The sequence below is a fragment of the Pseudomonas aphyarum genome (assembly GCF_028657055.1).
GTDB classification, from domain to species: Bacteria; Pseudomonadota; Gammaproteobacteria; order Pseudomonadales; family Pseudomonadaceae; genus Aquipseudomonas; species Aquipseudomonas aphyarum.
In genome coordinates this window covers 1-57,671 of the sequence record NZ_JAMDGS010000009.1, presented here as the reverse complement: position 1 = coordinate 57,671, position 57,671 = coordinate 1, and the positions used below count along the sequence as shown (strand labels likewise).

Annotated in this window: 49 protein-coding genes (1 of these 49 running past the window's edge); 31 read left to right on the top strand and 18 right to left on the bottom strand. The window is 61.6% G+C overall.

Annotated features, from left to right (window positions below; all coding sequences use genetic code 11):
- The 3 genes in view from M5G18_RS12985 to M5G18_RS12975 are tightly spaced (each overlapping or abutting the next) and all read right to left on the bottom strand, a layout consistent with a single transcriptional unit that may run on beyond the window.
- Positions 1-115 carry the 5' portion of an oxidative damage protection protein gene (locus M5G18_RS12985; protein ID WP_007952551.1) on the bottom strand. 158 nt of this gene lie to the left of the window's left edge, so 115 of the gene's 273 nt are visible here — the first part of the coding sequence; its start codon is at positions 113-115; its stop codon lies off the left edge, out of view.
- Positions 112-1,179, bottom strand: coding sequence for an A/G-specific adenine glycosylase (mutY, locus tag M5G18_RS12980; protein WP_007952550.1), 1,068 nt, complete (start codon positions 1,177-1,179; stop codon positions 112-114). The genes M5G18_RS12985 and mutY overlap by 4 nt, the downstream gene beginning before the upstream one ends.
- Complete coding sequence (locus M5G18_RS12975) at positions 1,176-3,401, bottom strand: AsmA family protein (RefSeq protein WP_273900133.1); 2,226 nt, start codon at positions 3,399-3,401, stop codon at positions 1,176-1,178. The genes mutY and M5G18_RS12975 overlap by 4 nt, the downstream gene beginning before the upstream one ends.
- 355 nt (positions 3,402-3,756) lie before the next feature.
- Between M5G18_RS12975 and M5G18_RS12970 the strand changes: the two genes are divergently transcribed.
- The 7 genes from M5G18_RS12970 to M5G18_RS12940 all read left to right on the top strand — a co-directional run bounded on the left by M5G18_RS12970 (position 3,757) and on the right by M5G18_RS12940 (position 9,577).
- A complete protein-coding gene (locus tag M5G18_RS12970) occupies positions 3,757-5,421 on the top strand; it encodes an OFA family MFS transporter (RefSeq protein ID WP_007952548.1) in 1,665 nt (554 codons plus the stop codon).
- Between the two features lie 271 nt (positions 5,422-5,692).
- Positions 5,693-6,286, top strand: a complete 594-nt coding sequence (gene hisB, locus M5G18_RS12965; RefSeq protein WP_007952547.1) for an imidazoleglycerol-phosphate dehydratase HisB — start codon at positions 5,693-5,695, stop codon at positions 6,284-6,286.
- Positions 6,286-6,924: an imidazole glycerol phosphate synthase subunit HisH gene (gene hisH, locus M5G18_RS12960; protein WP_273900132.1), complete on the top strand. Its 639-nt coding sequence runs from the start codon at positions 6,286-6,288 to the stop codon at positions 6,922-6,924. Before hisB ends, hisH begins: the two co-directional genes overlap by 1 nt.
- The gene (locus tag M5G18_RS12955) at positions 6,925-7,185 is read left to right on the top strand and encodes a DUF2164 domain-containing protein (RefSeq protein WP_025110933.1); all 261 of its coding nucleotides are present in this window, start codon (positions 6,925-6,927) and stop codon (positions 7,183-7,185) included.
- A 42-nt stretch (positions 7,186-7,227) separates the two neighbouring features.
- On the top strand, positions 7,228-7,965 hold the full coding sequence (gene hisA, locus M5G18_RS12950; RefSeq protein ID WP_064363356.1) for a 1-(5-phosphoribosyl)-5-[(5-phosphoribosylamino)methylideneamino]imidazole-4-carboxamide isomerase: 738 nt from the start codon (positions 7,228-7,230) through the stop codon (positions 7,963-7,965).
- A 9-nt stretch (positions 7,966-7,974) separates the two neighbouring features.
- Positions 7,975-8,745, top strand: coding sequence for an imidazole glycerol phosphate synthase subunit HisF (gene hisF / locus M5G18_RS12945; RefSeq protein ID WP_007897430.1), 771 nt, complete (start codon positions 7,975-7,977; stop codon positions 8,743-8,745).
- A 76-nt stretch (positions 8,746-8,821) separates the two neighbouring features.
- Positions 8,822-9,577, top strand: a complete 756-nt coding sequence (locus tag M5G18_RS12940) for a substrate-binding periplasmic protein (RefSeq protein WP_127796642.1) — start codon at positions 8,822-8,824, stop codon at positions 9,575-9,577.
- Here the strand turns inward: M5G18_RS12940 and M5G18_RS12935 are convergent.
- From M5G18_RS12935 to gpmI, 5 genes are all read right to left on the bottom strand, one after another.
- Entirely contained in the window at positions 9,558-10,949 is a 1,392-nt protein-coding gene (locus M5G18_RS12935; protein WP_273900131.1) for a Vps62-related protein, read from the bottom strand. The two genes, M5G18_RS12940 and M5G18_RS12935, sit on opposite strands and share 20 nt — an antisense overlap.
- 108 nt (positions 10,950-11,057) lie before the next feature.
- Entirely contained in the window at positions 11,058-11,834 is a 777-nt protein-coding gene (locus M5G18_RS12930) for a divergent polysaccharide deacetylase family protein (RefSeq protein ID WP_273900130.1), read from the bottom strand.
- A gap of 2 nt (positions 11,835-11,836) precedes the next feature.
- A complete protein-coding gene (locus tag M5G18_RS12925; protein ID WP_007952532.1) occupies positions 11,837-13,156 on the bottom strand; it encodes a S41 family peptidase in 1,320 nt (439 codons plus the stop codon).
- A 33-nt stretch (positions 13,157-13,189) separates the two neighbouring features.
- On the bottom strand, positions 13,190-14,476 hold the full coding sequence (locus M5G18_RS12920) for a murein hydrolase activator EnvC family protein (RefSeq protein WP_273900128.1): 1,287 nt from the start codon (positions 14,474-14,476) through the stop codon (positions 13,190-13,192).
- 136 nt (positions 14,477-14,612) lie between these two features.
- Positions 14,613-16,139: a 2,3-bisphosphoglycerate-independent phosphoglycerate mutase gene (gene gpmI / locus M5G18_RS12915; protein ID WP_273900127.1), complete on the bottom strand. Its 1,527-nt coding sequence runs from the start codon at positions 16,137-16,139 to the stop codon at positions 14,613-14,615.
- A gap of 153 nt (positions 16,140-16,292) precedes the next feature.
- On the opposite strand from gpmI, the gene M5G18_RS12910 reads away from it, so the two are divergent.
- The 3 genes from M5G18_RS12910 to secB are packed head-to-tail and all read left to right on the top strand — an operon-like array spanning position 16,293 to position 17,505.
- Positions 16,293-16,706 carry a rhodanese-like domain-containing protein gene (locus tag M5G18_RS12910; RefSeq protein ID WP_007952524.1) on the top strand — a complete coding sequence of 138 codons (414 nt, stop codon included), beginning with the start codon at positions 16,293-16,295 and terminating at the stop codon, positions 16,704-16,706.
- Between the two features lies 1 nt (position 16,707).
- Positions 16,708-16,962, top strand: coding sequence for a glutaredoxin 3 (grxC, locus tag M5G18_RS12905; protein WP_085667675.1), 255 nt, complete (start codon positions 16,708-16,710; stop codon positions 16,960-16,962).
- A 57-nt stretch (positions 16,963-17,019) separates the two neighbouring features.
- On the top strand, positions 17,020-17,505 hold the full coding sequence (gene secB / locus M5G18_RS12900; RefSeq protein WP_007952521.1) for a protein-export chaperone SecB: 486 nt from the start codon (positions 17,020-17,022) through the stop codon (positions 17,503-17,505).
- 65 nt (positions 17,506-17,570) lie between these two features.
- Here secB and M5G18_RS12895 read toward each other — a convergent pair whose 3' ends face one another.
- Complete coding sequence (locus M5G18_RS12895; RefSeq protein WP_007952520.1) at positions 17,571-18,026, bottom strand: tRNA (cytidine(34)-2'-O)-methyltransferase; 456 nt, start codon at positions 18,024-18,026, stop codon at positions 17,571-17,573.
- Between M5G18_RS12895 and M5G18_RS12890 the strand changes: the two genes are divergently transcribed.
- Complete coding sequence (locus M5G18_RS12890; RefSeq protein WP_273900126.1) at positions 18,025-18,465, top strand: hypothetical protein; 441 nt, start codon at positions 18,025-18,027, stop codon at positions 18,463-18,465. The genes M5G18_RS12895 and M5G18_RS12890 overlap by 2 nt on opposite strands.
- A 678-nt stretch (positions 18,466-19,143) precedes the next feature.
- Here M5G18_RS12890 and ntrC read toward each other — a convergent pair.
- From ntrC to glnA, 6 genes are all read right to left on the bottom strand, one after another.
- On the bottom strand, positions 19,144-20,580 hold the full coding sequence (gene ntrC, locus M5G18_RS12885) for a nitrogen regulation protein NR(I) (protein ID WP_007952518.1): 1,437 nt from the start codon (positions 20,578-20,580) through the stop codon (positions 19,144-19,146).
- Complete coding sequence (gene glnL, locus M5G18_RS12880; RefSeq protein WP_007952516.1) at positions 20,577-21,662, bottom strand: nitrogen regulation protein NR(II); 1,086 nt, start codon at positions 21,660-21,662, stop codon at positions 20,577-20,579. The genes ntrC and glnL overlap by 4 nt, the downstream gene beginning before the upstream one ends.
- 230 nt (positions 21,663-21,892) lie before the next feature.
- Positions 21,893-22,516, bottom strand: coding sequence for a DUF4124 domain-containing protein (locus M5G18_RS12875; RefSeq protein WP_273900125.1), 624 nt, complete (start codon positions 22,514-22,516; stop codon positions 21,893-21,895).
- Complete coding sequence (locus M5G18_RS12870; protein WP_273900124.1) at positions 22,513-23,022, bottom strand: DUF4124 domain-containing protein; 510 nt, start codon at positions 23,020-23,022, stop codon at positions 22,513-22,515. The genes M5G18_RS12875 and M5G18_RS12870 overlap by 4 nt, the downstream gene beginning before the upstream one ends.
- Before the next feature lie 25 nt (positions 23,023-23,047).
- Positions 23,048-23,470: a cupin domain-containing protein gene (locus tag M5G18_RS12865; protein WP_273900123.1), complete on the bottom strand. Its 423-nt coding sequence runs from the start codon at positions 23,468-23,470 to the stop codon at positions 23,048-23,050.
- 182 nt (positions 23,471-23,652) lie between these two features.
- On the bottom strand, positions 23,653-25,059 hold the full coding sequence (glnA, locus tag M5G18_RS12860; protein ID WP_179692968.1) for a type I glutamate--ammonia ligase: 1,407 nt from the start codon (positions 25,057-25,059) through the stop codon (positions 23,653-23,655).
- A 327-nt stretch (positions 25,060-25,386) separates the two neighbouring features.
- Here glnA and thiI point away from each other — a divergent pair, with 327 nt between their 5' ends.
- Positions 25,387-26,841: a tRNA uracil 4-sulfurtransferase ThiI gene (gene thiI, locus M5G18_RS12855; RefSeq protein WP_273900122.1), complete on the top strand. Its 1,455-nt coding sequence runs from the start codon at positions 25,387-25,389 to the stop codon at positions 26,839-26,841.
- 139 nt (positions 26,842-26,980) lie between these two features.
- Positions 26,981-28,801 (top strand): translational GTPase TypA, encoded by a 1,821-nt coding sequence (gene typA, locus M5G18_RS12850; protein ID WP_007952502.1) that lies wholly within the window; start codon positions 26,981-26,983, stop codon positions 28,799-28,801.
- A 422-nt stretch (positions 28,802-29,223) separates the two neighbouring features.
- On the opposite strand, the gene M5G18_RS12845 is transcribed toward typA, so the two are convergent.
- Positions 29,224-29,661 carry a YkgJ family cysteine cluster protein gene (locus M5G18_RS12845; protein WP_007952500.1) on the bottom strand — a complete coding sequence of 146 codons (438 nt, stop codon included), beginning with the start codon at positions 29,659-29,661 and terminating at the stop codon, positions 29,224-29,226.
- 258 nt (positions 29,662-29,919) lie between these two features.
- Between M5G18_RS12845 and M5G18_RS12840 the strand changes: the two genes are divergently transcribed.
- From M5G18_RS12840 to M5G18_RS12820, 5 genes are all read left to right on the top strand, one after another.
- Positions 29,920-32,370, top strand: coding sequence for a glycogen/starch/alpha-glucan phosphorylase (locus M5G18_RS12840; RefSeq protein ID WP_273900121.1), 2,451 nt, complete (start codon positions 29,920-29,922; stop codon positions 32,368-32,370).
- Positions 32,371-32,472: 102 nt separating this feature from the next.
- The gene (locus M5G18_RS12835) at positions 32,473-36,063 is read left to right on the top strand and encodes a DUF2339 domain-containing protein (RefSeq protein WP_273900120.1); all 3,591 of its coding nucleotides are present in this window, start codon (positions 32,473-32,475) and stop codon (positions 36,061-36,063) included.
- Entirely contained in the window at positions 36,060-37,424 is a 1,365-nt protein-coding gene (locus M5G18_RS12830; protein ID WP_273900119.1) for a DUF3999 domain-containing protein, read from the top strand. The genes M5G18_RS12835 and M5G18_RS12830 overlap by 4 nt, the downstream gene beginning before the upstream one ends.
- A 195-nt stretch (positions 37,425-37,619) precedes the next feature.
- A complete protein-coding gene (locus M5G18_RS12825; protein ID WP_007952492.1) occupies positions 37,620-38,630 on the top strand; it encodes a class 1 fructose-bisphosphatase in 1,011 nt (336 codons plus the stop codon).
- Positions 38,631-38,633: 3 nt separating this feature from the next.
- Entirely contained in the window at positions 38,634-39,236 is a 603-nt protein-coding gene (locus M5G18_RS12820; protein ID WP_273900118.1) for a DUF924 family protein, read from the top strand.
- 203 nt (positions 39,237-39,439) lie between these two features.
- Here the strand turns inward: M5G18_RS12820 and M5G18_RS12815 are convergent, their stop codons facing one another.
- Entirely contained in the window at positions 39,440-41,332 is a 1,893-nt protein-coding gene (locus M5G18_RS12815; RefSeq protein ID WP_203546252.1) for a methyl-accepting chemotaxis protein, read from the bottom strand.
- Between the two features lie 282 nt (positions 41,333-41,614).
- On the opposite strand from M5G18_RS12815, the gene M5G18_RS12810 reads away from it, so the two are divergent.
- Together M5G18_RS12810 and M5G18_RS12805 are read left to right on the top strand one after the other, a co-directional pair.
- Complete coding sequence (locus M5G18_RS12810) at positions 41,615-41,869, top strand: hypothetical protein (RefSeq protein ID WP_007952486.1); 255 nt, start codon at positions 41,615-41,617, stop codon at positions 41,867-41,869.
- A gap of 31 nt (positions 41,870-41,900) precedes the next feature.
- A complete protein-coding gene (locus M5G18_RS12805) occupies positions 41,901-42,470 on the top strand; it encodes a lipocalin family protein (RefSeq protein WP_179692959.1) in 570 nt (189 codons plus the stop codon).
- Positions 42,471-42,518: 48 nt separating this feature from the next.
- Here M5G18_RS12805 and M5G18_RS12800 read toward each other — a convergent pair whose 3' ends face one another.
- Positions 42,519-43,883, bottom strand: coding sequence for a formimidoylglutamate deiminase (locus tag M5G18_RS12800; RefSeq protein WP_085712792.1), 1,365 nt, complete (start codon positions 43,881-43,883; stop codon positions 42,519-42,521).
- A gap of 146 nt (positions 43,884-44,029) precedes the next feature.
- Here M5G18_RS12800 and hutC point away from each other — a divergent pair, with 146 nt between their 5' ends.
- The 11 genes from hutC to hutG all read left to right on the top strand — a co-directional run bounded on the left by hutC (position 44,030) and on the right by hutG (position 57,626).
- Positions 44,030-44,740 (top strand): histidine utilization repressor, encoded by a 711-nt coding sequence (gene hutC / locus M5G18_RS12795; protein WP_170844914.1) that lies wholly within the window; start codon positions 44,030-44,032, stop codon positions 44,738-44,740.
- Between the two features lie 22 nt (positions 44,741-44,762).
- Positions 44,763-45,332 carry a HutD/Ves family protein gene (locus M5G18_RS12790; protein ID WP_273900117.1) on the top strand — a complete coding sequence of 190 codons (570 nt, stop codon included), beginning with the start codon at positions 44,763-44,765 and terminating at the stop codon, positions 45,330-45,332.
- Between the two features lie 420 nt (positions 45,333-45,752).
- Positions 45,753-47,435: a urocanate hydratase gene (gene hutU, locus M5G18_RS12785; protein ID WP_039764719.1), complete on the top strand. Its 1,683-nt coding sequence runs from the start codon at positions 45,753-45,755 to the stop codon at positions 47,433-47,435.
- Between the two features lie 148 nt (positions 47,436-47,583).
- Positions 47,584-49,056 (top strand): purine-cytosine permease family protein, encoded by a 1,473-nt coding sequence (locus M5G18_RS12780; RefSeq protein WP_273900116.1) that lies wholly within the window; start codon positions 47,584-47,586, stop codon positions 49,054-49,056.
- Positions 49,057-49,126: 70 nt separating this feature from the next.
- Positions 49,127-50,095: an ABC transporter substrate-binding protein gene (locus M5G18_RS12775; protein WP_273900115.1), complete on the top strand. Its 969-nt coding sequence runs from the start codon at positions 49,127-49,129 to the stop codon at positions 50,093-50,095.
- Positions 50,096-50,179: 84 nt separating this feature from the next.
- Positions 50,180-51,031 carry an ABC transporter permease gene (locus M5G18_RS12770; protein WP_007952475.1) on the top strand — a complete coding sequence of 284 codons (852 nt, stop codon included), beginning with the start codon at positions 50,180-50,182 and terminating at the stop codon, positions 51,029-51,031.
- Entirely contained in the window at positions 51,028-51,858 is an 831-nt protein-coding gene (locus M5G18_RS12765) for a quaternary amine ABC transporter ATP-binding protein (RefSeq protein ID WP_085684013.1), read from the top strand. The genes M5G18_RS12770 and M5G18_RS12765 overlap by 4 nt, the downstream gene beginning before the upstream one ends.
- A 167-nt stretch (positions 51,859-52,025) precedes the next feature.
- A complete protein-coding gene (gene hutH, locus M5G18_RS12760) occupies positions 52,026-53,549 on the top strand; it encodes a histidine ammonia-lyase (protein ID WP_273900114.1) in 1,524 nt (507 codons plus the stop codon).
- Between the two features lie 117 nt (positions 53,550-53,666).
- Positions 53,667-55,199 (top strand): histidine ammonia-lyase, encoded by a 1,533-nt coding sequence (gene hutH / locus M5G18_RS12755; protein ID WP_127796658.1) that lies wholly within the window; start codon positions 53,667-53,669, stop codon positions 55,197-55,199.
- 410 nt (positions 55,200-55,609) lie between these two features.
- On the top strand, positions 55,610-56,815 hold the full coding sequence (gene hutI, locus M5G18_RS12750; protein ID WP_273900113.1) for an imidazolonepropionase: 1,206 nt from the start codon (positions 55,610-55,612) through the stop codon (positions 56,813-56,815).
- Between the two features lie 10 nt (positions 56,816-56,825).
- Positions 56,826-57,626 (top strand): N-formylglutamate deformylase, encoded by an 801-nt coding sequence (gene hutG / locus M5G18_RS12745; RefSeq protein ID WP_273900112.1) that lies wholly within the window; start codon positions 56,826-56,828, stop codon positions 57,624-57,626.
- Positions 57,627-57,671: the final 45 nt, after the last annotated feature.

The following is a 57,671-nucleotide window of genomic DNA, read 5'->3' as shown; positions in this document are numbered from 1 at the left end:
AGGCCTTGGCCGAGACGTGTTCGAAAATGTCCTGGCCCTTGGCGCCCGGGTACGGTGGGCGCTCCAGACCTTCGAGTTGTTCTTTGTACTTGCGGCACATTACGGTGCGGGTCATGTCGACTCTCCTGCATTCAAGACGGCGGCCGCGCGTTCGAGCAAGGTCTTGACCGGGGCGGCGAGGCCCAGGCGCGGCGGGGTGGCGAGGTTATACCAGAGCCAGTCGGCCTCGGCCACGTGACCGCCGGCTTCCTGCACCTGAACCAGCCAGGGTTCGATGGACAACTGGAAGTGGCTGAAGGTGTGGACAAGGCTCGGCAGCGCCTGCTGTTCACCCAGTTCCAGCGAGTGCTGCGCGGCGAGGTGTTGCAGGTCGTCGAGGTCGTCGAGTTCCGGCAGGCTCCACAAGCCACCCCACAATCCGCTGGACGGGCGGCGATAAAGCAGAATCGCGCCGTCCTCGTTGGCCAGCAGCGGCATCAGCGTGCGTTTCTGCGGGATGGCCTTGCGCGGCTTGGGGATCGGGTAACGCGTCTCCAGACCAAGCATGTGCGCTTCGCAGCCTTTTTCCAGCGGACACAGCAGACAGCTCGGCTTGCTGCGGGTGCAGAGCGTGGCGCCCAGATCCATCATTGCCTGGGTGTAGGCGTTGACTCGATCCTGCGGCGTGAAGCGCTCGGCGTTGGCCCACAGCTGCTTGGCGACCTTCGGCTCGCCGGGGTAGCCCTCCTGCGCGGTAAAACGCGCCAGCACCCGTTTGACGTTGCCGTCGAGGATCGGCGCGCGCAGGCCCATGCTGATGCTGGCGATCGCGCCAGCAGTGGACAGGCCGATGCCCGGCAAATCCGTGAGCTTCTCGACATCGCGGGGAAACTCGCCGCCGTACTGGCTGACGACGATCTTCGCGGTCTTCTGCAGATTGCGCGCGCGGGTGTAATAACCCAGCCCGGTCCACAGATGCAGCACTTCGTCCTCCGGCGCTTCGGCCAGGGCCTCGACCGTCGGCAGCGCGGCCATGAAGCGGTCGAAGTAATTGAGCACGGTGCTGACCTGGGTCTGCTGCAGCATGATCTCGGACACCCACACCCGATACGGGTTGATGTTCTGTTGCCAGGGCAAATCATGGCGGCCGTGGCGGTCGAACCATTCCAGCACCGCCGTGGAAAACTGCTCCGCTCTCATCGCTTGAACAGTCCCTTCAATGCGTTTTTCAGTTCCGGGCTGACTTTGTCGCCCAGTTTCTCGTCGATTTTTTCGCTGATCTTGTCGCCGGCCAGTTTGGTCGCGACCTGGCCCATGCGTTCGTTGTCCACGCGGCAGGCCTTGGCGCCCAGTTCCAGCGGGCCACGGCAGCGCAGCGGCCATTCGATGCCGACGAATTTGTCGCCGACCTGGCAGGCCGGGTCCGGCATGGCGCTGGTGTCGCCCTCGACGATGATGCCGACGCGATAGTCCATGCCCAGCACCTTGAGGTCGATATCGCCATCACCGTTGACGCTCATGCCGGGGATGCGCACTTTCAGGTCCGGGTTGCTGGCCACGCCGTTGCGGAAGGTCAGGTTGCCCTTGAGTTCCTGGAACGGCGTGTCCTTGCCGCGTGGCTCGCCACTCAGGGATTTGCGGTTGAGGGTGGCGATGCCTTTGCACAGTTGCTGTTCAAGGTTGGCGTTGAGCAGCACGCCGTTGTTGATCACGAAACTGGCGTTGCCGTTGAGGGTTTCGATCAGCGCCTGCTGGCTGTTGCCGCTGCCGGTGACGGTGCTGGTGAGATTGACCAGACCCTTCACCGGTGGATTCTTGCCCTGGCTTTCGAGGATTTTCTCCACCGGCACCCGGTTGATCCGGGTTTGCAGGTTCAGCACCGGCGCCGTCTGGCGCGCGTCCAGCGTGCCCTTGGCTTCGAAGTCGCCGTTGTACAGCTCGCCGCGCAGGTTCTCCAGAGTCAGCAGGCCGCCCTGGCCGGTGGCTTTCAGTGCGGCGTTCTGGATCGGCAGCTTGTCGAGGGTCAACTGGCCGAAGGTCAGGTCGGCGTTGACGTCGAGCTTGCTCAGGCGCTCGACAGGGAACAGGCGCTCGGTGCTCCAGGCGCTTTTGCTCGGTTTTTCCGGCAGCGGTGTGCTGCCGGCCCCGGCCATGGCATCGGCTTCGGTGCTGGCGACTTCGGCCTGACGAACCTGCGTGGCGTTGTTGGCTTTTTCCGATTTCGGCGGCAGGTAACGGTCGACGTTGAAGGTGTCGGCCTTGAGGGTCGCCCGCAGTGATTGCTTGGCGAAATCTTCGACGGCGATGCGGCCGCTGAAGCTGCTGTCGTCGAGTTTCAGGTTGATGTTGTCCAGCGACACGCTGGTCGGCGTCGCGGCGACACGGCTGACCAGTTCAACCTTGCTCAGGCTGCCTTCGGCCATGGCCGGCAGGGTCTGGCCGATGCTGTCGACGAATTTCGCCAGGTCGAACTGGGCGATGGAAATCCCGCCGGTGATCTGTGGCGTCTTGTCCAGGTCGTTGGCCTTCAGTTCGCCCAAGGCGCGCAGCTGATTGACCGAGAGTTTGATGCCAGTCCATTCAGCGACGTTGGCGGCCTTGTCCAGCAACAGTTGGCCCTGGGCGGCGAAGGTCACGGTCTTGCCTTGCAGCGGATCGCCGGCAACTTCGCCGGACAGCTTCAGGTCTTCGAACTTATAGCGTTGCAGGGCGCGTTCGAAGCGCAGCTCGCCGTTGAGCTCGGTGCGCACCCGCAGCACTGGTTGATTGGTGCCGAGGAACGCGGTGGCCTTGACCGGGATGTTGGTCGAATCGTGAACCGCGCCGGTGCTCAGCTGGATGCTTTCGGCGCTGAATTGCTTGCCGGTCAGCTCGTCGTTGTATTCCACGCGGGCGTTGTTGACGGTCAGGCTGTCGATGTCGAGGCGGATCGGCTGGGCCGGTTTTTCCGCTTGCGCAGGGGCCTCGGGGGCGGTTTCGGCTGTGGTGGTCGGCGCTGGTGTGGTGCCGGCCTTGGGCGGCACCTTGCCGATGTCTTCCCAGTTGCCGTGACCATTCTTGTCACGGTTCAGGCGCAGGTTCAGGCCTTCGACGCGCACGTCGCTCATCTGCACTTCGCGGCGCAGCAGCGGCAGTACGCGCACGGACAGGCCGAGCATCTGCAGGTCGGCGAATGGTTCGGCAGGCTTGGCCAGGGTCGCGACGCTGGCCTCGTGCAGTTCCAGGCCGAGCCACGGGAACAGGCTCCAGCCGATATCGCCATTGAGCGTCAGCTCGATGTGGGCCTTGTCGCGGGCTATCTGGCGAATCTCGTCTTTGTAGTCGTTGGGATCAAACAGGTGGGTCAGGGCGAAGCCCGCCGCCACAATGATCAGCAACAGCCCGAGAAGTACCAGACCCAGGATTTTGCCGAACGCTTTCATGGGCGAGTCCTTGTAAGTAGTCGAATTCGTAATTTAGCCGGGGAGTATAGCGCTGCATCACCCCACGCTGTTGCGGTGTCCCGTGCAGCCTGCTGAACCGCGATGTACAGCGCTTCGACAACGATCGGCATCGGGGTTCCCCGGCAGCAGGAGATCAGATGACTCAAAAAAGGTGATATCAGTTTGGTTTTTCTGTCACGTGCAAATGGTAACCTTCGCCCGTTCGTCCGCCCATCTGCGACTTAACGTCGCGCTTTCAAGGAGCTTCACCCGCAAAAAACGGTCATGCCTGCGTGCATAAAGGCCGGGGGTGAGCAGTGGCTGGCGAACCATACTAATAATTGGGGGATACACAATGAGCACGACCATTACGGCGGACGGCCTCAAAGCCGATCAGCCCGGGTTCCTGTCCAAGGAACGCATCATCGCCAAGCCCGGTTTCAACCGCTGGCTGGTCCCGCCGGCCGCTCTGGCCATTCACCTGTGCATCGGCATGGCCTACGGCTTCTCGGTGTTCTGGTTGCCGCTGTCCAAGGCACTGGGCGTGACCGCTCCGGTGGCTTGCGCACCGGACATGAGCTTCATCGCACAAGTCTTCTCGTCGCAATGCGACTGGCCGATCTCCATGCTCGGCTGGATCTACACCCTGTTCTTCATCTTCCTCGGCTGCTCGGCAGCGATCTGGGGTGGCTGGCTTGAACACGCAGGCCCGCGCAAGGCCGGCGTTGTATCGGCACTGTGCTGGTGCGGCGGTCTGCTGATTTCTGCGCTGGGGATCTATACCCACCAGATCTGGCTAATGTGGATCGGCTCCGGCGTGATCGGCGGTATCGGTCTGGGCCTGGGTTACATTTCGCCGGTCTCGACCCTGATCAAGTGGTTCCCGGACAAGCGTGGCATGGCGACCGGCATGGCGATCATGGGCTTCGGCGGTGGCGCGATGGTTGGTGCGCCGCTGGCAACCGCTCTGATGAGCCATTTCGCTTCGCCGGCTGGCGTGGGCGTGTGGCAGAGCTTCGTGGCCATGGCTGCGATCTACTTCGTGTTCATGATCGGTGGCGCATTGGCCTACCGCGTGCCGCCAACCGGCTGGAAGCCTGAAGGCTGGACCGCTCCGGCGAAGAAAGCCTCGAACGCGATGATCACCCACCGTCACGTTCACGTGAATGTGGCGTGGAAAACCCCGCAATTCCGTCTGGTGTGGCTGGTGCTGTGCCTGAACGTGTCTGCCGGTATCGGCATCCTCGGCATGGCTTCGCCACTGTTGCAGGAAGTGTTCGGCGGCAAGCTGCTGGGTAACGATCTGCCGTTCGGTCAACTGGATGCCGGTCAACTGGCTTCCATCGCTGCCATTGCAGCCGGCTTCACCGGTCTGCTGAGCCTGTTCAACATCGGTGGCCGTTTCTTCTGGGCGTCGTTCTCGGACTACCTGGGCCGCAAGAACACTTACTTCGTGTTCTTCGCGCTGGGTTTTGCGCTGTACGCGCTGATCCCGAACCTCGGTCACCTGGGTAACGTTGCGCTGTTCGTGGCGGCGTTCTGCATCATCCTGTCGATGTACGGCGGTGGTTTCGCGACCGTTCCGGCGTATCTGGCCGACCTGTTCGGTACGCAGATGGTGGGCGCGATCCACGGTCGTCTGCTGACTGCCTGGGCCGCCGCTGGCGTGCTGGGTCCGGTGCTGGTGAACTATCTGCGTGAGTATCAGCTGAGCATCGGCGTCGAGCGCGCCGCCGCTTACGACATCACCCTGTACATCCTCGCCGGCCTGCTGGTGCTGGGTTTCCTGTGCAACCTGCTGGTGCGTCCGGTGGCGGACAAGTACTTCATGACCGACGCCGAACTGGCTGCCGAACAGGCGCTGGGCCACGACAAGGGTGCTGACGCCAGCACCGTGCTGGAGTGGAAAGCCGCGCCGGGCAGCAAGCCATTGGCGATCGCTGCGTGGCTGGTGGTGGGGATTCCGTTGGCGTGGGGTGTGTGGGTGACCCTGCAGAAGACGGCGGTTCTGTTCCACTAAGTTCGTTAACACCTGATCGTTCCCACGCTCTGCGTGGGAATGTCTTCCTGTGACGCTCTGCGTCACATTCGAAGTGGACGCAGAGCGTCCGGGGCTGCACTCCCACGCAAAGCGTGGGAGCGATCAGCGCCTTTCAATGCTTGTATGGACATGTCTATCCCCGACAGCACGGGGTTCTATCCGTCAGTCATTCCACCTCTCGTGTTTCTGTTTCGGCCCCGCGCCCCTATAATGGCTGCCTTTTTCGCCCAATGATTTTGCGGAGCTGGTGATGGCCGAACGTAAGGCGTCTGTCGAGCGCGACACTCTGGAAACCCAGATCAAAGCCTCGATCAACCTTGATGGCACCGGAAAGGCCCGATTCAATATCGGTGTTCCTTTTCTTGAGCACATGCTGGATCAGATCGCCCGTCACGGGTTGATCGACCTGGATATCGAATGCAAGGGCGATCTGCATATCGACGACCACCATACGGTGGAAGACGTCGGTATCACCCTCGGCCAGGCCTTCGCGCAAGCCATTGGCGACAAGAAAGGCATCCGTCGCTACGGCCACGCCTACGTGCCGCTCGATGAAGCGCTGTCGCGCGTGGTGATCGACTTCTCCGGCCGCCCAGGCCTGCAGATGCACGTGCCGTACACCCGCGCCACCGTTGGCGGCTTCGACGTCGACCTGTTCCAGGAATTCTTCCAGGGCTTCGTCAACCACGCGCTGGTCAGCCTGCACATCGACAACCTGCGCGGCACCAACACCCACCACCAGATCGAAACCGTGTTCAAGGCTTTCGGCCGCGCATTGCGCATGGCCGTCGAGCTGGATGACCGCATGGCCGGCCAGATGCCTTCGACCAAGGGCGTCCTGTAATGCAGACGGTTGCAGTTATCGATTACGGCATGGGCAACCTGCACTCGGTGGCCAAGGCCCTCGAGCACGTCGGTGCCGGCAAGGTGCTGATCACCAGCGATGCGGCAGTGATCCGCGAAGCCGACCGTGTGGTTTTCCCCGGCGTCGGCGCGATTCGCGATTGCATGGCGGAGATCCGTCGCCTCGGTTTCGATTCGCTGGTGCGTGAAGTCAGCCAGGATCGTCCGTTCCTCGGCATCTGCGTCGGCATGCAAGCCTTGCTCGACAGCAGCGAAGAGAACGACGGCGTCGACTGCATCGGCCTGTTCCCGGGCGCTGTGAGGTTCTTCGGCAAAGACCTGCATGAAGACGGCGAACACCTGAAAGTCCCGCACATGGGCTGGAACGAAGTGAAGCAGGCGGTGGATCACCCGCTGTGGCACAACATTCCGGACCTGGCGCGTTTCTACTTCGTGCATAGCTACTACATCGCCGCCGGTAATCCGCGGCAGGTGGTTGGCAGCGGTCATTACGGCGTCGATTTCGCCGCGGCGCTGGCCGAAGGTTCGCGTTTCGCCGTGCAGTTCCACCCGGAGAAGAGCCATACCCATGGCCTGCAATTGCTGCAGAACTTCGCGGCGTGGGACGGTCGCTGGTAAATGGCCGTCAAGAAATCCAAGCCGCCGATCCTGACCCTCACTCCCGAGCAGGAGAACGAGGCCAACCGCAAGATTCAGCGGTTCATGGAGGATCGTTTCGAACTGGACCTGGGTTCGTTCGAGGCGGCGGAAATTCTTGAGCTGTTTACCCGCGAAATTGCTCCGCACTATTACAACAGGGCGATTTTCGATGTGCAGACCCACCTCAAGGAGCGGTTTGAAAGCATCGAAAGCGACCTGTGGGCGCTCGAGAAAAACTGATTTCCGAGCCAAGCTGAACATTCAAATTTGAAGGTTTGCCAGATGCTGATTATTCCCGCTATCGATCTTAAAGACGGTGCCTGCGTACGTCTGCGCCAGGGCCGCATGGAAGATTCCACAGTGTTCTCCGATGACCCGGTGAGCATGGCTGCCAAGTGGGTGGAGGGCGGTTGCCGTCGTCTGCATCTGGTCGACCTGAACGGCGCTTTCGAAGGCCAGCCGGTCAACGGTGAAGTGGTGACTGCTATCGCCAAGCGCTACCCGACCCTGCCGATCCAGATCGGCGGCGGCATCCGTTCGCTGGAAACCATCGAGCACTACGTCAAGGCGGGCGTCAGCTACGTGATCATCGGCACCAAAGCGGTGAAGGATCCGGCGTTCGTCGCTGAAGCCTGCCGCGCGTTCCCGGGCAAGATCATCGTTGGCCTCGATGCCAAAGACGGTTTTGTCGCCACCGATGGCTGGGCTGAAATCAGCACCGTGCAGGTCATCGACCTGGCCAGGCAGTTCGAAGCCGACGGCGTGTCCTCGATCGTTTATACCGACATCGCCAAAGACGGCATGATGCAGGGCTGCAACGTACCGTTCACCGCTGCGCTCGCTGCTGCCACGAAGATCCCGGTGATCGCTTCCGGTGGCATTCACAACCTGGGTGACATCAAGTCGCTGCTCGACGCCAAGGCGCCAGGCATCATCGGCGCAATCACCGGCCGGGCGATCTACGAAGGCACTCTCGACGTCGCCGAAGCGCAAGCTTTCTGCGATTCGTACCAAGGCTGAGGACTGACCATGGCGCTGGCCAAACGCATCATCCCTTGCCTGGACGTGGACAACGGCCGGGTCGTCAAAGGTGTGAAGTTCGAGAACATCCGTGACGCCGGCGACCCGGTGGAAATCGCCCGTCGCTACGACGAGCAGGGTGCCGACGAAATTACCTTTCTCGACATCACCGCCAGCGTCGATGGCCGCGACACCACGCTGCATACCGTCGAGCGCATGGCCAGCCAGGTGTTCATCCCGCTGACCGTCGGCGGTGGCGTGCGTACCGTGCAGGACATCCGCAACCTGCTCAACGCCGGTGCGGACAAGGTGTCGATCAACACCGCTGCCGTGTTCAACCCGGAATTTGTCGGCGAAGCGGCGCAGCATTTCGGCTCGCAATGCATTGTCGTCGCCATCGACGCGAAGAAGGTCTCCGGCCCGGGCGAAACCCCGCGCTGGGAGATCTTCACTCACGGCGGTCGCAAACCGACCGGCCTCGACGCGGTCGAGTGGGCGAAGAAAATGGAAGGCCTCGGTGCCGGTGAAATCCTCCTGACCAGCATGGATCAGGACGGTATGAAAAACGGTTTCGACCTCGGCGTGACCCGCGCCATCAGCGATGCGCTGGGCATTCCGGTGATCGCTTCCGGCGGCGTCGGCAACCTGCAGCATCTGGCTGACGGCATCCTTGAAGGCCACGCCAGCGCGGTGTTGGCGGCGAGTATTTTCCACTTCGGCGAATACACCGTTCAGGAAGCCAAGGCCTACATGGCGCACCGCGGTATCGTAATGCGTTAAACATCCATACAGGCCAGTGGACAGCATGGCGTACCCAAGGCACTCTTGGGCACGCCATGGATTTCGGTAGCCCGACATGATCAAACGCCTGCTTCTCGCCCTCGCCAGTGCCTCCGTGTTGTTGATCAACACCGGCCACGCCGAAGAAAGTCCCGACACCGATCTGGTGCTCCTCACCGAAAACTTCCCGCCGTACAACATGGCGAAGAACGGCAAGAATTTCGCCCAGGATGAAAACATCAACGGCATCGCCACGGACATCGTGCGCGAGATGTTCAAGCGTGCCGGCATCACTTACAGCCTGACCCTGCGCTTCCCCTGGGAGCGGGTCTACAAGCTGGCGCTGGAGAATCCCGGTTACGGTGCGTTCGTCATGGCGCGCCTGCCGGATCGCGAAAAACTCTTCAAGTGGGTCGGCCCGATCGGCCCGGACGACTGGGTCATGCTGGCCAAGGCCGACAGCAAGATCACTCTCGAAACCCTCAATGATGCGCGCAAGTACAAGATCGGCGCCTACAAGGGCGATGCGATTGCCGAGACGTTGACCAAGCAGGGTCTGAAGCCGGTGGTGGTGCTGCGCGATCAGGACAACGCCAAAAAGCTCGTCAGCGGCCAGATCGACCTGTGGGCCACCGGCGATCCTGCCGGCCGTTATCTGGCGCGACAGGATGGCGTGACCGGGTTGAAAACCGTACTGCGCTTCAACAGTGCCGAGCTGTATCTGGCCCTGAACAAGGACGTGCCGGACGAAGCCGTTGCCAAGCTCCAAACTGCGCTCGATCAGATGCGCAAGGATGGCGTGGTTGACGAGATCATGGGACGGTACCTGTAAGGGGCATCGATTCCGTCGGAAGCTGCGGCTCACTCTGCGGCTGCGCAGCTGGCAGTTGTTCCGGCTTCACCGGCTCGGCAGGCGTCTGTTTTTCTGACTCGGTGTCGGACACTGTTTTCGGCTCCGGTTCGACCGGGCAGTCAGTCAGGTGCAGACTGTCCATATCAGTAAAGCTGAGATGGCCTTCCACTTGCGAGCCATCTTCGCGCAATACGCGGTAGTCGCTTTGCATCAGATAAACCGCCGCAAAGCGGTTTGGCCCCACCAGTGCAATGACTTCCGCATCCAGGGAGTTCACCCATTCATCGGTATCCGAATCGCTATTGCAGAAGCTGTCGCCCAGTCGGGCCGAGCAGATGACTGCAGACGCAGGGGTTACCGATTGCCATTGAACTCCGATGTCGATTCCGGTGTTGCGAGTGAAGCGGCGGATCATCCCGGAAGACTGGGTTCGGTGCGCCTTCCACCTGAAAGCCCGGTTTACGTCAGTGTTGTTTTTGCCCTCGCCGACCAGCACGTAACGGTCGGTTCTTTCCATTTGGTAAAACGGTGAAGTACGTAGTTGGGCCAGGCTTGTCAGGGCCGGGTCGTTGACCGCGAACCAAGGCAGGCGCACAACCTGTGTGATCCTGGCTGGTGGCAGGGCGGCAGAGGCATCATGCCCGCTGAGTTCAGGAAGCGCCGGTGGCGTTTGCACTTGAATCGGGATTGGCATCCGCAACGCATAGGCAGTACCGGGTGACACCGGTTTGCCGTAGCCCTTGGTCCCGATGAAGGTTCCGGGGGCAAAGTAGATTTCCCCGGCGGAGGCGATCGGCGGCGTGACGCTCCAGGTGCTGAAGTCGCGCGCGGCGCCGCTGCCCTGGTCGCTCCAGATCAGACTTGCGGCACTGGCGGCGACCACCAGGTCGGCCCTTACGCAGCGTACGGCGTTGAAGGAAGGCTGGGTGTTGTCGTTGGAGCACACCATGCCGAGTGCCACATAGCCTTGCGGTGGGACTGGCTGCCAGATGGAGCAGTCGCCATTGGCACCGGAGCCTGCATCACTCCATACCCGTTGGTACGCTTCGGGCCTGCTCAGGGCCGGGCCCTTGCCCGCGTCGGTGTGTTGCGGATCACCTTCGCGGACGACTGCCATCACCTGTTGTTCGTTGACGTTGTGTCGTCCCGAGACGGCGAGATCGCCCAATGGAAAGTAGCCGGGCAGCAGGTCGGGGGCCGGGGTCGGGCGCCAGAAGCTGCCGGGTTTTGACTTTGAGCCGGTGTTGTCCCAGATCCGGTGAAACTCGGTGGTGAAATGGATCAGCAGGTTTTCAACTGCGATGGGTTCCATTTGCCGAATGGGCGATTTGAGATTGATTTGGGTATTCATGGTGGGTCCCGATCAGAGAAAGCGGCTCGATAGCGCCGCGACAGCTCTGAATATCCGGGTTTGCGGGGTGCTCTTTGCGGTAACTATCTATCGCTTCGTGACAGCTTGTTACCGGTAGACCCCGTCTTTGCCATGGGCAGCGGTAGCGCGATTGCTGCGCACACTGATCATCTGCCTGATGTCGATCCACTCGATGCCTTGAGCTTTCAGCTTCGGCAGCTCGCGCTCCAGCACCGCCAGAGTCTGAGGATAAGGATGGCCGATCATCACCGCCGATCCCTGTTTGTGCGCCAGGCTGATTGCCGTCTGCAGCTGAGTCAGGATCGCCGCTTCTGTGCGCTCGTCATCGAGAAACACATCCCGCGAAACACTTGCCAGATCGATCTTCTGCGCCTGTTGCGCAGCGACGGTCTGGGCGCTGGTGCGGCTGTCGACGAAGAACTTGTGGCGGCGCTGCAACTCGCCCATCAACCACGCCATGGCCACTGGTTGTGCGGTCATGCGACTGCCCATATGGTTGTTGATGCCGGCGGTGTAGGGGACCATTTTAAACGCAGCGTTCAGGCGTTTTTCGAGTTCTTCGATGGGCAGTTCGGGATGCCAGGCGAACGGGCCGGTGGCCGGGTCCATCGGCATGTGCAGGATCACGATCTTGCCGGCACGATGGGCTTCGCGGGCAAATTCGGTGGCGTGCGGTGTGTCGGGCATGATCGCAGTGGTTACCGGCCCGGGGAGGGCCAGCACGCGGCGATCCCGGGGCAGGTTCTGCCCCAGGTCGTCGATGATCAGCGTCAGGTAGGCTTTTTGAGGTGTTGGTCTGGCAGGTTCTGCGTGAGCAGCGCCCGCCAGACAGCACAGCAGGACAAAGACGAAACGCAAAGACATCCTCAACGGCCGGACGTGATGCTCAGGCCTTTGAGCAGGCTCAGGGCCTGGGCCAACTGGTAATCGTCATCCTGCGGCATCGCCTTGGCCTTGCCGCCGGAGCCGGTCGGTTTGTCCGCGCCGCCGTTGCCGTTGCCCAGGTGACCTTGCAGGTCGGCTTCCTTGAAGTAGTCGTTGTCCGCCTCGTTGGTGATCTTGGCACGGCGCACTTCGATGTCCGGGACGATGCCCTGGGCCTGGATCGAGCGGCCGTTCGGCGTGAAGTACAAAGCGGTGGTGATCTTCAGCGCGCGGTCGTTGTTCAGCGGCAGCACGGTCTGCACCGAGCCCTTGCCGAAACTGGTGGTGCCCATGACCACGGCGCGTTTCTGATCCTGCAAGGCGCCGGCGACGATTTCCGAGGCCGAGGCACTGCCACCGTTGATCAGCACGACCATTGGCACCGCTTCGCTTTCGTCCTTGCCAGTGGCGGAGAAGCGCAGTTCTGAGTTGGCGATCCGGCCCTTGGTGTAGACGATCAGGCCTTTGGTGATGAAGTGGTCGACCACTTCCACCGCCGCCTGCAACACGCCGCCCGGGTTGTTGCGCAGGTCGAGGATGATGCCGTTGAGCTTCTTGCCGTTGTCCTTGCGCAGCTTGGCCAGGGCCTTGGAGACCTCTTCGCCGGTCTTGACCTGGAACTGGGTGATGCGGATCAGGCCATAACCCGATTCCAGCAGTTGCGCCTTGACGCTCTTCACCTGAATCACCGCGCGGGCCAGGGTCACGTCGAACGGCGTGCCGCCGTCGCGGACCAGGGTCAGGGTGATTTTCTGGCCGATCTTGCCGCGCATCTTGTCCACGGCTTCGGTCATGGTCTGGCCACGGGTCGGTGCGCCGTTGATCTTGACGATGAAGTCACCGGCCTGGATGCCGGCCTTCGATGCTGGCGTATCGTCGATCGGCGACACGACCTTGATGAAGCCGTCTTCGGCGCCGACTTCGATGCCCAAGCCGCCGAACTCACCGCTGGTGCTTTCCTGCAACTCGGTGAAATCTTCAGGGCCGAGGTAGGCGGAGTGCGGATCGAGGTTGCTGAGCATGCCCTTGATCGCGTTTTCCAGCAGGGTCTTGTCGTCCACCGGCTCGACATAGGCGGCCTTGATCCGGTCCATGACCTCGGCAAAGGTGCGCAGCTCTTCCAGCGGCAACGGCGCCTTGCTGGTGGCAGCAGTGCCTGCCGGAGCGACAGCCGGGGCCGGTTGAGCGGCAAACGCCAGAGGCGCGCCGATCACCAGGGCGATCGTCAGGGCCAGCGAGGTAAGACGGGACAAATGCAGCATGTCGAACGAACTCCTAATATCGGTAACTCACGCCTATCCTTGCGCGCGGCACCATTGCGCCGGATCACTCGGGTGACCCTGCTGACGAATTGCGAAATACAGCGCTGGTGTGTCCTGACCGCCACTGTTACCCACAGTGGAGATGGACTCACCGGCTTTTACCACGTCACCCGCCGACTTCAGCAGCGTCTGGTTGTGACCGTAAAGACTCAGAAAACCGTTGCCGTGGTCGAGGATCACCAGCAGTCCTGCGCCGCGCAGCCAGTCGGCAAACACCACACGCCCGCCGTGTACGGCATGCACCTGGCTGCCGGCGGAGGCGCTGATCATCACGCCGTCCCATTTGGTACGGGCATCGTCGCCACGGGTTTCGCCGAAGCGTGCCAGCAGTCGACCATCAACCGGCCATGGAAGTTTTCCCCGACTTGACGCAAAAGGGCCACCGAAGGTCTCGCCGCCGCTGGACACCAGGGCGCCGGGAGTCGATCTGACCGGTTTGCGTGGGGCGTCGGAGTTTTCCGCCTCGGCCTCACGCAAGCGCTTTTTTTCGGCTTCCTGCTGGGCGATGAGCGCTTTCTGCCGCGCTTCTTCTGCCTCACGAGCCTGGCGGGCCAGGGTTTCTTCAATGGTTTTAAGGACTTTAGACAGGTCTGCCTGATCCTGCTCGCGGGCGGCCAGTTTCTGGTCCCGGGCTTTTACGTCGTCATTGAGTTTGGCAAGGGCCTGCTGGCGTTCCTTGCGGACCTTGTCGAGCGCTTCGCGCTGAGTGTCGAGATCGCTTTGCTGTACCAGCAATTGCGCCTGCTGCAAACCGATGTCCTTTTCGACATTGGCCAGTTGGCGCAGGGTTTCGTTGAAGCTCTTCAACTGCTCCAGGCGAGCCTGGCTCAGATAGTCGTAATAGGTGAGGGTGCGGGCGAATTTCTCGGGGTTCTGCTGGTTGAGCAGCAGCTTGAGGTATTCCTGGCGGCCGTTCTGGTAGGCGGCGCGGGCCTGGATGGCGATCAGTCGCTGCTGTTCAGTGCGCGCGCTCTGGAGTTTTTTTTTCTCCGCATCGAGCCGCTGCAGCTCGGATTCGCTCTTCTTCAGCTCTTTCTGCAAGGCTTCGACCTGCTTCTCGAGCTTGCCCATCTCGGTTTCGGTGCCCTTGAGCTCCTTTTGCACGCCGGATTTTTCTTCCTGGAGCTTGCCCAGCAGTTTTTTCAGCTCGGCAATGTCCTGGCGCGTGGCGTCCAGTTGCTGTTGGGTTTGCGCGCGCTCATCCGCGAAGGCCGGTTGGAGCAGGCATGTCAGAGCGAGGGCGATCAGGACGCGAAGCATAGAGGCGGGCGGCACCAGGGTAAGGGACGGCCTAGTATGCCCGCCCGACGCGGCAAAAAAAACGCCTCAAAGCCAACTGCTTTGAGGCGTTCGTCATAAAAAGCCGTTTCAGGCTGATTACAGGGCGTTTTTGATATCAGACCAGAATCGAAGTGCCAGTCATTTCCGCCGGTTTTTCAAGGCCCAACAGTTTCAGCATGGTCGGCGCCACGTCCGCCAGTACGCCGCCTTCACGGACTTTCAGGTCGCGCTTGCCGACATAGATGAACGGCACCGGCTCGGTGGTATGCGCGGTGTGCGCTTGCCCGGTGGATTCGTCGGCCATCTGCTCGACGTTACCGTGGTCGGCGGTGATCAGCGCTTCACCGCCGACTTTTTCCAGGGCATCGACAATGCGGCCGACGCAGGTGTCCAGGCACTCCACGGCTTTCACCGCGGCTTCGAACACGCCGCTATGGCCGACCATGTCGCCGTTGGCGTAGTTGACCACGATCACGTCGTAGCGCTGATTTTCGATGGCCTCGACGATGCGGTCGGTGACTTCCGGCGCGCTCATTTCCGGCTGCAAGTCATAGGTGGCGACTTTCGGCGACGGGATCAGGATGCGCTCTTCGCCCGGGAACGGTTCTTCGCGACCGCCGGAGAAGAAGAAGGTCACGTGGGCGTATTTCTCGGTTTCGGCGATACGCAGCTGGGTCTTGCCGTTTTTCGCCAGGTAGTCGCCGAGCACGTTTTCCAGGCTGCCCGGGGCAAAGGCTGCGGGGGCCGGGATGCTGGCGGCGTATTGGGTCAGGCCCACGTACTGCACTTTCGGCTGGCGTGCGCGCTCGAATTCCTTGAAACCGTCTTCGACAAACACGCGGCTCAGCTCGCGGGCGCGGTCGGCGCGGAAGTTCATGAACACCACAGCGTCGCCGTCTTCGACTTTTACCGGCTCACCGATGCTGGTGGCTTTGACGAATTCGTCGCTCTCGCCACGGGCGTAAGCGGCTTCCAGGCCTTCCTGGGCGGTGGCGGCGTTGAATTCGCCATTGCCATCAACGATCAGGTTGTAGGCCTGGGACACGCGATCCCAACGGTTGTCGCGGTCCATGGCGTAGTAGCGGCCGATGATGCTGGCGATGCGGCCCTTGCCGAGCGCCTGGAAGGTCGCGTCGAGCAGTTCGATCGATGACGCGGCGCTTTTCGGCGGCGTATCACGGCCATCAAGGAAGGCGTGCAGGTAGATCTTTTCGGCGCCGCGCTTGAAGGCCAGTTCGGCCATGGCGATCAAATGATCCTGGTGGCTGTGAACGCCGCCATCCGACAGCAGGCCCATGAAATGCACGGCCTTGCCGGCGGCCACGGCCTTGTCCACGGCGGCGCAGATGGTCGGGTTCTCGAAGAACTCGCCGTCGCGGATCGCTTTGGTCACGCGCGTGAAGTCCTGATACACCACGCGGCCGGCGCCGAGGTTCATGTGGCCAACTTCAGAGTTGCCCATCTGGCCGTCCGGCAGACCGACGTCCATGCCGCTGCCCGAGATCAAGCCGTTCGGCACGGTGGCCCACAGGCGATCCAGCACAGGCTTTTTGGCCGCATAGACGGCGTTGGATTCGGGGCTGTCGCTGTGACCGAAGCCGTCGAGAATCATCAGGACCAAAGGTTTAGGCGTGGTAGTCATGGAATCCACTCGTGGCTAATAAAGAAGAGGGCGATGGAAAAGGGAGTTGGAGTTTAAAGCGAAGTTCCGACCGCGTCACCGCCGGACGGGGTTTGGCCGACCATAGTGGCTGTGTATACTGGCCGACATTTTAACGCCCTGGAACCTCCTTCGATGGTTGCTCACCTGATTGAATTTGCCACTAACCACTACATTCTTGTCGGTATCTTCGTCGTACTGCTGGCATTGCTGCTGGCGCACACAGTGCAGGGCGGCGGTAAAAGCCTGAGCACGGGCGAGCTGACCGCACTGGTCAACAAGGAAGCCGGCGTGGTGGTGGACATCCGTCCGAGCAAGGATTACGCCGCCGGTCACATCGTTGGCGCGGTGAACATTCCCCAGGACAAACTGGCCGCCCGTATCGGCGAGCTGGAAAAGCACAAGGCCAAGACCATCATTCTGGTCGACGCCCTGGGCCAGACCGCCGGCACCCACGCCCGCGAGCTGATGAAAGCCGGCTTCACCGCCGCCAAGCTGTCCGGCGGGATTTCCAGCTGGAAAGGCGACAACCTGCCGTTGGTGAAGTGACATGAGCGACGTCATCGTCTACTCCAGCGATTACTGCCCTTACTGTTCGCGCGCCAAGTACCTGCTCGCGAACAAAGGCGTGGCCTTCGAAGAGATCAAGGTCGATGGCAAGCCGCAGGTGCGCGCCGCCATGGCCCAGAAAGCCGGACGCACGTCCGTGCCGCAGATCTGGATCGGCGACACCCACATCGGCGGATGTGATGATTTGTATGCCCTGGAGCGCGCCGGCAAGCTCGACGCGCTGCTCAAGGCCTGAACTGCTGCACCTGCAAACCAAGAACCCTAAAAGACCCAAGATCAGAAAGGATCTGAGATGACTGACCAACAGAACACTGCAGCCAGCGAAGAAGAAACCGCACCGCAATTCTCCTTGCAGCGCATCTACGTACGCGACCTGTCCTTCGAAGCCCCGAAAAGCCCGGCGATCTTCCGCCAGCAGTGGGATCCGGCGGTCGCTCTGGATCTGAATACCCGCCAGAAAGCCCTGGAAGGTGATTTCTACGAAGTCGTGCTGACCCTGTCCGTCACCGTGAAAAACGGTGAAGAAGTGGCCTTCATCGCTGAAGTGCAACAGGCCGGTATCTTCCTGATCAAGAACCTGGACGCGGGTTCGATGAGCCACACCCTGGGTGCGTTCTGCCCGAACATCCTGTTCCCGTACGCTCGCGAAACCCTGGACAGCCTGGTGACCCGCGGTTCGTTCCCGGCCCTGATGCTGGCCCCGGTGAACTTCGACGCCCTGTACGCGCAAGAGCTGCAGCGCATGCAGGAATCCGGCGAGACCCCGACCGTTCAGTAAGCGGTCGATGCAACAACGAAAAAAGCGCCGTTACAGGCGCTTTTTTCTTGGGCGATCGAATGGCGTTACTTGAAGTCGTTCTGCCGCCACGCTTCGTACACGGCCACCGCCACGGTGTTCGACAGGTTCAGGCTGCGGCAGCCTTCGCGCATCGGCAGGCGCAGGCGCTGTTCGCCGGGCAGGGCATCGAGCACTTCCGGCGGCAGGCCACGGCTTTCCGGGCCGAATATGAACGCATCGCCGGGGACGAACGCGGCATCGTGAAACGGCCGCGAACCCTTGGTGGTGAAGGCGAACAGCCGTGGATGACCGAGGCTTTCCAGGCAACTGGCGAGGTCGGCATGACGCTGCAAAGTGGCATACTCGTGGTAGTCGAGACCGGCGCGGCGCAGGCGCTTGTCGTCCATCTCGAAGCCCAGCGGTTCGATCAAATGCAGGTGGCAGCCGCTGTTGGCGCACAGCCTGATAACGTTGCCGGTGTTCGGCGGAATTTCCGGTTGAAAAAGGATGACGTGAAACATGCACGGCTCCGAAGGTAAAGATGACGCGCATTCTACGCCGCAAGCGAATCCGCGTTCGAAACTATTCCCGCGGGTGATGGCTTCACTGGCGATCATCGGTGTGATGGTCGGGTTGATGATCGGCCGTTTGACCACGCCTGACCCGACCGTCTTGCAGCAGGTCGAGGTGATCGATGATGGTCTGGCGGTGTGGTTCAACAACGAGCCGAAGCTGCACGGCGAGATCGTCGATGGCAGCCTCGCGTTGCTGTTCGAGGCTGAAGGCAAGGCGCAGAAAGGTCAGCTCAAGTTCAACGGCAAGGACGTGAACTGGCGGACGCGGTTGAGTGACGGGGGATTGTTGCTGACGCTGGTGGCGGCGCGGCCGCTGCAGGGCGACTGGGCCGGCCAGGCGGTCGATGACCGCTGGCGGCTGGAGATCCATCTCCGGGAGCAATAAAAGAGGGAATCCCCGGCCTGCCTGTACCAAGGTTCCCGAAACGGGCGGGCTCATCGCATCGCGTTCTGAGCCGGTGTAAAGAAGGAACCCCTGACCTGCCTGTATCAAGGGCCCCAAAAGGGTGGACTCATCGAGTCCGGTGTAAAGAGGGGAATCCCCGGCCTGCCTGTACCAAGGCCCCCGAAAGGGTGGGTGAATCGAATCACCTGATGGAGTTGTTGCAGGGGGCGTGCCAGGTTTTCGCGTTTTGAAACAAAAAAGCTCGGCACAATGACAAAGGCCCCGTAATACGGGGCCTTTGTGCATCTTGGATCTGGGTTTTTCAGCAGTTTCGACGGGGTAGGCAAGGGTGGCGCTGTGCGCGATTACGGGCCTTGGTGCATTGTCGTGGTGCAGTCGTGGGGAGTAGGCGGTGTGGCGGGGTTAGTGGGCGGATCTGGAAATGCCCCCTCACCCTAACCCTCTCCCGGAGGGAGAGGGGACTGACCGGGGGATACTTAAGAGTTACACCGACCTGATGTTGCGTTGTTGAATCCATAATCGACTCGAACATTCAGGTCGATGCAGAGCGCGAGACACCTCGGTCGGCCCCCTCTCCCTCCGGGCGGTCCGACGTTTCGGGAGGGCTGGGGTGAGGGGGGATCCCGAGTGCGCTAAAGTCTTCAAGCAAACGAGGCTCTAGCCTTCATCGCCCTCATCATCATCCCCGCCATCGACCTTCATGCCGAGTTCCTTGATCTTGCGGGTCAAGGTGTTCCGGCCCCAGCCCAGCAGGACCGCAGCGTCACGACGACGTCCGGCGGTGTGCTTTAGCGCCGTCTCGATCATGATCCGCTCGAACGCCGGCACCGCGCTGTCGAGCAGGCTCGACTGACCGCGCGCCAGGGCCTGATCGGCCCACTGACGCAGCGCCTGTTCCCAGTTGGTCACTGGCGCCGAGTCCTGAGGCAGGCTCAGCAGTTCCGGCGGCAGGTCGCTGATGTGCACCTCGCGTCCGGACGCCATCACGGTGATCCAGCGGCAGGTGTTTTCCAGCTGGCGCACGTTGCCCGGCCACGGCAGATTCTTCAGGTATTCCTCGGTCTCGCTTTTCAGCAGCTTCGGCTCCACCGCGAGCTCTTGCGCGGCGCGGCTGAGGAAGTGCTTGGCCAGGGTCGGGATGTCTTCGCGACGGTCCGACAGTCGCGGGATGTGGATGCGGATCACGTTGAGGCGGTGGAACAAGTCCTCACGGAATTTCCCGGCGTGAACCAGGGTTTCCAGATTCTGGTGCGTCGCGGCGATGATCCGCACATCGACCTTGACCGGCACATGCCCGCCAACGCGATAGAACTCGCCATCGGCCAGCACCCGCAGCAGTCGGGTCTGGGTGTCCGCCGGCATGTCGCCGATTTCATCGAGGAACAGCGTGCCGCCGTCGGCCTGTTCGAAGCGCCCGCGACGCAGGTTGGCCGCGCCGGTGAAGGCGCCTTTCTCGTGGCCGAACAGCTCGGATTCCATCAGGTCTTTCGGAATCGCTGCCATGTTCAGCGCGATGAACGGCGAAGCCGCGCGCGGGCTGTGGCGGTGCAGGGCGTGGGCCACCAGTTCTTTACCGGTGCCGGATTCGCCGTTGATCAGCACGGTGATGTTGGAGTGGCTCAAGCGTCCGATGGCGCGAAACACTTCCTGCATCGCCGGCGCTTCGCCGATGATTTCCGGAGTGCGGGTCAGGGTCGGGGCGACTTCCAGGCCTTGCTGCTCCTGAGCGTGCTGATTGGCACGCTTGACCAGTGACACCGCCTCGTCGACATCGAACGGCTTGGGCAGGTACTCGAACGCGCCGCCCTGATAGGAGGCGACAGCGCTGTCCAGATCGGAGTGAGCGGTCATGATGATCACCGGCAGCCGTGGGTGCTGCTCGCGGATCCGCGCCAGCAGGTCCAGGCCGCTGGCGCCGGGCATGCGGATATCGGAGATGATCACGTCCGGCTGCTGGCGCGCGAGGCGGCTCATCACGCCATCGGCACTGTCGAAGCTCTGGGTGGTCATGCCTTCCTGTTGCAGGGCTTTTTCCAGAACCCAACGGATAGAACGGTCGTCATCGACGATCCACACGGTTTCACTACGGCTCATGTCGATGTGGCTCCTTGTTCCAGTGGCAGAAAGATCGAAAACGTGGTGTGGCCGGGGTGGCTGTCACACTCGATCAGGCCCTGGTGCTGGCTGATGATGTTCTGGGTGATGGCCAGGCCCAGCCCGGTACCGTCCGGACGGCCGCTGACCATGGGAAAGAAGATGGTTTCCTGGAGTTCCGCCGGAATGCCCGGGCCGTTGTCGATGATCTCGATCTTGGTCACCAGACGATGGCGGACGTGGCCGATGGTGAACTGGCGCATGGCGCGGGTGCGCAGGCTGATGCGGCCCAGGCGCAGCTCGTTCTGGCTGCTGATGGCCTGCATCGCGTTGCGGACGATGTTCAGCACCGCCTGAATCATTTGTTCGCGGTCGATCAGGACGTCGGGAATGCTCGGGTCGTAATCGCGCACCAGCGTGATGCAGCCTTGGCTTTCGGCCTCGACCAGTTGGCAGACACGCTCCAGCACTTCGTGGACATTGCACAGGGCCAGCGACGGCAGTTTGTTCGAACCGAGCATGCGGTCGACCAGATTGCGCAGGCGGTCGGCCTCTTCGATGATCACGTTGGTGTAGTCGCGCAGGCTGTCTTCCGGCAGTTCCCGGGCCAGCAGTTGCGCGGCGCCACGAATGCCGCCCAGCGGGTTCTTGATCTCGTGAGCGAGGCCGCGCACCAGCATCTTGCTGGTTTCCTGCTTCGACAGCTGGGCCTCTTCCTTGGTGATGCGCAACAGGCGGTCACGGGGATGGACTTCCAGCAGGAGCAGAGTCGCGCCGTTGCTGAGGATCGGCGTCACCGCGTAATCCACGGTCAGGGTCTGGCCGGTGAGGGCAGTGAGCATCGCTTCGCGCTTGGTGAACGGGTGCGCCTGCTCCACCGCCTGGCGCAACGAATTGAGCGCCTCGGTGGACTCGGTGAACAGCTCGCTGATGAACTGCCCATGGCTGCGCTGGCCGCTGATGGCCAGCAACATCTCCGCCGCCGGGTTCATGTACTCGAGGCGCAATTCGCTGTCGAGCAGGATGGTGGCGGTGGTCAGGTTGTCGAGTAGCAAGCGATGCAGTGCGTCACTGATGGTCATGAGGACCTCTTTTGGAGCATGGCGCGCGCAGGGATACAGCGCTGATGCGAGGAAAATGCAAAAACCAAACCAAGGCTCCGAAAAGAAGCGTTCAACCCCTGAAACGGGCGTTTGACGCTCGTTTGCGTGGCAGTCGAACCGCTCTGGCGGGTACTTTCGAACCAAAATGGGTTGGAATGTGAGTACGGTGCAGCGTATTGCACCAATATAGTGCGCAAAGCTGAACGGCGTCAGAAGAAACGCAGGAAAGGATTTTTCGGTTCGGCGGGTTTGTCTTTCAGCGGGCATTCCGGGCGCACGCCATAGTCGGCGCTGACGCACGGTTTGACCTGACGCTTCTGTGCCAGGGAGATGCGCTGCATGTGGAACGGCTGGTTGGCGGTCTTCTCCACGGTTCGACCCTGGGCATCGAGGATCTCGACGGACAGGTTGTGGCTGCCTCGATCGATGTTGCTCAGCGGGAACACCGGGCTCAGACCGGGTTCACCGACGGCCTGGCCATCCAGCAGCAGGCGATACAGATGACCTCGTTGCAGGCCCGGCTCGCTGGTGACGCTGACGATCAGCTCGCCGGCGCTGCTGCGAATGGTCGCGTCCGGCTCGGGGATCAGCACGCGCAGCATGTCGTAGTGGAACAGCGGCGGCTCTGCTGATTTCTTCGACGGCGCGACCGGTGCGGCGACGGTCGGATTCGAGGCCATGCGATTGCTGGTGGCCAGCGGCACACGCTTGGCGTTGCCGCGCGGTTGGTCGGTGTAGACGCGATTGCCCTGTGCGTCGATGTAAGTGAACACCTCGGCCGATGCGCCAAACGCGATCAGCGACAGGCACAAGGCAATCAATCCCCGCGTCATGGCTTGTGCACCCGCTGCACGGTGAACACTACCGCAGGACTCTGCTGAATGATCGCCTCGCCATTGATCACCTGCACCGCGAGCCGATGCTCGCCCCGGTCGACGTTCACCAGTTGCAGGATCGGCACGTTGCTCGGCTGGCCATAAGGCGCGTCATCGAGCAGCAGACGCAATTGATGCGGCGGTTGCAGGCGCGGCTTGATCAGCACGCTGACCGTGAAGGTGCCGTTGTTGGCGCGCAGGGCTTCCTCGGTGGGCAAGCCGGTCAGCTCGAGCACTTCATAGGCATTGCGCGCAGGCTCACGGCTGGTGGTGTCTGAAGAGGGCGCGCCCGGTGCCTGAGGCTGGACGCTGTTGAGCGGCGGCAACTCCACCGGCTGCGCCTGCACGCCGTCCGGCGCGTGATCGCTGTACACCGTGTTGCCGCTGGCGTCGGTGTACTTGTAGATCTGCGCTGATGCGGTACACGCGCAAACCAGCAGCAGAATTAACAGCAATGACCGCATTCGGACGTCCTGTGAGCAGCGGATATCACTCCGACAATGGAATACCCTCGCCGCCAGCATAGAACACAACCAGCTCCACGGGTTCATCCCCGGTGACACCGCGATGACTGCGGTCGACCATCTCGGCAACGGCCTCTCCCTGCTTGAAACGCTGGCTGCGGCCATCGTCCCGGCTTTCGATCGTCAGTTCGCCGGAGAGAATATAGGCGGCGTTGGGAATCGGGTGGGTGTGCCACTGGAGTTGGGTATTGGCGGGAATCCTGAGTTTTAGCACCGACAGCTCGGGAGCGGCGTCGGGGTAACGTAGATAGGGCGTTCCATCCCACGACGTGCGGCTTTCAAGCAAGAGCTTGCGTTCTATCTGCTCCGGTTCGTCCGGAGAGGTACAACCCTGCAGGGTGAGAGCGGCCAGAGCGGCCAGCAGTGTCTTGAAGGGGCAGTGCTTCATCGCGTTATTCCTCGAATGGTCGTAGGAGGAAAAGGCTACGGACCGTTCACAAGGATTGATGCCGGACGCTGCGCAAGTTGCTCGCGGATTTGTGGATTTAGGCTGTCGGAATTTGCCCCAAAAAAAGAGGCCTCCCGAAGGAGGCCTCTTTTTGTCACGCCGCGTAGCGCGGCGCTACCGGATCAGCAGCTGTAGTACAGCTCATATTCCAGTGGGTGTACGAAGGTGCGGACCTTGATTTCTTCTTCGGATTTCAGCGCGATGTAAGCGTCGATGAAGTCGTCGGAGAACACGCCGCCCTTGGTCAGGAACGCACGGCCCTTGTCCAGCTCTTCCAGGGCTTCTTTCAGGCTGCCGCAAACTTGCGGGATCTCTTTCGCCTCTTCAGGCGGCAGGTCGTACAGGTTTTTGTCAGCTGCGTCGCCTGGGTGGATCTTGTTCTGGATACCGTCCAGACCGGCCATCAGCAGTGCTGCGAAGGCCAGGTACGGGTTGGCAGCCGGATCCGGGAAACGGGCTTCGATACGACGGCCGCGTGGGCTGTTGACGTAAGGAATACGGATCGAGGCGGAACGGTTGCGAGCCGAGTAGGCCAGCATGACCGGGGCTTCGAAGCCTGGCACCAGACGCTTGTAGGAGTTGGTGGCCGGGTTGGTGAAGCCGTTCAGGGCCTTACCGTGCTTGATGATGCCGCCGATGAAGTACAGGGCGGTGTCGGACAGGCCGGCATAACCTTCACCCGCGAAGGTGTTCTTGCCATCTTTGGAGATGGACATGTGAACGTGCATGCCCGAACCGTTGTCGCCGTACAGCGGCTTCGGCATGAAGGTCGCGGTGCGGCCGTAGGCGTCGGCAACGTTGTGTACAACGTATTTCAGAGTCTGAACTTCGTCAGCTTTCTTCACCAGGGTGTTGAACTTGACACCAATTTCGTTCTGACCGGCAGTCGCCACTTCGTGGTGGTGAACTTCAACGGTCTGGCCCATCTCTTCCAGCGCGTTGCACATGGAAGTACGGATTTCGTGGTCGTGGTCGAACGGCGGAACCGGGAAGTAGCCGCCTTTCACGCCTGGACGGTGGCCTTTGTTGCCGCCTTCCACGTCCTGGTCGGACATCCACGAGCCTTGCTCGGAGTAGATCTTGAACATCGAACCGGAGATGTCGGACTTGAACTTCACTTCGTCGAAGATGAAGAACTCAGGCTCTGGACCGGCGAATACGGTGTCACCGATACCGGTGGTCTTCAGGTATTCCTCGGCGCGGTGGGCGATGGCGCGCGGGTCGCGATCGTAACCTTGCATGGTCGAAGGTTCGATGATGTCGCAGACCAGGATCAGGGTCGGCTCTTCGGTGAACGGGTCCAGAACGGCGGTTTCGTCGTCCGGCAGCAGGATCATGTCGGAGGCTTCGATGCCTTTCCAGCCAGCGATGGAGGAACCGTCGAACATCTTGCCAACTTCGAAGAAGTCGTCTTCCAGCGCATCGCGAGCCGGCATGGTCACGTGGTGCTGAGTGCCTTTGGTGTCCGTGAAGCGCAGATCAATCCACTTGACGTCATGATCTTTGATGAGTTGAACCGACTTCGACATAGTGTCCTCCGGGTGAATTAGGGCGGGTAGTGGATGCCCTTAATAGTGGTGATGCCGGCGCGAATACTCTGCCAAGGCAACCTGCCTCACAAGGGAGCAAATTGCATGCCAGTGCCCCAGCATGGGTTTTTTGCCCCAAATTCACGCTTCTAAAGGTCGAAAGCGCCTTAAAGGCGAAAATCTCGCCCTTTAATGTAGCGCTCAAATCGAAAAATGACCCGTTTTGGTGCGCGCAAAACCTTCTGCACATTAACTGGTTAAACCTTGAGCAATTTCCGCTATAATCCGCGCCCCCCTTTTTCGGCTGGCCCTGCGCGCGCTGTTTTCATGAAACTAATCGTAAAAGTCTTCCCCGAGATCACCATCAAAAGCCGACCTGTCCGGACGAAATTCATCCGCCAGCTGGCCAAGAACATCCGCACCGTGCTCCGCGACCTGGACCCGGCCGTGGTGGTGAACGGTGTGTGGGACAATCTCGAGCTGGAAACCCGCGTCACCGACCCCAAGGCCCTGAAAGAGATGGGCGAACGCCTGACCTGCATGCCGGGCATCGCGCACTTTCTGCAGATCGACGAGTACCCGCTGGGCGACTTCGACGACATCACCGAGAAGTGCAAGCAGCACTACGGCGATGCGCTGGCCGGGAAGATCTTCTCGGTGCGCTGCAAGCGTGCGGGCAAGCATGCGTTCAGCTCGATGGACGTCGAAAAATACGTCGGCAGCAAGCTGCGCCGTGAGTGCGGTGCCGCCGGAATCGACCTGAAACAGCCGGAAATCGAAGTCCGTATCGAAGTTCGCGACAAACGGTTGTTCGTGATCCACAGCCAGCACAATGGCATCGGCGGCTACCCGCTCGGTGCGCTGGAGCAGACGCTGGTACTGATGTCCGGCGGCTTTGACTCGACCGTTGCCGCGTACCAGATCATTCGTCGCGGCCTGATGACGCACTTCTGCTTCTTCAATCTGGGCGGTCGTGCCCACGAATTGGGCGTAATGGAAGTCGCGCATTTCATCTGGAAGAAGTACGGCAGCTCGCAACGCGTGCTATTTGTCAGTGTTCCGTTCGAAGAAGTATTGGGCGAAATCCTCGGCAAGGTCGACGACAGTCATATGGGCGTCGTATTGAAGCGTATGATGTTGCGCGCAGCGTCGAGCATTGCCGAACGCCTGCACATCGATGCGCTGGTCACCGGCGAAGCGATTTCCCAGGTGTCGAGCCAGACGTTGCCGAACCTGTCGGTCATCGATTGCGTCACCGACAAGCTGGTGCTGCGACCGCTGATCGTCGCCCACAAGCAGGACATCATCGACACGGCCGACCAGATCGGCACCGGTGATTTCGCCCGGCACATGCCGGAATACTGCGGCGTCATCTCGGTCAACCCGAAGACCGCCGCCAAGCGTGGCCGGGTCGAGCACGAAGAGCAGGAATTCGACATGGCGGTGCTCGAGCGTGCGCTCGCAAACGCCAGACTGGTGCCGATCGATCGGGTGATCGACGAATTGGGCCAGGATTTGCAGATCGAAGAAGTCAGCGAAGCGCTGGCCGGTCAGATCGTCATCGACATCCGCCACCCGGATGCCGCCGAGGATGACCCGCTGGAACTCGCCGGCATAGAGGTACAGACGATGCCGTTCTACGCAGTGAACGCTCGTTTCAAGGAACTGGACCCTACTCGCCAGTACCTGCTGTATTGCGACAAAGGCGTGATGAGTCGCCTGCATGCCCACCATTTGCTCAGTGAGGGGCATGCCAATGTGCGCGTTTATCGACCGAGCTAAGTGCCCGGGGCTGTTTGCCTGTGGCCTGCGTCACCGGCCCCCCGACACCGCCGTCAAGCTGTAACGGCCATGCCGGACACTACTGTCAATCGCTGCCAAGACTTGTCAGCAAACCGAATCCTCTGATCGAGATACACAAGTGATCGAAAATCTACGCAACATCGCCATCATTGCCCACGTTGACCATGGTAAGACCACCCTGGTAGACAAACTCCTGCGTCAATCCGGCACCCTGGAGCGCAACGAGCTCAACGACGAGCGCGTGATGGACTCCAACGACCAGGAAAAAGAGCGCGGCATTACCATTCTGGCGAAAAACACCGCCATCAACTGGAACGGCTACCACATCAACATCGTGGACACCCCGGGCCACGCCGACTTCGGCGGCGAAGTTGAGCGCGTAATGTCCATGGTTGACTCCGTGCTGCTGCTGGTCGACGCCCAAGACGGCCCTATGCCGCAAACCCGTTTCGTGACCAAGAAGGCTTTCGAAGCCGGCCTGCGTCCAATCGTGGTCATCAACAAGGTTGACCGTCCGGGCGCGCGTCCTGACTGGGTTCTGGACCAGATCTTCGATCTGTTCGACAACCTCGGCGCTACCGAAGAGCAACTGGACTTCCAGGTTGTTTACGCTTCGGCCCTGAACGGCATCGCCGGTCTGGACCACACCGCCATGGGCGAAGACATGACCGCGCTGTACCAGGCGGTAGTCGACCACGTTCCGCCTCCGGCTGTTGACCGTGACGGTCCGTTCCAGATGCAGATCTCCGCTCTGGACTACAACAGCTTCCTGGGTGTTATCGGTGTTGGCCGTATCGCTCGTGGTCGCGTCAAGCCGAATACCCCGGTTGTCGCTATCAGCGCCGACGGCAAGCGCCGCAACGGTCGTATCCTGAAGCTGATGGGTCACCACGGTCTGCACCGCGTTGACGTTGAAGAAGCTGCAGCTGGCGACATCGTCTGCATCAGCGGTTTCGACGAGCTGTTCATCTCCGACACCCTGTGCGACATCAACAACGTCGAGGCGATGAAGCCTCTGACCGTTGACGAGCCAACCGTTTCCATGACCTTCCAGGTAAACGACTCGCCATTCTGCGGTAAAGAAGGCAAGTTCGTGACCTCCCGTAACATCAAGGATCGTCTGGACAAAGAGCTGCTGTACAACGTTGCACTGCGCGTTGAAGAAGGCGACTCGGCTGACAAGTTCAAGGTATCCGGCCGTGGTGAGCTGCACCTCTCGGTACTGATCGAAACCATGCGTCGCGAAGGCTTCGAGCTGGCCCTGGGCCGTCCTGAAGTGATTATCCGTGAAGTTGACGGCGTGAAGCAGGAACCGTTCGAAAACGTGACCATCGACATCCCTGAAGAATCCCAGGGCAAGGTCATGGAAGAAATGGGTCTGCGTAAAGGCGACCTGAGCAACATGGTGCCGGATGGCAAAGGCCGTGTTCGTCTGGAATACAACATCCCTGCTCGCGGTCTGATTGGTTTCCGTAACCAGTTCCTGACCCTGACCAACGGTGCTGGCATCCTGACCTCGATCTTCGACCGTTACGCTCCAGTGAAGTCGGGCCACATGTCCGGCCGTCAGAACGGCGTTCTGGTTTCGGTTGAAACCGGCAAGGCACTGACCTACTCCCTGGAAACCCTGCAGGCTCGTGGCAAGCTGTTCGTAGAACACGGCCAGGAGATCTACAACGGTCAGATCGTTGGTCAGAACTCCCGCGACAACGACCTGGGTGTGAACCCGACCAAAGGCAAGAAGCTCGACAACATGCGTGCTTCGGGTAAAGACGAAACCATCGCTCTGGTCCCACCTGTTCGCTTCACCCTGGAACAGGCTCTGGAATACATCCAGGAAGACGAGCTGTGCGAAGTTACTCCTAAGTCCATCCGTCTTCGCAAGAAGATCCTGGACGAAAGCGAGCGTACCCGCGCTGCCAAGAAAGCCAAGGCATAAGATTTAGCCAAGGCTGAAAAAAACGCCCCCGGTCGAGAGACCGGGGGCGTTTTTGTTTGTCCGGGGAAATGTGCTGAGCCTGAAAAGCCCCCTCACCCTAGCCCTCTCCCGGAGGGAGAGGGGACTGATACGGGGATGCTCAAGAAGTACGCCGACCTGATGGTTCTATGCCGAATCCATAATCGACTCGTTCTTTCAGGTCGATGGATAGCGCAAGACACTTCGGTCGGCTCCCTCTCCCGGAGAGTGAGGGGACTGATCGGGGGATGTTTGAGAGATGCGCCGACTGGATGGTTCTGTTCCGAATCCATAATCGACTCGGTTTTTCAGGTCGATGTATAGCGCAAGACAACTCGGTCGGCTCCCTCTCCCTCGGGGAGAGGGCTGGGGTGAGGGGTTGGATCTTGAGTCAGTCGCAAAAATCAGAAGCGCTCGATCGACCGCGAATTCTGCACCCGCTCCACTTCCTTCGGCTTGTACGCGCAGTAACCCGGGCGCGGGCCGATTTTCGGGTGGTTGCGGCAGGTGTCCGGGCGCTTGTCATAAATGGTGCACAGGCGGCTCTTACGATCCAGGTAATAGCAATCGTTGTTGCTCATGCGCTGCAGGGTGAAGATCCCCGACTTCTGGTTGAAGCGCTCGACCAGACCTTCTTTTTGCAGACGCTTGGCGATGTTCTTCGGCGGGTCGCCCAGTTCGAACTCGTCGACCACACCGATGCGCACCAGGTCCTTGATCTTGACCTCGACCGGCAGCGTGCAGCAGCTGGAAACGCACGAGCCGCACATCGGGGCCGAATATTTGGCCCAGGTATCGAGACGGTCGATCTCGGCTGCGGCGATCAGGTTGGGCTTCATCATCGGTGTTTACCAGGCGTGTGCATCAGGGCGCGCGATCATACCGGGACTGGTGGATTTTTGAACAACCTTTCGCCAGATTTTTTCTTCATGAATCCACATCGTCCGACAATTCGGCACGGCCCCTGCATTCATTACCGCATTCGCCAGGGTATTGCCGGACGAAGTCTCACTCTCAGGAAAAACTGCCGAACCAGAGCCCCTACCGTCGGTCAGACCGTCTAGGCTCTGACAATTCCCCGCTCGCTCGAGGTCCTATCGATGACTCAAGAACCACTAGTTCGCGAAGCAGAGGTGGCCGCATTCCGCGACGCCGTCCTGACCAAACTCACCTACGCGGTGGGCAAAGACCCGGATCACGCCTTCGACCATGACTGGTTCGAAGCCATCGCCCTGGCGGCGCGCGATCACATGGTCGAGCACTGGATGGACCACACCCGGCAGATCTACCGCAAAGGTCAGAAGCGGGTGTATTACCTCTCGCTGGAATTCCTCATCGGCCGCCTGCTGTACGACAGCCTGAGTAACCTCGGTCTGCTGGACGTCGCCCGTGAAGCCTTGACCGAACTGGGCGTCGATCTGGAGCGCATCCGCATCCTGGAGCCGGATGCGGCGCTGGGCAACGGTGGTCTCGGCCGGCTGGCGGCGTGCTTCATGGAAAGCATGTCGACCCTCGGCATCGCCGGCCACGGCTACGGCATTCGTTATGAACACGGGCTGTTCCGCCAGGCCATCGTCGATGGCTGGCAACAGGAGCAGACCGAGCACTGGCTGGATTTCGGTAACCCCTGGGAGTTCGAGCGGCCAGAGGTCGTCTACACCATCGGCTTCGGCGGCAGCGTCGAGACCGTCACTGACATCGCCGGCAAATCCAGACAGGTATGGTCGCCCGCCGAAACCGTCCGAGCGATTGCTTACGACACCCCGGTGGTCGGCTGGCGCGGGGCGAGCGTCAACACCTTGCGCCTGTGGCGAGCGAGGGCCATGGAAGATCTGCATCTGGAGCGCTTCAACGCCGGTGACCACCTGGGCGCCGTCGCCGAAGTGGCCCGGGCCGAAAGTATTTCCCGCGTGCTCTACCCGGCGGACAGCACCGAAGCCGGGCAGGAACTGCGCCTGCGTCAGGAATATTTCTTCGTCGCTGCCTCGCTCCAGGACTTGCTGCGCCGTCATCGCAACATGCACACCTCGGTGCTGACCCTCGGCGATCACGCGGCAATCCAGCTCAACGACACGCACCCCTCGATCGCTGTTGCCGAACTGATGCGCCAACTGGTCGATGTCTACGACGTGGCCTGGGACGCGGCGTGGCAAGTCACCGTCGACACGCTGTCGTACACCAACCACACGCTGCTGCCCGAAGCGCTGGAAACCTGGCCGGTGGGGCTGATGGAACGCATGCTGCCGCGGCACATGCAGATCATTTATCTGATCAACGCCCAGCACATCGATTCGCTGCGGGCCAAGGGCATCCACGATTTCGACGTGCTGCGCGCGGTGTCGCTGATCGAGGAAGACAACGGCCGCCGGGTGCGTATGGGCAACCTCGCGTTCCTCGGTTCCCACAGCGTCAACGGCGTGTCCGGGCTGCACACGCAGCTGATGCGCAAAACCGTGTTCGCCGAACTGCACAAGCTGTATCCGGAACGGATCAACAACAAGACCAACGGCATCACCTTCCGCCGCTGGCTGTACCAGGCCAACCCTGAACTGACGTCGATGCTGGTCGATTCCCTCGGCGCAGATGTTCTGGATAACCCCGAACAGCGTCTGCTCGATCTTGAGCCGTTCGCCGAAAAACCCGCCTTCCGCAAAGCTTTCGCCGAGCAGCGGCTGCACAGCAAAAAGGCCCTCGCTTACCTGATCCATGAACGGCTGGGGATCGCGGTCAATCCGGCGGCGATGTTCGACGTGCAGGTCAAACGGATCCACGAATACAAACGTCAGTTGCTCAACCTGATGCACACCGTCGCGCTGTATCAGGCGATCCGCGCCGAGCCGGAAATCGACTGGGTGCCGCGCGTGAAAATCTTCGCCGGCAAAGCAGCGGCGAGTTATCACCAGGCCAAGCTGATCATCAAACTGACCAACGACATCGCCCGGGTGGTGAACAACGACCCGACCGTGCGCGGCCTGCTCAAAGTGGTGTTCCTGCCCAACTACAACGTCAGTCTGGCGGAGAGCATCATTCCGGCGGCGGACCTGTCGGAGCAGATCTCCACCGCCGGTTTCGAGGCCTCGGGCACCAGCAACATGAAGTTCGGCCTGAACGGTGCGCTGACTATCGGCACCCTCGATGGCGCCAACGTCGAGATGTGCGAAAACATCGGCGCCGAGCACATGTTCATCTTCGGTCTCAGCGCCCAGCAGGTCGAGGCGCGCAAGCAGAACCACGAGTTCAGCGCCTTGCCGGACATCGCTGCGTCCCATCGCCTCAACGATGTGTTGCAGGCGATTCGTAGCGGGGTGTTCTCGCCGGACGACACGTCGCGCTACACCGGGCTGATCGATTCGCTGGTGGATTACGACCGGTTCTTCGTCTGCGCCGATTTCGACTCCTATTGGGATGCGCAGATGCGTGTCGATGCGCATTGGCACGACGCGAACAACTGGTGGCGCTCGGCGGTGCTGAACACCTCGCGCATGGGCTGGTTCTCCTCCGACCGGACAATCCGCGAGTACGCCACGGATATCTGGAAGGCACTGGAGTAACTTTTAGCGACAAATGTGCGCCCGGCCCCACGATTGTTGGGTCGGGCCGATATACTGAGCCTTGGTTCCGCCCCGCCACGGGGCTGCTCAGGGATATCGACCATGCAATGGATGTTCATGTTGATCGGGCTGCTGCTCGGCTGGCTGCTCGACGAGTCGTTCAGCGATGCGCTGTTGGGCGCGTTGTTGGGGCTCGCCATCGGGCAGGCGATGCGCATTGCCCGGCTCGGTTCACAGGCTGCCGAGCAACAGCGTCAGCTGGATCACGCGAAGATCGCATTGCAGGGCGTCGAACAGCGTCTGTTTTTGCTGGAGGGTGCTCCGGTGCATTCGCCAGAGACGCCGAGTTTCGCGCCGGCCAGCGAAACAGTTGTTGAGCCTGTCACGGTATTTGAACAACCCGCTGCCGCAGAACCCGAGCTGGTCTGGGAGCTGCCGCCCGAACTCGAACCTGTCGCCGTCGCTGCCAGCGAACCCGGCCAGCCGCTGCCGGTCGATGTCTGGCGCCCGGAGCCCGTCACCCGCGAACCACAACCGCCCGCCGAACCTCGTGGCCCGAACCTTATCGAGCGCGGCATCAGCGCTGCGCGCAACTGGCTGTTCGGTGGCAACACCGTGCTGCGGGTCGGCGTGGTGCTGTTGTTCTTCGGCCTGGCGTTCCTGCTGCGCTACGCCACCGAAGGCATGGTGGTGCCGATCGAATTGCGTTACGCCGGGGTCGCGGCGGCAGCGCTGGGCTTGCTGGCGCTGGGCTGGTGGTTGCGCCATCGCAACAACAGCTACGCCTTGATGCTGCAAGGCACCGGGATTGCGGTGTTGTACCTGACGGTGTTCGCGGCGATGCGCCTGCACCCGCTGCTCGATCCGTCTGCCGCGCTGGGATTGCTGGTGGCGGTGACGGTGTTCTCGGCCATTCTGGCCATTACCCAGGATTCCCTGGCGCTGGCCTGCGTCGCCGCGCTGGGCGGTTTCGCCGCGCCGATTCTGACGTCGACCGGCGCCGGCAACCATGTCGCGTTGTTCAGTTATTTCGCGCTGCTCAACGCCGGCATCCTGGCCATCGCCTGGTTCAAGGCCTGGCGCCTGCTCAACCTGATCGGCTTCGCCGGCACCTTCGGCATCGGTTTCGCCTGGGGCCTGCGCTCGTACACGCCGGAGCTCCTGTGGAGCACCGAGCCGTTCCTGATTCTGTTCTTCCTGATGTACCTGGCCATCGGCCTGCTGTTCGCCCGACGCAAGTTGCTGGACATGCCGGACGCCCCGGCAGACGACGATCGTGAGGCGCTGCTGCACTGGTCGGCGCGCAAGGGCGATTACGTTGACGGCACAATGCTGTTCGGTCCGCCGCTGGTAGGTTTCGGTCTGCAATTCGCGCTGGTCCAGCATCTGGAATTTGCAGCGGCGTTCAGCGCGCTGGCGCTGGGCATGATTTACATGGCCCTCGCCAAAGTGCTGATGGGCGGCCGGGCGTTGTTGCTGGGTGAGACTTGTCTGGCACTCGGGGTGATTTTCGCCAGCCTAGCGATTCCGCTGGGGCTGGATGCGCGCTGGACCTCCGCCGCCTGGGCGGTGGAGGGCGCAGGGATTTTCTGGCTGGGCTTGCGTCAGCAACGGCCGTTGGCCCGGGCCTTCGCGTTGCTGCTGCAACTGGGCTCGGCGCTGGCGTTTCTCAGTCAGTTGCGCGTTGGCGAAAGCAGCCTGCTCGACGGAGCGCCGCTTGGCGCATTGATGCTCGGCGCGGCGTTGCTGTTCAGCTTCTATCAAATGCGCAAGGCGTCGCCGGAGCAAACCTCACCGTGGGAACGTCAGGGCTTGCCGGTGCTGGCGTGCTTGGGGCTGACCTTCCTCTATCTGCTGGCGCCGCTGTTTTTCTTCACCCACGGCACGGCGATCAGTTGGGCGCTGGCCGGTCTGGTGACCTTGTTCGTCGGTTTACGCCTGCAATCGCGCACGTTCCTGTTCACCGCGTTTGCTGTGCAATTGCTCGGCGGGGCGTTATTCCTGTTGCGCCTGCAAGGGGCGGGCGAGGATTCGGCGGCCGTGTTCAGCGCCGGTTGGAGCGGTCTGCTCAGCGCCTCGTTGATCGGTCTGGCGTTGATCGCCGGCATGCTGCTGGCCGCGCGCGACGAGATGGTGCGCAGCGATGTTCGTCTGCTGCGCGGTTTGTCGGTGGTGCTGCTGGCAGGTCTGGTGCTGATCAATCTGGCGGTGTTGTTCGTGCTGCCGTGGCAGACCGCGAGTGCGGTGTGGGCGGCCAGTGGCTTGCTGATCATCTGGCTCAGTCTGTACCTCCAGCAGCGCGTGAGTTTTGTTTTCGGTCTGCTGTTGCAACTGATCGGCGGCGCAGCGTTTTTGCTGGCCGGCCCCGAGCTGCTCGGGCCGTTGTCCAGCGAAGGTCTGCGACCGCTGGCCCATGGCGGATTCTGGACGCCGCTGGTGCTGGGCCTGGCGGCGATGATCGGGGCGTGGCGCTTGCAACTGGGCAATCACGCCTCGGCGTTCGACGTGCTGAGTCTGCAGCGACTGTCCGAAGTGTTGCTGGTGTGGGGCGCTGGTTGGTGGGCGCTGGCGTGGATCAGCGAAGTGCTGCGGTTTGCGCCATTGAATCTGCAGGCGCCGCTGTTGCTGCTGGTGGCCGCGCTAAGCGTCGCGTTGTGGACGCTGTTGGCCCTGCGCCTGAAATGGCCGTCGCTCGGGTTGCTCTGCACCGTGCTGATTCCGGCGGCCGGATTGGTGTTGCTCGGCGCGTGGCACTCGCGTTATCACCCGGCGGCGGATTTCGGCTGGCTGGCCTGGGCGGCGGTGTTCGTTGTGCATTTCATCAGCCTGCTACGCCTGGCGCCGTTGTTGCCGGCGCGGGCATTGAGCACGGCGCATGTGCTCGGTTGCTGGCTGCTGATCGGTGTGTTGGCGCTGGAGTTGCGCTACGGCCTGCTGCTGTTGTCCGAGCAATACAACGCCTGGCGCTGGCTGGGCTGGGCGATTCTGCCGAGCGTGTATCTGTTGCTGATGGCCGCACCGCGTCAGTGGCCGTGGCCGGTGGCAGCGTTCCCTCGTGAATATCGCCTGTACGCGGCGGCGCCGCTGGCGGTGCTGATGCTGGTCTGGTTCTGGCTGGCCAATGGCGTCAGCGATGGCAATGCCGAGCCGCTGCCTTATGTGCCGCTGCTCAACCCGCTGGAATTGGGTCTGCTGTTTGCGCTGTTCGGTGTCTACGTCTGGTCGCGCAGCGCCGTTGCCGAGCTGTCGATCCGCCAGGATTACGCGGCTTACGCGACGCAGTTGGTTGCCGGTGTTTCGCTGTTTGCGTTCTGCACCGCGCTGGTCACCCGAGCCGCGCACCATTGGGCGGGGATTCCGTTCGAGCTCGATCTGCTGCTCGAATCGATGCTGGTGCAGGCCGGTCTGTCCATCGTCTGGACGCTGATGGCGCTCGGCCTGATGATCGGCGGGCACCTGCGCCATCGCCGCGAAGTGTGGCTGATCGGCGCGGCGCTGATTGCGCTGGTGGTGGCCAAACTGATTTTTGTCGAATTGAGCAACCGTGGCGGACTGGCCCGGATCGTCTCGTTCATCGGCGTCGGCGTGTTGCTGCTGGTGGTGGGCTACTTTGCGCCGCTGCCGCCCAAACGCGTCGAAGCTGTACCGGCGGCGGACAAACCGGCCCCGGAAACCGAAGGAGTGTCGTCTTGAGTCGCAAGCTTAATCTCGGGTGGCTGTTGCTGGGCGTGGCCATGACGGCCGGCGCCCTGGAAAAACCGGCTGACTTCGCCGCGCAGGTGCCGTTGTCGGTCAGTGGCGCAGGCCCGTGGTATCGCCTCGAACTGCCGCTGAGTGTGCAGTTGCAGGCACGTCAGACCGATCTCAGCGACCTGCGGGTGTTCAACGCCGCCGGAGAACCGCAGGCCTATGCGCTGGCCCGGGAATCAGCGCAGACCCGCGATGACGGCCGGTTGCATGAAGTGAAGTGGTTCCCGCTGTACAACTCGGCGGATGCCACCGAGCGGGCGCCGAGTGTTCGCGTGCAATCCACCACCACCGGCACGCTGGTGGAAGTGCAGCCGTCCAGCCAGCTTGAAGCCGGGGAGGAAGTGCTGCGCGGCTGGTTGCTCGACGCCAGCGCGATCAAGGCGCCGTTGCAGCAACTGATCCTCGACTGGACCAGCGAGCGCGACGGCTTCCAGCGTTTCAGCATCGAGGCCAGCGACGACTTGCAGCACTGGCAAGCCTGGGGCGAAGGCCAGGTCGCGCGCCTGACCTTTGCCGACGAACGGGTCGAGCAACATGAAGTGGCGCTGCCGGGGCAATCGGCGCGGTATCTGCGTCTGCTGTGGGATTCGCCGGCCTCGGCGCCGGTCCTGACGTCGGCACAACTGAAAAGCAGCGACCCGCGTAACCTGCCGCTGCCATTGGTCTGGTCGCCGGCGCTGGCTGGCAGCAGCGGCAAGCCCGGGGAATACACCTGGCAGTTGCCGATGGGGCTGAACATCGAGCGGGTGCAGGTCGAGCTGAAGCAAGCCAACAGCCTGGCACCGGTGACCCTGTCGGGACGTCGTGAAAGCAGTCTGCCGTGGCAACCGCTGAGCAGCGGCTTGCTCTATCGTCTGACCCAGAATGGCCAGGACGTGGTGCAGAACGAATTGCAGCTCTACGGGCAGACCGTGCAGCAGTTGAAACTGACGGTCGACGAGCGCGGCGGTGGTCTCGGCGAACAGGCGCCGAGCATGAAATACGCGGTGCGCGCCACTCAGGTGATCTTCCTTGCCCGTGGTGAAGGGCCGTACAGCCTGGCGCTGGGCAATCCGACCGTGAAGACGGCGAACCTGCCGCTGACCACGCTGATCCCCGATTTCAAACCGGAGAAACTGGCCACGCTGGGCAAGGCCACGGTGCAGGGCGACGCGCTGGCGACCCAGACTTCGACGGCCACCACCTCGGCCACGGCGGACACCAACTGGAAGAAGTTCGGCCTGTGGGCGGTGTTGTTGCTCAGTGTGCTGTTTCTGGCCGCGATGGCCTTCAGTCTGCTGCGCAAGCCGCCGGCCAAGTCTTGAATAAGACGGGTGTGGCCTCTACACCCGTCGGGTTTCCAACTACGCTGAATCCGGTGCCTGAACTCTCTCGGTTCGATCACGTCTGATAGCAGGAATTGCACCCGACGCACGTTACCGGGCGTCATTGCTCGCTACGGTTTCAGACTCCCTGTAAACTGCGCGGGTTTTTAGCCCCCCATTCCACCGGAGCCGTCCATGTCCCGCGTTACCCTGAGTCGCTATTTGATTGAGCAGACCCGCAGCAACAACACTCCTGCCGATCTGCGTTTCCTGATCGAAGTGGTGGCGCGTGCCTGTAAAGAGATCAGCCACGCCGTGTCCAAAGGCGCCCTGGGCGGTGTTCTGGGCAGCATGGGCACGGAAAACGTGCAAGGCGAAGTGCAGAAGAAGCTCGACGTGCTGTCGAACGAAATCCTGCTCGAAGCCAACGAGTGGGGCGGTCACCTGGCCGGCATGGCGTCCGAAGAAATGGACAACGCCTACCAGATCCCCGGCAAATACCCGAAAGGCGCCTACCTGCTGGTATTCGATCCGCTGGACGGTTCGTCGAACATCGACATCAACGCCCCGGTCGGCACCATCTTCTCCGTGCTGCGTTGCCCGAACGAATACCTGAGCCAGAACGAAGCGCTGGATGAAAAGGCCTTCCTGCAGCCAGGCACTCAGCAGGTTGCCGCCGGTTATGCCATCTACGGTCCGCAAACCATGCTGGTGCTGACCCTGGGCCACGGCGTGAAAGGCTTCACCCTGGACCGCGAAATGGGCAGCTTCGTCCTGACTCACGAAGACATCACCATTCCTGAAAGCACCCAGGAATTCGCCATCAACATGTCCAACCAGCGTCACTGGGAAGCTCCGGTACAGCGCTACGTTTCGGAACTGCTGGCCGGTGAAGAAGGCCCGCTGAAGAAGAACTACAACATGCGTTGGGTCGCGGCGATGGTTGCCGACGTGCACCGCATCCTGACCCGTGGCGGTCTGTTCATGTACCCGCGCGACAGCCGCGAGCCGTCCAAGCCGGGCAAACTGCGTCTGATGTACGAAGCCAACCCGATGTCGTTCCTGGTGGAACAGGCGGGCGGCGCTTCCACCGACGGTCACCAGCGCATTCTCGACATCAAGCCTGAAGGCCTGCACCAGCGCGTGGCGGTGTTCCTCGGCTCGAAAGAAGAAGTCGCCCGCGCTACGGCTTACCACAAGGAATAAACCATGAACGCGCCCTGGCAGCCGTTGCTCGATTGGTGGTTCGGTCACTCCGAATCGGCTACTGAAGTGACGGCGCAACAGGGCGGGTTGTGGTTCGGCAAGAAAGACAGCCAGGACCTCGAAGCGCGTGAGCGTTTCGGGGTCTTTGTCGATCAGGCCCTCGCCGGCGAATTGACCGAGTGGACGCAACGTCCCGAAGGTTGGCTGGCGGTGGTGCTGTTGCTCGACCAACTCCCGCGAATGATCTTTCGCGATACGCCCAAGGCTTTTTCCGGCGATCTACGGGCCCAGAAACTGGTTGCTCAGGGGATTGCTGCAGACTTCGATCGGCAGTTGAAACCGATTCAGCGACTCTTCATCTACCTCGTCTTCGAACACTGCGAAAACCTCGCGGTGCAGAATGAAGCGGTTTCGCGATTCATTGAATTGGTGGCTGAACAGCCGGAGGCGGAGCGTGGGGTGTTTGCCGACAACCTGGATTATGCCGAGCGGCATCAACGGGTGATTGCGCGGTTTGGGCGGTTTCCGCATCGCAATACGGTGTTGGGGCGGGAGTCTACGGTTGAGGAGTTGGCGTTTTTGAAAGAGCCGGGTTCGCGGTTTTAGGGCGTTTTTCGGCAACCTCAAAAACCGGCCCTCACCCTAACCCTCTCCCGGAGGGAGAGGGGACTGACCGCGTTGTACTTTCGCTATACATCGACCTGAAAGCCCAGAGTCGAACTCCAGATTTGAAAGGCATGGAGATCGGCTCCCTTTCCCCCTCGCCCCCTTGGGGGAGAGGGTTGGGGTGAGGGGGTAGCCCTTGATCTTTAGATTCTGAAGCTACCCACCAACTGCTTCAACCGCGCAGCCTGCTGCTCCAGATCCGCACAAGCCCGCAACGTCGCCTGCAAGTTCTCCACGCCTTCCTGGTTCAGCGTGTTGATCTCGTTGATGTCGACGTTGATCGACTCGACCACCGCCGTCTGCTCTTCAGTCGCCGTCGCCACCGACTGGTTCATGCCGTCGATCTCGCCGATGCGCTGGGTCACGCTGCCCAGGCGTTCGCCGGCCTGGTTGGCGATGCCGACGCTGCTTTCGCTCTCACGCTGGCTCTCGGTCATGATGCCGACCGCCTGACGCGCGCCGACTTGCAGCTCTTCAATCATCTTCTGCACTTGCTGCGCCGAATCCTGGGTGCGGTGCGCCAGGTTGCGGACTTCGTCGGCGACCACGGCGAAGCCACGACCGGCTTCACCGGCACGGGCCGCTTCGATGGCAGCGTTGAGCGCCAGCAGGTTGGTCTGCTGAGAGATGCTGGTGATCACTTCCAGAATCTGCCCGATGTTCACGGTGTTGCTGTTCAGGGTTTCGATGTTGCCGCAGGAGTCGCTGATTTTCGCCGACAGCTGCTGCATCGCGTGGATGGTTTTATCCACAACCTGCTGGCCGTCTTCGGCCAGGCTGCGTGCATCGCTGGAGTGTTGCGAGGCGAGGGCGGCGTTCTGGGCGATTTCCTGGGCGGCGGCGCCGAGCTGGTTGATCGCGGCGGCCACGCTGTTGGTGCGCGAGGCCTGCTGGTCGGAGTTGAACATCGACGAGTTCGACGCCGCGACCACGCGCAGGGCGACTTCGTTGACCTGGCCGGTGGCCGAGGACACTTCGCGGATCGAGGTGTGAATGCGCTCGACGAAACGGTTGAACGACAGCCCCAGCGCACCGAATTCATCGTGGCCGTGGATGGTCAGGCGTTTGGTCAGGTCACCTTCGCCTTCGGCGATGTCGTGCATGGCGCGGCCCATGGTCAGCAGCGGCTGCATCAGCACGCGGATCAGCATGCCGAGCAGGGCGATGATGATGACCACGGCGATGACCATGGCGATCAGCGCCGAGGTGCGGAATTCGCTGAGCATCGAGAACGCGGTGTCCTTGTCCAGCACCAGCGCCACGTACCAGTCGGCCGACGGCACGCCGTTGACGCGGGTGAAGGAGATCAGTTGGGTCTTGCCGTCGAACTCGACTTCTTTCAGGCCCGGGCTGACTTTCGGCGCACCGTTCGGATAGGCCTCGGCCAGAGTCTTGAGCACCAGTTTGCTGTCCGGGTGGATCAGGATCTTGCCGTCGGCACCGACAATGAACGCGTGACCGTGGCCGCCGAAGTTCAGCGAGTTGATGATCGCGCTGACACTCGACAGATCAATGTCGGCGCCGGCCACACCAATCATCTGGCCCTGGCGCTGCACCGGGGTAGCGACGGTGATCACCAGTTTGCCCGACGAGGCGGCGATGTACGGTTCGGTGACGATGGTCTGTTGCGCAGCGTTGGCTGCCTTGTACCAGCCACGGGCGCGCGGATCGTAATCCGGTGCGCGGTTGCCGGCCGGGACCGAGAACATCACGCCGTCGGCGCCGCCGAAGTAGCTGAGCTGGAAATTGCCGGTGTAGGCGGGCAGGTCGATGATGCGTTTCAGGCTGGCCGGGGCGTTGCCGTCGGCGACAACCTGTTGCGCCATCGATTGCAGCAACTGGATGCGGCTTTCCAGCCAGGTCTGGATGTTGCTGGTGGTCAGGCTGCCCAGTTCCTGCATCGACGCTTCGGTGCTGCTTTGCAGGGCTTCGCGCTGGCGATAGTCGTTGAACAAAATGAAACAGGCGAACGCAACGGCCACCACGAGGGCGGCAGCCAACAAGATCTTGTGGCTGAATTTCATGTTTCTGGTCATTAAGTGAGCTACCGCGAAGGGGCTGGTCAAGAAAGGGCGGCAATTTGCCACACTATCGGGCTTTGCGCTGCTCTTATTTCGACCGCGGCGCGCCAAAGATTAGGCGCCTTTTGCGAAATGCGACGAAATGCTCAATAGCCTTACAAACTGTCTGATTTACCGGCGAAAGCCGGACGAGCGGGCTAACAAATAGCCAGCCTCCCAGGGAACCAGACAGGGGTTTTCTCTTCTAAGCTTCTGGTTGGCGCCATGCCATCCCCCTTCCGTTCCAGGAGTTACACCATGTCGCTGCGATCTATCGCCCTGCTGTCGTTTTGCGTGCTGTTGGCCGCATGCAGCAAGGTCAATCAGGAAAACTATTCGAAGCTCTCGGCCGGCATGGCCAAGGCCGAAGTGGAGACGCTGCTTGGCAAGCCCACCGATTGCTCGGGCGCGCTCGGCATGTCCAGTTGCACCTGGGGCGACAAGAACAGCTTTATCAGCGTGCAGTACGCCGGTGACAAAGTGCTGATGTTTTCCGGCCAAGGCCTGAAGTAAACCGGGGCTACGCGCCCACGGGAGAAAAACAATGAAGCGGTTATTGCTTGTCCTTTTTGCCGGCCTGGTATTGGCCGGCTGCGCCACGACCGGTGAAGATCCGCTGGCGCCGAAGACGGTCAACAGTGTCAATCTCAAGCGTTACCAGGGCACCTGGTACGAACTGGCGCGTCTGCCGATGTATTTCCAGCGCAATTGCGCGCAATCCGAAGCCCGTTATTCCCTCAAGCCAGACGGCAATATCGCGGTGTACAACCGCTGCCTGACGGCGGACTGGACGTGGGAAGAAGTCAAAGGCACGGCTTATCCACAGGTGCCGGGCAAGACCGACAAACTGTGGGTCGAGTTCGATACCTGGTTCTCGCGTCTGATTCCGGGTGTGGCGAAGGGTCAATACTGGGTGCTGTACGTCAGCGATGACTACAAGACCGCCCTCGTCGGCGACCCGAGTCGTCGCTACCTGTGGCTGTTGTCCCGCACGCCGACCGTCAACGGTGTGGTGCGTGAGGAACTGCTGAGCAAGGCGCGTCAGCAGGGTTACGACACCACGCGCCTGATCTGGCGTACTTCGGATCAGCAGATGGCCAAGACGTCCAACTGACGCGCAACAAAAAACCTGTGGAGGTCGCCCTCCACAGGTTTTTTTGTGTCAGCCCAAAAGCTCTCGCAGGACCTGGGTGAAGGCGCGATTGCTGTCCTCCTCCCCGGCATGTCGCCCCTCGCGAACGACCCACTGACCGTTGACCAGCACGTCGCGCACCTGACGATCACCACCGGCAAACAACCAGCGATTCAGAATCCCGTCACCGCTGGCCGTGGCCAAATACGGATCGCTGCCATCGAGCACAATCCAGTCGGCACGCTTGCCGACTTCCAGCGCACCGATCGGCTGGCCCAACGCCTGAGCGCCACCGTCCAGCGCCGCGTCATACAGCGTACGGCCGACCATCGGTTGATCCGCGCCATATAGGCGATTGCGCCGCTGATCGCGCAGACGCTGGCCGTATTCCAGCCAGCGCAGTTCTTCCACAACGCTCAACGACACATGGCTGTCGGAGCCGATGCCCATGCGCCCACCCTGAGCGAGAAAATCCACCGCCGGAAAAATCCCGTCGCCGAGGTTGGCCTCGGTGGTCAGGCACAGGCCGGCGATGGCGCGACTCTTGGCCATCAGCGTGACTTCTTCCGGATTGGCGTGGGTCGCGTGGACCAGGCACCAGCGCTGATCGACTTCGGTGTTTTCGTACAGCCATTGCAGCGGACGACGGCCGCTCCAGCTCAGGCAGTCGTCGACTTCCTTCTGTTGTTCGGCGATGTGGATGTGCACCGGGCATTGCTTGTCGCTGGCTGCCAGCACTTCGCTGATCTGCTGCGGCGTGACTGCGCGCAACGAGTGGAAGCACAGGCCCAGCGACTGCGCCTTTTGCTGCGCCAGCAACGGTTGCAGGCGCGATTGCAGCTTCAGGTAGTTTTCGGTGCTGTTGATGAAACGGCGCTGGCCTTCGTTCGGCGTCTGGCCGCCGAAACCGCTGTGGCTATAGAGCACGGGAAGCAATGTCAGACCGATACCGGCCGAGCTGGCCGCCTGGCTGATGCGTAACGCCAGTTCGGCCGGGTCGGCGTAAGGCTGGCCGTTGTGATCGTGGTGGACGTAATGGAATTCGGCGACCGAGGTGTAACCGGCCTTGAGCATTTCGATGTACAGCTGACGGGCAATCACACCGAGCTGGTCGGGGCTGATTTTTCCGACGAGCCGATACATCAGATCGCGCCAGGTCCAGAAACTGTCGTTGGGATTGCCGGCCACTTCCGCCAGTCCCGCCATCGCTCGCTGGAACGCGTGGGAGTGCAGATTCGGCATCCCGGGCAGCAACGGACCGCTCAGCCGTTCGGCGCCGTCTGCGGTGGAATCGGCCTGGATTCGGGTCAACACGCCATCGGCGCTGACCTCGAGACGTACATTGTTGGCCCATCCGTTAGGCAGCAGCGCGCGTTCGGCAAAGAAGGCGGACATGGTTCAGCACCCCATCGTGTGTTATTTGTATATACATATACAGACGTTTGCCTGCCCGGTAAACTCCGGCAAGCTAGCAACTTTCATCCAATGAACAGGGATCCACCGTGCCGACTCCGCCTCCAGTCTCCCCGTTGGCCGCGAACATGGGCGACAGTCCGGCGCCCTTGTACGCCCGCGTCAAACAGATGATCACCCAGCAGATCGACAGCGGTAACTGGCCGCCGCATTACCGCGTGCCGTCGGAAAGCGAGCTGGTCAGCCAGCTGGGTTTCAGCCGCATGACCATCAACCGCGCGCTGCGGGAAATGACCGCCGACGGTCTGCTGGTACGCATGCAAGGCGTCGGTACTTTTGTCGCCGAACCGAAGAGCCAGTCCGCACTGTTCGAAGTGCACAACATCGCCGACGAAATCGCCTCCCGTGGCCATCGCCACACCTGTCAGGTAATCACCCTGGAAGAAGAGGCCGCCGGTTCCGAGCGCGCGCTGGCGCTGGACATGCGCGAAGGGCAGAAGGTCTTTCACTCGCTGATCGTGCATTACGAAAACGACATTCCGGTGCAGATCGAAGACCGCTTCGTCAACGCGCTGGTCGCCCCGGAATACCTCAAGCAGGACTTCACCCTGCAAACGCCTTACGCCTATCTGAACCAGGTCGCGCCGCTGACCGAAGGCGAGCACGTGGTCGAAGCGATCCTCGCCGAAGCGTCCGAATGCAAATTGCTGCAGATCGAGAAAGGCGAGCCTTGCCTGCTGATCCGCCGTCGTACGTGGTCGGGTCGTCAGCCGGTGACAGCGGCGCGCCTGATCCACCCCGGTTCCCGTCATCGTCTGGAAGGTCGGTTTCATAAATAAAAAGCATAAATAGAGAGCATAAATGAGCGAGTTGAAGGTTCTACGCGCCGAAGGCTACCCGCGCATGCCGTGGAAAAACGGCGGCGGCAGCACCGAGGAAATCACCCGTGACGCCGGCGCCGGTCTCGACGGATTTGGCTGGCGCCTGTCGATTGCCGACATCGCCGAATCCGGCGGCTTCTCGACCTTCGCCGGTTATCAGCGAGTGATCACGGTATTGCAGGGCGACGGCATGACCCTGTGTGTCGACGGCGACGATACCCGGCCGTTGTTACCCCTCGACCCGTTTGCCTTCAGCGGCGAAAGCCAGGTGTCCTGCACCTTGCTCGGTGGCGCAATCCGCGACTTCAACCTGATCTACTCGCCCCAGCGTTACAGCGCACGCCTGCAATGGCTGGACGGCGAACAGCGGTTTTTCAGTTCGGCAAGCACCGTGCTGGTCTTCAGCGTCAGTGAACTGCTGGAGGTCACGGTCGGTGACAGTGCGTCGCAACTCGGCCGTCATGACTGCCTGCAACTGGACGGTAACACCGGTTTGACCGAGATTGCCGTCAATGCCGGTTGCTGCGTGATTGAGCTGTCCCCGCGCTGATTCCTTCACACGCTCTGCGTGGGAACGATCAAAAACCGCTGCTTTGAAAGCAGCGGTTTTTTTTCGTCCCGACGTTCCCGAAATGCGCACCAACTTGTTACCGAACGCCCCAGCGTGGCGCAAAACCACGCTTTCGTAACAATCTCTCGCCGCCCTCAATCCACCCCACGAAAAATTTCATGAACGCCAGAGCCCTTGATTCAGGCGCTCTGCAGCCCTGTCCGGGATTTTTGTTGAACGACCCTCCAACAAGTTGGCCGCTCGATTGCATATGCTTGTATGTACAAGTAAAGACGTATGCGTATGAGTCGATCGAGACTCTCCGCAGCGTCCACTGATTCGCTTGTTGCGCACTGATGCGCACAGGCTGCTTGCCCACTGCCAGGGTTGGTTTGAATTGATCGCTGAGGAGTCTTTTTCGTGACTGACAACAAAACCACTAAGTTTCGTGACGTCGAAATCCGTGCCGCCCGCGGCAACAAGCTGACCGCCAAGAGCTGGCTGACCGAAGCGCCGCTGCGCATGCTGATGAACAACCTCGACCCGGAAGTCGCCGAGAACCCGAAAGAGCTGGTGGTCTACGGTGGCATCGGCCGCGCTGCGCGTAACTGGGAGTGCTACGACAAGATCGTCGAGAGCCTGACCAACCTCAACGAAGACGAAACCCTGCTGGTGCAATCGGGCAAGCCGGTCGGCGTGTTCAAAACCCACAGCAACGCCCCGCGCGTACTGATCGCCAACTCCAACCTGGTGCCGCACTGGGCGACCTGGGAACACTTCAACGAACTCGACGCCAAAGGCCTGGCCATGTACGGCCAGATGACCGCCGGCAGCTGGATCTACATCGGCAGCCAGGGCATCGTCCAGGGCACCTACGAAACCTTCGTTGAAGCCGGTCGCCAGCACTACAACGACAACCTCACCGGCAAGTGGGTACTGACCGCCGGTCTCGGCGGCATGGGCGGCGCCCAGCCACTGGCCGCGACCCTCGCCGGTGCCTGCTCGCTGAACATCGAATGCCAGCAGATCAGCATCGATTTCCGCCTCAAGACCCGCTACGTCGACGAGCAGGCCAAAGACCTCGACGACGCGCTGGCCCGCATCGCCAAATACACCTCCGAAGGCAAGGCTGTTTCCATCGCCCTGTGCGGCAACGCCGCTGAAATCCTTCCGGAACTGGTCAAGCGCGGCGTGCGCCCGGACATGGTCACCGACCAGACCAGCGCCCACGACCCACTCAATGGTTACCTGCCGGCCGGCTGGACCTGGGACGAATACCGCGCTCGCGCCAAGACCGAGCCAGCCGCTGTGGTCAAGGCCGCCAAGCAGTCGATGGCCGTTCACGTCAAAGCCATGCTCGACTTCCAGAAGATGGGCGTGCCGACCTTCGACTACGGCAACAACATCCGTCAGATGGCTCAGGAAGAAGGCGTCGAAAACGCATTCGATTTCCCGGGCTTCGTACCGGCCTACATCCGTCCGCTGTTCTGCCGTGGCATCGGCCCGTTCCGTTGGGCTGCGCTGTCGGGTGATCCGCAGGACATCTACAAGACCGACGCCAAAGTCAAAGAACTGATCCCGGACGACGCCCACCTGCACAACTGGCTGGACATGGCGCGCGAGCGCATCAGCTTCCAGGGTCTGCCGGCGCGTATCTGCTGGGTCGGCCTGGGCCTGCGCGCCAAGCTCGGTCTGGCGTTCAACGAAATGGTCCGCAGCGGCGAACTGTCGGCACCGATCGTGATCGGTCGCGACCACCTCGACTCCGGCTCGGTCTCCAGCCCGAACCGTGAAACCGAATCGATGCAGGACGGCTCCGATGCAGTCTCCGACTGGCCGCTGCTCAACGCGCTGCTGAACACCGCGAGCGGTGCGACCTGGGTGTCTCTGCACCACGGCGGCGGCGTCGGCATGGGCTTCTCCCAGCACTCGGGCATGGTGATTGTCTGCGACGGTACTGACGAAGCGGCCGAGCGTATCGCTCGCGTGCTGCACAACGACCCGGGTACCGGCGTCATGCGTCACGCCGATGCCGGTTACCAGATCGCCATCGACTGCGCCAAGGAACAAGGGCTGAACCTGCCGATGATCACCGGCAAATAAAGAACCTGTGGGAGCTGGCTTGCCAGCGATGGCGGCGGCACTGCTGGAATTGACGTTGCAGGTGCCGACGTCATCGCGGGCAAGCCCGCTCCCACAGGAATCGAGTAAACCGGACAGAACAATTAAAACAATCCACAGAGGTTGAATCATGGCGGGCAACACCGATCGTGCAGGCAGTAAACCGTTGATCGAAAGGCGTTCGATCGACTACATCCCGGAAGCGGAAAGACACGGTCGTCTGTTCAGTCAGTTCACCCTGTGGATGGGTGCCAACCTGCAAATCACCGCGATTGTCACCGGGGCCCTGGCCGTGGTGCTGGGCGGCGATGTGTTCTGGTCGTTGATCGGTCTGCTGATCGGTCAACTGCTGGGCGGCGGGGTGATGGCGCTGCACGCGGCGCAAGGGCCGAAGCTTGGCCTGCCGCAGATGATTTCCAGCCGGGTGCAGTTCGGCGTCTACGGCGCGGCGATCCCGATCGTGCTGGTGTGCCTGATGTACCTGGGCTTCACCGCCACCGGAACCGTGCTGTCGGGTCAGGCGCTGGGCCAGTTGTTCGGGGTCAGCGACACCGTCGGCATCCTGCTTTTCGCCAGCGTCATCGTCGTGGTCACGGTGCTCGGCTATCGGGTGATTCACTGGATCGGCCGCATCGCCAGTGTCATTGGCGTGATTGCTTTCGTGTACCTGTTCAGCCGTCTGATGAGTCAGGTGGACGTCGGTGCACTTCTTGAAATCCGTCACTTCAGCTGGAGCAGTTTCCTGCTGGCGGTGTCGCTCGCGGCCTCCTGGCAGATCGCTTTCGGCCCGTACGTGGCGGACTACTCGCGCTACCTGCCGAGCAAGGTGTCGTCGGTGAAAACCTTTTTCGCCGCCGGTGCCGGTTCGGTGATTGGTGCGCAGGTGGCGATGATCCTCGGTGTGTTCGCGGCCGCTTCGGCCAACGGGCAATTCGCCGGTCATGAAGTCGCTTACATCGTGGGTCTGGGCGGGACCGGTGCCACCGCCGCGCTGCTGTATTTCAGCATCGCGTTCGGCAAGGTCACCATCTCCACCCTGAACTCCTACGGCAGCTTCATGTGCATCGCGACCATCATCAGCGGCTTCCGTGGCCACCTGACGGTCACCCGGATGCAGCGTCTGGTGTTCGTGCTGGTGATCGTCGGCGCGGCGACCCTGATCGCGCTGCTCGGCCAGCATTCATTCCTCGGTGCGTTCAAGTCCTTCATCCTGTTCCTGCTGGCGTTCTTCACGCCGTGGAGCGCGATCAACCTGGTGGACTACTACTGCATCACCCGCGAGCGCTACGACGTACCGGCGCTGGCGGATCCGAACGGTCGCTACGGCCGCTGGAACATCCTCGGTATCAGCGTTTATGTGTTCGGGGTGCTGGTGCAACTGCCGTTCATTTCCACCAAGTTCTATACCGGTCCATTGGTAGCGGCCCTGGGGGATGTGGATATTTCCTGGATCATCGGTCTCGTGTTGCCCGCAGCGCTGTACTACGTCTGCGCGAAAAAATGGCACGGCACCGTACCCGATCGACTGATTCTGCCCGTCGAGCAGGACAGCGTTGTACAACCTAAAACAAACGGGGCCGGTCGCGCTGCGGCGCAGGCCTGATTTGGACGTGGACAGGGCTGGATGCCTCTTGACTGCCGTAAGCCAATTCATGATTAGGAGCGTCACAACAATGAAATCGAACAAGACCCTGCTGACCACATTGCTTTCCATGGGCCTGCTGGCCAGCGCCGGCGCGACCCAGGCCGCCGGCTGGTGCGAGTCCGGCAAACCGGTGAAATTCGCCGGCCTGAACTGGGAAAGCGGCATGCTGCTGACCGACGTTCTGCAAGTGGTGCTGGAGAAAGGTTACGACTGCAAGACCGACAGCCTGCCGGGCAACTCCATCACCATGGAAAACGCCCTGAGCAGCAACGACATCCAGATCTTCGCCGAAGAATGGGTCGGCCGCAGCGAGGTCTGGAACAAGGCCGAGAAGGCCGGCAAGGTCGTCGGTGTCGGCGCCCCGGTGGTGGGTGCCATCGAAGGCTGGTACGTGCCGCGCTACGTGATCGAAGGCGACGCCAAACGCAAACTCGAAGCCAAGGCGCCGGACCTGAAAAACATCGCCGACCTGGGCAAATACGCCGCTGTCTTCAAAGACGCCGAAGAGCCTTCCAAAGGCCGCTTCTACAACTGCCCGGCCGGCTGGACCTGCGAGCTGGACAACAGCGAAATGCTGAAAAGCTACGGCCTGGAAAACAGCTACACCAACTTCCGTCCGGGCACCGGTCCGGCGCTGGATGCGGCCGTGCTGTCGAGCTACAAGCGTGGCGAGCCGATCCTGTTCTACTACTGGTCGCCAACCCCGCTGATGGGGCAGATCGACGCGGTGAAACTGGAAGAGAAAGCGGGCGTCGACAAGACCGTGACCATCAAGGTCGGTCTGTCCAAGACCTTCCACGAGCAAGCGCCGGAACTGGTGGCCGTGCTGGAAAAGGTCAACCTGCCGATCGACCTGCTGAACCAGAACCTGGGCCGTATGGCGAAGGAACGTATCGAGTCGCCAAAACTGGCGAAAATCTTCCTCAAGGAACATCCTGAGGTCTGGCACGCGTGGGTGAGTGAAGGCGCTGCCAAGAAAATCGACGCGGCGCTGTAGGTCGAATTCCTCCCGGCCAACCGAGAGGCTGGCCGGGGTGTTCGCCGCAATCGCTTGATTGAGTTTCCTGATTGAGAGCCGCTTATGTTTCCCGAAAGCTTTACCTTTTCCATCGCCGACTGGGTCAACGGTTGGGTCGATGCGCTGGTCACCAACTACGGCGATGTGTTCCGCCATATCTCCGACACCCTGCTGTGGGCCATCGTCAATCTTGAAGGCCTGCTGCGCGCCGCGCCGTGGTGGTTGATGCTGGCCATCGTCGGTGTCGTGGCCTGGCATGCAACGCGCAAAGTCGTGACCACCGCCGTGATCGTCGGTCTGCTGTTCCTGGTCGGCGCTGTCGGTCTGTGGGACAAGTTGATGCAGACCCTCGCGCTGATGATGGTGGCGACGGTCATTTCGGTGCTGATCGGCGTACCGCTGGGGATTCTCTCGGCGCGCAGCAATCGCCTGCGTTCGGTGCTGATGCCGCTGCTCGACATCATGCAGACCATGCCGAGCTTCGTGTACCTGATTCCGGTGCTGATGCTGTTCGGCCTGGGCAAGGTGCCGGCGATTTTCGCCACCGTGATTTACGCCGCACCACCGCTGATCCGCCTGACCGATCTGGGCATCCGCCAGGTCGACGGCGAAGTGATGGAAGCGATCAACGCCTTCGGCGCCAACCGCTGGCAGCAACTGTTCGGCGTGCAACTGCCGCTGGCCCTGCCGAGCATCATGGCCGGGATCAACCAGACCACCATGATGGCCCTGTCGATGGTGGTGATCGCCTCGATGATCGGCGCCCGTGGCCTGGGTGAAGATGTGCTGGTGGGCATTCAGACCCTCAACGTCGGACGCGGTCTTGAGGCCGGTCTGGCGATCGTGATTCTCGCAGTGGTCATCGACCGCATTACCCAGGCGTATGGTCGGCCACGGCATGAGGTGAGCAAATGAGCAACGCAACCGTGAGCAAGATCGAAGTCAAAAACGTCTTCAAGATTTTCGGCAACCGCGCCTCGGACGCCCTGGCGATGGTCGGCCAGGGCAAGACCAAGGATCAGGTGCTGAACGAAACCGGTTGCGTGGTCGGGGTCAACGACTTGTCCCTGAGCATCGGTACCGGCGAGATCTTCGTGATCATGGGCCTGTCCGGCTCCGGCAAGTCGACACTGGTGCGCCACTTCAACCGCCTGATCGACCCGACCAGCGGCGCGATCCTGGTGGACGGCGTGGACATCCTGCAATACGACATGGAAGCCCTGCGCGAATTTCGCCGGCACAAGATCAGCATGGTGTTCCAGAGCTTTGGCCTGCTGCCGCACAAGACCGTCCTCGACAACGTCGCCTACGGCCTGAAAGTGCGCGGCGAGAGCAAGCAGCTGTGCGCCGAACGCGCGCTGCACTGGATCAACACCGTGGGCCTCAAGGGCTACGAAAACAAATACCCGCACCAGCTCTCCGGCGGCATGCGCCAGCGTGTGGGCCTGGCCCGCGCCCTGGCGGCAGACACCGACATCATCCTGATGGACGAAGCGTTCAGTGCGCTGGATCCGCTGATCCGCGCCGAGATGCAGGATCAGTTGCTGGAGCTGCAAAAGACCCTGCACAAGACCATCGTTTTCATCACCCACGACCTCGACGAGGCCGTGCGCATTGGCAACCGCATCGCGATCCTCAAGGACGGCCGCCTGATCCAGGTCGGCACGCCGAAAGAGATCCTGCATTCGCCGGCGGACGAGTATGTCGACCGCTTCGTGCAGCGGCGGGCGGCGGTGGTTTAAACGTTTGCGGTGAATTTACTGGCCCCATCGCTGGCAAGCCAGCTCCCACAGGGTCAGGCGTTGTTGCACAGATAGTGTGTACACCACGGAAACTGTGGGAGCTGGCTTGCCAGCGATGGTGGCGGTGGAGCTGCATCAATATTCAGGTTGTACGCACGAGGTTAGTGATGTCCCAGGCTGAAAAAATCGTTATCGCCGACGCTCCGATGCGTTGGCAGGATGTGGTCGCAGTCGCCCGTCACGGCGCGCAGCTCGAGCTGTCGGCGCAGACCTGGGCGCGCATTGAAAACGCGCAGGGCATCGTCCAGCGCATCGTCGCCAGCGGCGAGCGCGCCTATGGCGTGAACACCGGGCTCGGTGCGCTGTGCAACGTCTCGCTGAAAGACGAACAGCTCAGCCAGCTGTCGCGCAACACCTTGCTCAGCCATGCCTGCGGCGTCGGTCCGGTGCTGGCCGATGAGCAGACCCGCGCAATCATGTGCTCGGCGATCCGCAACTACAGCCACGGCAAATCCGGCATTCATCGCCGGGTGGTCGAAGCGCTGCTGGCACTGCTCAATCGCGGCATCACTCCGCAAGTGTCGTCCCAGGGTTCGGTGGGTTACCTGACCCACATGGCGCACATCGGCATCGCGCTGCTGGGTGTGGGCAATGTCAGCTATCGCGGGCAAGTGGTTTCTGCGCAGCAGGCGCTGGCCGAAGAAGGCCTGCAACCGGTGCAGCTCGGGGCGAAGGACGGCCTGTGCCTGGTCAACGGCACGCCGTGCATGACCGGCCTCGGTTGCCTGGCGATTGCCGACGCCACGCGTCTGGTGCAATGGGCCGACGTGATCGGCGCCATGAGCTTCGAAGCCCAGCGCGGCCAGATCGCCGCGTTCGATGCCGAGATCATCGCGCTCAAGCCGCATCCGGGCATGCAGCAGGTGGGCGTCAATCTGCGCGCCTTGCTCGATGGCAGCGAAGTGATCGCCGCCAGCAAAGGCATTCGCACCCAGGATGCACTGAGCATCCGTTCGATCCCGCAGGTGCACGGCGCCGCCCGCGATCAACTGGAACACGCGATCAAACAGATCGAAACCGAGCTCAACGGCTGCACCGACAACCCGTTGCTGCTGGGCACGCCGGACGATTTCCGGGTGATGTCCCAGGCCAACCCGCACGGGCAATCGGTAGCGCTGGCGGCGGATCTGCTGGCCATTGCAATGGCCGAAATCGGCTCGATTGCCGAGCGGCGTCTGGATCGCCTGATCAACCCGCACGTCAGCGGTCTGCCGGCGTTTCTGGTGGCCAATCCGGGGGTGAACTCCGGGATGATGATCGTGCAATACGTCGCCGCGTCGCTGTGCGCGGAAAACCGCCAGTTGGCGCAACCGGCGGTGCTCGACAACTACGTCACCTCGGGCTTGCAGGAAGACCATCTGAGCATGGGCACCAACGCCGCGCTGAAGCTGCACCGCGCGCTGGAAAACTGCACGCAGATCCTCGCCATCGAGTACCTGCTGGCGGCCCAGGCGTTTGAATTCCTCAAGGAACAGCGCTTCGGCGCGGGCACCGATACCGCCTGGCGACTGCTGCGCGAAAAAGTCCCGGCCTACGATCAGGACCGCTGGCTGGCGCCGGATATCGCCGCTGCCGCAAGCGTTCTGAAAGACACGGATCTGCTGCACAACGCATTACCGAATTTGCACTGACAACTACCCATACCAGCGTGCCAAGGCGCGGATCGTCCAAAAGACGAGAGGCGACGGATAACGGAATGCTCCGGAGCGACTGGTAGTTAATAACAATGCCTCAAAAGGAGCATTTAAATGACTGCGCTGAACCTGATCCCCGGCCAACTGAGCCTGGCCCAACTGCGTGACGTTTATCAGAACCCGGTCAAGCTGACCCTCGACAACAGCGCCAGCGCGCAGATCGAGGCCAGCGTGGCCTGCGTCGAGCAGATCCTCGCGGAAAACCGCACCGCCTACGGCATCAACACCGGTTTCGGCTTGCTGGCCTCGACCCGCATCGCCAGCGAAGACCTGGAAAATCTCCAGCGCTCGCTGGTGCTGTCCCACGCCGCCGGCGTCGGCCAGCCGATCAGCGATGAGCTGGTGCGCCTGATCATGGTGCTCAAGGTCAACAGCCTCAGCCGTGGTTTCTCCGGTATCCGTCGGGTGGTGATCGATGCGCTGATCGCCCTGATCAACGCCGAGGTCTATCCGCACATTCCGTTGAAAGGTTCGGTCGGTGCCTCCGGTGACCTCGCGCCATTGGCGCACATGTCGCTGGTGCTGCTGGGCGAGGGCAAGGCGCGCTACAAGGGCGAGTGGATGGAAGCGACCGAAGCGCTGAAAGTCGCCGGTCTGACGCCGCTGACGCTGGCGGCCAAAGAAGGTCTGGCGCTGCTCAACGGTACTCAGGTGTCCACCGCATTCGCTTTGCGCGGTCTGTTCGAAGGTGAAGACCTGTTCGCCGGCGCACTGGCGCTGGGCGGTCTGACGGTGGAAGCGGTACTCGGTTCGCGTTCGCCGTTCGATGCGCGCATCCACGCCGCCCGTGGCCAGAAAGGCCAGATCGACGCCGCTGCCGCTTACCGCGATCTGCTGGGCGAGCGCAGCGAAGTCTCCGACTCGCACCAGAACTGCGAGAAGGTTCAGGATCCGTACTCGCTGCGTTGCCAGCCGCAAGTCATGGGCGCGTGTCTGACCCAGTTCCGTCAGGCTGCCGAAGTGCTGGCTGTCGAAGCCAACGCCGTATCCGACAACCCGCTGGTGTTCGCGGCCGAAGGCGACGTGATTTCCGGCGGCAACTTCCACGCCGAACCCGTGGCCATGGCCGCTGACAACATGGCGTTGGCCATTGCCGAAATCGGCTCCCTTAGCGAGCGCCGTATCTCGTTGATGATGGACAAGCACATGTCGCAACTGCCGCCGTTCCTGGTGGCCAACGGTGGCGTGAACTCCGGCTTCATGATCGCCCAGGTGACCGCTGCGGCCCTGGCCAGCGAAAACAAGGCACTGTCCCATCCGCATTCCGTGGACAGTCTGCCGACTTCCGCCAACCAGGAAGACCACGTGTCGATGGCCCCGGCCGCCGGCAAGCGCCTGTGGGAAATGGCCGAGAACACGCGCGGGATTCTGGCGGTGGAATGGCTGGCGGCGGTGCAGGGTCTGGACCTGCGCAACGGCCTGAAGACTTCGGCCAAACTGGAACAGGCCCGAGGGATTCTGCGTCGCGAAGTGCCGTTCTACGAGAAAGACCGCTTCTTTGCGCCGGACATCAATGCGGCGACCGAGTTGCTGGCTTCGCGGGTTCTGACTGAACTGGTTCCGGCGAAACTGCTGCCTAGTTTGTAAGCGTTTTTCAAGGGGGATTTTTGTCGTCCGGGAAACCGATCCCCCTCACCCCAGCCCTCTCCCCCAAGGGGGAGAGGGGAAAGGGAGCAGATCTTCATCGTTTTCAGAACCTGAGTTCGACTCAAGAATTTCAGGTCGATGTACCTCGCAAGAACAACCCGGTCAGTCCCCTCTCCCTCCGGGAGAGGGCTAGGGTGAGGGGGCTTTGAAGGCTACTCACCAAACAGATCCGGAGAAGAGGGGAAAGGGAGCAGATCTTCATGATTTTCCAGACTTGAGTTCGACTCGGTATTTCAGGTCGATGTACCTCGAAAGAACAACGCGGTCAGTCCCCTCTCCCTTCGGGAGAGGGTTAGGGTGAGGGGGCTTTTGAAGGCTGCCCACCAAACAGAATCCAACGGAGGCCTACAGTGAAAACCCTCTGGCAACACTGCCACGTCGCAACCATGGCGCAAGGCGTCTACTCGATCATCGAGGATGCGGCCATCGTGACGTCCGGTGCACTCATCGAGTGGATCGGCCCGCGCAGCCAATTGCCGTCAGGTGAATACCCGGCGGTCAATGACCTGCAAGGCGCGTGGGTCACCCCCGGCCTGATCGACTGCCATACCCACACCGTGTTCGGCGGCAACCGCAGCGGCGAATTCGAGAAGCGTCTGCAAGGCGTCAGCTACGCGGAGATCGCAGCGGCCGGCGGCGGCATCGCCAGCACCGTGCGCGCCACCCGCGAAGCCTCGGAAGACGAGCTGTTCGCCAGCGCCGCCAAACGCCTGAAAAGCCTGATGCGCGACGGCGTGACCACGGTCGAAATGAAGTCCGGCTACGGCCTCGATCTGGCCAGCGAGCGCAAGATTTTGCGGGTCATCCGTCGCCTCGCCGCCGAGCTGCCGATCAGCGTGCGCAGTACCTGCCTGGCCGCCCACGCATTGCCGCCTGAATACAAGGACCGCGCCGACGATTACATCGATCACATCTGCGCCGAGATGCTGCCATCGCTGGCCGCCGAAGGGCTGGTGGATGCGGTGGATGCGTTCTGCGAATACCTGGCGTTCTCCCCGGGGCAGGTCGAGCGGGTGTTCATCGCCGCGCAAAAACTCGGGCTGCCGGTGAAGCTGCACGCCGAACAATTGTCGTCGCTGCACGGTTCCAGCCTCGCGGCGCGCTACCACGCATTGTCCGCCGATCACCTGGAGTTCATGGACGAAGCCGACGCCATCGCCATGGCCGAATCCGACACCGTCGCGGTGCTATTGCCGGGTGCGTTCTACTTCCTGCGCGAAACCCAATTGCCGCCGATGGAAGCCCTGCGCAAACACAAAGTGAAAATCGCCATCGCCAGCGACCTCAACCCCGGCACCTCGCCGGCGCTGTCATTGCGCCTGATGCTGAACATGGCCTGCACCTGCTTCCGCATGACCCCGGAAGAAGCCCTGGCCGGCGCCACCATTCACGCGGCGCAAGCTTTGGGCATGGCTGATACCCACGGCTCACTGGAAGCCGGCAAGGTCGCGGATTTTGTCGCCTGGCAGATCGACCGGCCGGCGGATCTGGCTTACTGGCTCGGTGGTGAACTGGACAAACGCGTCGTGCGTCACGGCGTTGAATCAAGTCTGTAGGAGAGCGGTTGTGGATAAGGTTCTGAACTTCAAACAAGGTCGCGTGCCGCTGCTGATCAGCATGCCCCACGCCGGTGTGCGCCTGACTCCGGCAGTCGAGGCCGGGTTGATCCCGGACGCGAAAAGCCTGCCGGACACCGACTGGCACATTCCGCAGCTCTACGACTTCGCCGCCGAACTGGGCGCCAGCACCCTGGCGGCCGAGTACTCGCGATTCGTGATCGACCTGAACCGGCCGTCCGACGACAAACCGCTGTACGCCGGCGCCACCACCGGTCTGTACCCGGCGACATTGTTCGATGGCATTCCATTGTTCAAGGAAGGGCAGGAGCCGTCGAAAGAAGAACGTGCGACGTATCTGGAGCAGATCTGGACGCCGTACCACCGCACCTTGCAGGAAGAGCTGGCGCGGCTGAAGGCCGAGTTCGGTTATGCGCTGCTGTTCGATGCGCACTCGATTCGTTCGATCATCCCGCACCTGTTCGATGGCAAGCTGCCGGATTTCAACCTTGGCACCTTCAATGGCGCCAGTTGCGATCCACAACTGGCCATGCAACTGGAAGCGATCTGCGCCCGCCACGACGCCTACAGCCATGTGCTGAACGGACGCTTCAAGGGCGGCCACATTACCCGTCACTACGGCAACCCGGCCGAGAACATCCACGCCGTGCAACTGGAGCTGGGCCAGTGCACGTATATGGAAGAGTTCGAACCGTTCCGCTACCGCGCCGATCTGGCGGAGCCGACGCGGGTGGTGCTGAAGGAATTGCTGCAAGGGCTGCTCGCCTGGGGCAAAAAGCACTACAACTGAGTCTGTTCTGATCGTTCCCACGCTCTGGACTGACCCCGACAAATT

Excerpts from the sequence above, each read along its gene's own strand:
- mutY (WP_007952550.1), bottom strand. The coding sequence starts at position 1,179 with ATGAGAGCGGAGCAGTTTTCCACGGCGGTGCTGGAATGGTTCGACCGC.
- M5G18_RS12975 (WP_273900133.1), bottom strand. The coding sequence starts at position 3,401 with ATGAAAGCGTTCGGCAAAATCCTGGGTCTGGTACTTCTCGGGCTGTTG.
- M5G18_RS12970 (WP_007952548.1), top strand. The coding sequence starts at position 3,757 with ATGAGCACGACCATTACGGCGGACGGCCTCAAAGCCGATCAGCCCGGG.
- hisB (WP_007952547.1), top strand. The coding sequence starts at position 5,693 with ATGGCCGAACGTAAGGCGTCTGTCGAGCGCGACACTCTGGAAACCCAG.
- hisH (WP_273900132.1), top strand. The coding sequence starts at position 6,286 with ATGCAGACGGTTGCAGTTATCGATTACGGCATGGGCAACCTGCACTCG.
- M5G18_RS12955 (WP_025110933.1), top strand. The coding sequence starts at position 6,925 with ATGGCCGTCAAGAAATCCAAGCCGCCGATCCTGACCCTCACTCCCGAG.
- hisA (WP_064363356.1), top strand. The coding sequence starts at position 7,228 with ATGCTGATTATTCCCGCTATCGATCTTAAAGACGGTGCCTGCGTACGT.
- hisF (WP_007897430.1), top strand. The coding sequence starts at position 7,975 with ATGGCGCTGGCCAAACGCATCATCCCTTGCCTGGACGTGGACAACGGC.
- M5G18_RS12940 (WP_127796642.1), top strand. The coding sequence starts at position 8,822 with ATGATCAAACGCCTGCTTCTCGCCCTCGCCAGTGCCTCCGTGTTGTTG.
- M5G18_RS12935 (WP_273900131.1), bottom strand. The coding sequence starts at position 10,949 with ATGAATACCCAAATCAATCTCAAATCGCCCATTCGGCAAATGGAACCC.
- M5G18_RS12930 (WP_273900130.1), bottom strand. The coding sequence starts at position 11,834 with ATGTCTTTGCGTTTCGTCTTTGTCCTGCTGTGCTGTCTGGCGGGCGCT.
- M5G18_RS12925 (WP_007952532.1), bottom strand. The coding sequence starts at position 13,156 with ATGCTGCATTTGTCCCGTCTTACCTCGCTGGCCCTGACGATCGCCCTG.
- M5G18_RS12920 (WP_273900128.1), bottom strand. The coding sequence starts at position 14,476 with ATGCTTCGCGTCCTGATCGCCCTCGCTCTGACATGCCTGCTCCAACCG.
- gpmI (WP_273900127.1), bottom strand. The coding sequence starts at position 16,139 with ATGACTACCACGCCTAAACCTTTGGTCCTGATGATTCTCGACGGCTTC.
- M5G18_RS12910 (WP_007952524.1), top strand. The coding sequence starts at position 16,293 with ATGGTTGCTCACCTGATTGAATTTGCCACTAACCACTACATTCTTGTC.
- grxC (WP_085667675.1), top strand. The coding sequence starts at position 16,708 with ATGAGCGACGTCATCGTCTACTCCAGCGATTACTGCCCTTACTGTTCG.
- secB (WP_007952521.1), top strand. The coding sequence starts at position 17,020 with ATGACTGACCAACAGAACACTGCAGCCAGCGAAGAAGAAACCGCACCG.
- M5G18_RS12890 (WP_273900126.1), top strand. The coding sequence starts at position 18,025 with ATGCACGGCTCCGAAGGTAAAGATGACGCGCATTCTACGCCGCAAGCG.
- M5G18_RS12895 (WP_007952520.1), bottom strand. The coding sequence starts at position 18,026 with ATGTTTCACGTCATCCTTTTTCAACCGGAAATTCCGCCGAACACCGGC.
- ntrC (WP_007952518.1), bottom strand. The coding sequence starts at position 20,580 with ATGAGCCGTAGTGAAACCGTGTGGATCGTCGATGACGACCGTTCTATC.
- glnL (WP_007952516.1), bottom strand. The coding sequence starts at position 21,662 with ATGACCATCAGTGACGCACTGCATCGCTTGCTACTCGACAACCTGACC.
- M5G18_RS12875 (WP_273900125.1), bottom strand. The coding sequence starts at position 22,516 with ATGACGCGGGGATTGATTGCCTTGTGCCTGTCGCTGATCGCGTTTGGC.
- M5G18_RS12870 (WP_273900124.1), bottom strand. The coding sequence starts at position 23,022 with ATGCGGTCATTGCTGTTAATTCTGCTGCTGGTTTGCGCGTGTACCGCA.
- M5G18_RS12865 (WP_273900123.1), bottom strand. The coding sequence starts at position 23,470 with ATGAAGCACTGCCCCTTCAAGACACTGCTGGCCGCTCTGGCCGCTCTC.
- glnA (WP_179692968.1), bottom strand. The coding sequence starts at position 25,059 with ATGTCGAAGTCGGTTCAACTCATCAAAGATCATGACGTCAAGTGGATT.
- thiI (WP_273900122.1), top strand. The coding sequence starts at position 25,387 with ATGAAACTAATCGTAAAAGTCTTCCCCGAGATCACCATCAAAAGCCGA.
- M5G18_RS12845 (WP_007952500.1), bottom strand. The coding sequence starts at position 29,661 with ATGATGAAGCCCAACCTGATCGCCGCAGCCGAGATCGACCGTCTCGAT.
- M5G18_RS12840 (WP_273900121.1), top strand. The coding sequence starts at position 29,920 with ATGACTCAAGAACCACTAGTTCGCGAAGCAGAGGTGGCCGCATTCCGC.
- M5G18_RS12835 (WP_273900120.1), top strand. The coding sequence starts at position 32,473 with ATGCAATGGATGTTCATGTTGATCGGGCTGCTGCTCGGCTGGCTGCTC.
- M5G18_RS12825 (WP_007952492.1), top strand. The coding sequence starts at position 37,620 with ATGTCCCGCGTTACCCTGAGTCGCTATTTGATTGAGCAGACCCGCAGC.
- M5G18_RS12820 (WP_273900118.1), top strand. The coding sequence starts at position 38,634 with ATGAACGCGCCCTGGCAGCCGTTGCTCGATTGGTGGTTCGGTCACTCC.
- M5G18_RS12815 (WP_203546252.1), bottom strand. The coding sequence starts at position 41,332 with ATGACCAGAAACATGAAATTCAGCCACAAGATCTTGTTGGCTGCCGCC.
- M5G18_RS12810 (WP_007952486.1), top strand. The coding sequence starts at position 41,615 with ATGTCGCTGCGATCTATCGCCCTGCTGTCGTTTTGCGTGCTGTTGGCC.
- M5G18_RS12805 (WP_179692959.1), top strand. The coding sequence starts at position 41,901 with ATGAAGCGGTTATTGCTTGTCCTTTTTGCCGGCCTGGTATTGGCCGGC.
- M5G18_RS12800 (WP_085712792.1), bottom strand. The coding sequence starts at position 43,883 with ATGTCCGCCTTCTTTGCCGAACGCGCGCTGCTGCCTAACGGATGGGCC.
- hutC (WP_170844914.1), top strand. The coding sequence starts at position 44,030 with ATGGGCGACAGTCCGGCGCCCTTGTACGCCCGCGTCAAACAGATGATC.
- M5G18_RS12790 (WP_273900117.1), top strand. The coding sequence starts at position 44,763 with ATGAGCGAGTTGAAGGTTCTACGCGCCGAAGGCTACCCGCGCATGCCG.
- M5G18_RS12780 (WP_273900116.1), top strand. The coding sequence starts at position 47,584 with ATGGCGGGCAACACCGATCGTGCAGGCAGTAAACCGTTGATCGAAAGG.
- M5G18_RS12775 (WP_273900115.1), top strand. The coding sequence starts at position 49,127 with ATGAAATCGAACAAGACCCTGCTGACCACATTGCTTTCCATGGGCCTG.
- M5G18_RS12770 (WP_007952475.1), top strand. The coding sequence starts at position 50,180 with ATGTTTCCCGAAAGCTTTACCTTTTCCATCGCCGACTGGGTCAACGGT.
- M5G18_RS12765 (WP_085684013.1), top strand. The coding sequence starts at position 51,028 with ATGAGCAACGCAACCGTGAGCAAGATCGAAGTCAAAAACGTCTTCAAG.
- hutH (WP_273900114.1), top strand. The coding sequence starts at position 52,026 with ATGTCCCAGGCTGAAAAAATCGTTATCGCCGACGCTCCGATGCGTTGG.
- hutH (WP_127796658.1), top strand. The coding sequence starts at position 53,667 with ATGACTGCGCTGAACCTGATCCCCGGCCAACTGAGCCTGGCCCAACTG.